This is a genomic window from Candidatus Rokuibacteriota bacterium, assembly GCA_016188005.1.
Classification (GTDB): Bacteria; Methylomirabilota; Methylomirabilia; order Rokubacteriales; family CSP1-6; genus UBA12499.
On sequence record JACPIQ010000084.1, the window covers coordinates 1 to 56,977 of the forward strand.

The following is a 56,977-nucleotide window of genomic DNA, read 5'->3' on the forward strand; positions in this document are numbered from 1 at the left end:
CGTAGTTGTACGAGAGCCCCACCAGGAGGGCGCCCACGAGGGAGCCCGTGACGCTGCCGAGGCCGCCGAAGATCACGACGATGAAGGCGAAGATGAGCTGCTCGGCGCCCATGGTCGAGCGCACCGACTGGCCGAACATCGCCCACATGAGACCGCCGAGGGCCGCCAGCGCCGAGCCGGCGGCGAAGATGCCCGTGAAGTAGCGGTAGATGTTGTAGCCCATCACCTGGATCATCTCGCCGCTCTCGACCCCGGCCCGGACGATGAGCCCGACCTTGGTCCGGGTGAGCACGAGCAGCATCGCCACGTAGACGAGGGCGCCGAGCACGATGGCCACCACCGGGAAGCGCAGGACGATCACGTCCGCCACGTCCCAGGAGCCCTGGAAGGCTCCGGGCAGCGGCATCACCTGGTCGTTGGGCCCCCAGACGATGCGGATCAGCTCCTCGAGGACGATGGTGGCCCCGAGCGTGATCAGGATCTGGAACATGTGCTTGCCGTACACCGGCCTCACGATCACGCGCTCCAGGATCACGCCGAGGCCGACGGCCACCAGCATGGCCGCGAGGATGGCCAGGAGCAGCAGGAGGAGGTTGAGCGGAAGCGACGGAGAGGCGGCCCACCCCCAGCGCCCGTCGAGCGCCAGCACCACGCTGAAGCCCACGTAGGCGCCCCAGGAGAAGAGCGCGCCGTGGGCGAAGTTGAGCACGTCCATGAGCCCGAAGATGAGCGTGAGCCCGGAGGCCACCAGGAAGATCAGCATGCCCATGGCCAGCCCGCCGACGGTCAGGGTCGCGTAGGTGCGGGGCTCGATGAAGGCCAGCGGCACGAGCAGGAGGGCCCCGGTGGCGAGCCCCGGCGCAACACCCCTCATATGCCGAGGTACTTCTTCTTCAGCGCGGCGTCCTCGACCAGCGCCGCCATGGCTCCCGAGTGCACCGTCCGGCCGTCGTCGATCAGGTAGAACCAGTCCCCCAGCGCCCGCGCCATGGCGAAGTTCTGCTCCACGAGCAGCACCGTGGCGTGCTCCTTCACGGCCCGGAGCGCCTCCACCAGGTGCTCGACGATGATGGGCGCCAGCCCCTTCGACGGCTCGTCGACGAGCAGGAGCCGGTTCGGGTTCACGAACGCCCGCGCGATGGAGAGCATCTGCTTCTGACCGCCGCTCAGCGTGCCCGCAGGCGCCCGCCGGAAGCGCTGGAGGTCCGGGAAGAGCGCGAAGATCTGCTCGAGGCGGTCCCGGCTCTGGGGTCCGTCGGACAGCGTCGCCACGCGCAGGTTCTCGTCCACGCTCAGGCCCGCGAAGATCCCCTGCCCTTCCGGCACATAGCCCACGCCGAGCCGGACGATCTCGTAGGGCGGCAGGCGGTGGATCTCCCGCCCGGCGTAGCGGATGGCGCCGCGGGAGGGGTGGAGCAGCCCCACGATGGTGCGCAGGGTGGTGGTCTTGCCTGCCCCGTTCCGCCCCAGGAGCACCGTGCAGGCGTCGGGACGGATCCGGAGCGAGACGCCCTGCAGGATGTGGTGCTGGCCGATGAAGGTGTGGATGTCGTCCAGCGCCAGGATGGGCTCGGCCCCGACACGGGCCACCGCGGGCTCAGCCACCGGCCCCCCCGCCGCCGAAGTACGCGGCCTGGACGGCCGGGTCGGCGCTCACGGCCTCCGGGGGACCCTCGGCGATGAGCCGGCCGTCCTTGAGGACGGCGATGGAGTCCGACAGCGCCATCACCATGTCGATCTTGTGCTCCACCAGGAGGACGGTGCGGTCGCGCCGCTCCTTGATCCGCTCGATGAGGCCGATGATGGCGGGCACCTCCTCGAGCGACATGCCGGCCGTGGGCTCGTCGAGCAGCAGCACCTCGGGCTCCAGCGCGAGCAGGATGGCCATCTCGAGCTTCCGCTTCTCGCCATGGGCCAGCTCCGAGGCCGGCGCCCGCCACTTGGACTCCAGCAGCACCGTCTGGAGGATGGCGTAGGCCCGGTCCTCCAGCTCCGGGAAGCTCCGGTAGTGGCGCCACACGTTGAAGCGGAGGCGCGCCCGGGCCTGCGCGGCCAGCCGCACGTTCTCCAGCACGGACAGCGTGGCGAAGATGTTGGTGAGCTGGAAGGAGCGCCCGATCCCGAGCGCGGTCCGGGCCGAGGCGCGAAGGCCGGTCACGTCCCGGCCCTTGAAGTACACGCGCCCCTCGGTGGGGCGGTACTGGCCGCTGAGGAGGTTGAAGAAGGTGGTCTTGCCGGCGCCATTGGGGCCGATGATGGACGTGAGCGCGCGAGGCCTGATCGACAGCGTCACGTGATCCACCGCCACGTGGCCGCCGAAGCGGATGGTGAGATCCCGCGTCGAGATGACCGGCGGCTCGCCGCCTCGCTCCGCTCGGGGGATCACCATATCCGCTCGCCTCGCCGTGAGGCACGGCTCAGCTCGCCCTGCAACGTCACGCTCAGGCGCTATCTCCCCTTCAGGAAGGCGCGGAGCGCGGTCCTGACGCGGGGGTTCTTCCCCAGCAGCACCGTGTAGTGGTTGGTGTGCGGCACCACCACCAGCTTCGACCGCGGGATCCCCGCGGCCATGGCCCGCCCCTCCTCCTGCGTCATGAGGCAGTCGGTGGGCGTCAGGAGCCCGTCGGGGGCGCGGAAGATCAGGGTGGGGCACTTCACCTGGTGGTGGAGCACCCAGAGGCGCTCCCGCTGGAGATTGCGCAGCTCCTCCTCGATGGCGTGCTTGGCGACCTTCGAGCGGACGGCGCCCGACGGGAGCGTCTCCACATCGTAGCGGAAGTAGCGCTCCAGGTAATCGTTCCAGCGGCCCTCGAACATCGGGAAGCTCCGGAGCAGCCCGAGGAACGTCTCGAGAGACGGGAACTCCATCCCCAGCCGGTTGATGGCCGGCGCCAGGGAGTCGAGCACCTCCGCCCGGACGTCGAGCCCGCCATCCACCAGGACGAGCCTGGAGACGCGGCCCGGGTGGCGCGCCGCGAAGCGGACGCCGATATGGGCGCCCAGGGAATGCCCCATGATCACGGCCTTCTTGAGCTCGAAGCGGTCGAGCAGGCCGAGGAGATCCGCGCAGTGATGCTCGAGGCTGTAGCCCGACTCCGGCTTGTCGCTCTCCCCGCGCCCGCGGAGATCATAGGCGATGAGCCGGTGGTCGGGAGCGAGCGCATCGGCCATGCTCGCCCAGCAGGTGTGATTGGCCGTGAGGCCGTGCACGCACACCAGCGCCGGGCCCCGGCCCGGCCACTCGTGCGCGGCCAGCGAGAGACCGTCGACGGCGACGCGGGTCATGGCGTGCCCCCCGCTACCGCTTGTTGAGGATTGGGGGCGCCGTCTCCTGGGGGGACAGCTCCTTGAGCAGGCTCGGCACGAGCCAGGGCACGTCCGGCTTCGAGACGAACTTGAAGGCGTACATCGACTGCAGGGCCTGGTGGTCCTCCTTGCGGAAGATCATCTTTCCCTTGGGGGTGTTGAACTCCATGCCCTCCATGGCCGCGATGAGCTTCTCCGTGTCCGTGCCGCCCGCCTTCCGGATGGCCGTCACCGCCGCCATGGCCGCCGCGAAGCCGCCACAGGTGAAGAAGTCGGGCGGCTGCTTGAAGCGCGTCTGATGCTCCTTGACCAGCCAGTCGTTCATCGGGTTCTTCGGCAGCTCGTGGTAGTAGTATGCGCCACCCACCATGCCCTCGAGCCCCATGGCCTTCATGGCCTTGAGCACGTCCAGCACGTTGCTGCCGCTCGCCAGCGTGATCCCGTACTTGTCCAGGCGGTTGGCGACGAGCTGCGGGAAGGGGCCCCCCTTGCCCGCCCAGATCACGAACACGTACTTGGCCCCCGGCTTGTCCTTGAGTGCCCCGATGATCTTCTGGATGGACGCCGTGAAGTCGGTGGCCTGGATGGGCGCGTACTCCTCGTGGACGACCTTGGCGCCGAGCTTCTCCACCGCGGCCTTGTAGGCGGCCACGCCGTCCTTCCCGAAGGCGTAGTCCTGGGCGATGGTGGCGATGGACACGCCCGGCTTGGCCACGGCCAGCGCGTTGGCGATGGCGTCCTGCCCGGAGTTGCGGCCGGTGCGGAAGATGTAGCGGTTCCAGTGCTCGCCGGTGATGCTGTCGGCCACGGCGGGCTCGACGATCAGCACCTTCTTGAACTCCGCCGCCACCGGGAGCACGGCCAGCGCCGCGGCGCTGCTGGTCGTCCCCACCACGAGGTCCACCTTGTCGTCGGCGTACAGCTTGGTCACCTTCTGCTTGGCCACGTCGGGCTTGAGCTGGTCGTCCTCGATGAGGAGCTCGATCTTGCGCCCCAGGAGCTCCAGCTTGCCGCCCGTCGCATGCTCGAGGCCCAGCTTGAAGCCGGTGATGACCTGCTTGGCGTACACCTCGAAGGGGCCGCTGATCCCCTGGACCAGGCCGATCTTGATGGGCCCCTGCGCCTGGGCCGAGCCCGGCCAGAGGAGCCCCAGACCTAGCAACCCTGCGCCGACCATTGCCGTCCACCTGGTTCTCATTGGCCCTTCCTCCGTTGATCCGGCTCCTGGCCGGACCTGGCTTGCGTGACCGCCCCGGCTGCCATTGCCCTGGCAGCCGGGGGGCACCGTATCAGGAGTTACGCAGCGCGTCAAGGTGAAACACGCCTCGCCAGACCGAGGCCAGCCGGCGGCCGAAGCCCGCTCCCGGGCCCGCCAGCCACTGCTTCGTCGAGCTATAACCGAACTGCAGCGCGAGCCGGCTCGCCTCGAAGCCCATGGAGGGGCCGAAGAGAGGGGAGTCGCCCGGCGGCGGCTGGAGCAGATGGATCTCCACGTCCGGCCGGCGCAGGGCCAGCTCGCGCAGCCCCAGCTCCAGGAGATTCTGGCTGTTGATGCGTCCCACCTGCTCGAGGATGCCGTAGAACCCGTGCTTCCGGAGCGGCGGCGGCTCGTCACCCAGGGCCCGGAGGGGCACCAGCGGATTCACCACCAGGACGAGCCTGGCGCCGGCGTCGACGGCGAGATCGGTGTGCCCCGTGTGCCCCACGTCGCCATCCACGTAGTCGCGCCCGCCCACCGTGAAGGGAGCGAAGAAGCCGGGAATGGCCGAGGACGCCGCGATGGCCTCCGAGATCGGCGTCTCCGCGCGCCGACCCACGCCGAAGACCACCCGCTCCGCCCGATCGAGGTCCATCGCGGGGATCATGAGCGTCCGCGGACACCTGCGGAAATCGTTCGACAGCCCCTTGAGCGAGAAGGTGCGCCGCATGAACTCCTCGAGCTGCCTCACCGAGAAGAACCCGTCGGGCATGCTGTCCTGGCTGCGCGCGAGCAGGTCCGGCCAGTCGAGGCCGAACCCCCTCACCAGATTCTTGCCCACCGCCCAGATGAGCTGGGCGAAGTTGCGGGCGGCCCCGGCGAAGGCCCCCTTGTGGAAGACCGAGCTCCGCTGGAAGTTCAGCGGGTCGTCGCGCCCGTCCTCGAGGATCCGGTAGAGCGTGAGCGGCGGCACCCCGTTGGCCATGAGCGCGGCGACGACCGAGCCGGCGCTCGACCCCACGTAGAGGTCGAAGTCGTTGGCGCGGAACTCCGGGAGGTCCTCGTCCAGCGCGGCCAGCGCGCCCACCTCGTACATGCCGCCGATGACGCCGCCCCCCGCCAGCACCAGCGCCCGCTTGGCGGGAGCGCGGCGCCCCGGCAGGCGGGCCAGCCATTCCCTCAGCACCGCGCCCCTCCTCACCAGCGGATGAGGGTCGCTCCCCAGGAGAAGCCGGTCCCGAAGGCGGCCAGCAGGATCAGGTCTCCGTCCTTGATCCGGCCCTGCGTCAACGCCTCGTGGAGGCAAATGGGGACCGACGCGGCGGCCGTGTTGCCGTAGCGCTCGAGGTTGTTGTACGCGCGCTCGCGGGGAATCTTGAAGGTCTCCGCCACGGCCTCGATGATCCGCATGTTCGCCTGGTGGAAGATGAACAGGTCCACATCCGACGCCTGGAGCGCATTGGCCTCCAGGCACTCCCGCACCACCTCGCGAAAGCGGCGCACGGCCTGGACGAAGACGGTCCGCCCGTTCATGCGCGGGAGCGAGCGCCCGTCCTCGATCTTCTTCTTCGAGACCGGCGGGAAGGTCGAGGAGCCCCACAGCTCCCCTGCCAGCGCGTCGAGGTGGGACCCGTCGGAATGGAGATGATGGGACAGGAGGCCCCGGCGCGTCCCGGTGGCCGGGGCCTCCTCGGCCTGGAGCACCGCCGCACCCGCCCCGTCGGCGAAGAGCACGGCCATGTCGCGCCCGATGTCGGTGTAGTCGAACATCGAGGAGAGCAGCTCGGCCCCCACCACGAGCACCCGGTCGAACATGCCGCCCCGGATGAACTGGTCGCCCATGGCGAGACCGTAGATGAACCCCGCGCAGCCCTGCTGCAGGTTGAAGACCGGCGTGGTCGTCAGCCCCAGCTTGCCCTGGAGCACGCAGCCCGTGTGGGGGTAGGCGAAGTCGGGAAGGGTGGAGGAGTCGATGATGCAGTCCAGATCCTCGGCCCTGAGCCCCGCGTGCTTGAGCGCCATGCGCGAGGCCTCCAGGGCCAGGTCCGAGACCATGAGCGTGGAATCGATGCTGCCGTCGAGCCCGTGGTCGCGCACGTCGCGCATGAAGGCGGTCTTGTCGGGGGCCTCCGCGAGCCGGAGCAGCATCCGGTAGGTGTCCGGAGACATCCGGCGCTCCCGGATGCCCGTGCGCTGGGTGATCCACTCGTCGCTGGTGTCCATGCACCGGGAGAGCAGCGCATTGTCCACGACGCACTCCGGCACCGCCATGCCCGTTGCGATGATCCGCGCGATCTTCATGCGGCTACTGCCCTCCAGCCACCGGCTGGGCCCGGGGCATCGGCGCGGGCCGCCGGCCCTCCTGGATGGTCGCGGCCAGTCCCGCCCCCACCAGGAGGAGCGCGCACGCCGATCCGAACGCGGCGCCGTAGCCCCCGGTCAGGTCGAAGAGGAAGCCCGCCAGCCAGGAGCCCAGCGCCGCACCCACCTGGTGAGAGAGAAAGATCAGCCCGAAGATGGAGCCCACGGAGAAGCGCCCGAAGATGTCCGCCGTCAACGCCGACGACATGGCGAGGCTCCCCGACAGGCCCAGTCCGCCGATGGCCGCCACGATCATGAGCGTCACCGGATCCTGAACGAGAAAGAGCAGGCTGAAGGCCCCGGCCCGGAGGAGATACACGGCGGCCAGGACTGGTTTCCGCCCGTAGCGATCCGAGATGACTCCCAGCGCCATGCCGCCGCCGATGCTCGTCAGGCCGAGGAAGCCGATGGCGGAGGAGGCCGTCATGGCGTGGAAGCCGTGGTCCGTCAGCATGGGCACGCCGTGGGCGGAGAGCAGGCTCATGGAGAAGCCGCAGTTGAAGAGCCCGCCCGCGAGCTGCCAGAAGGAGGGCACCTGGAGCGCGGCCGCCACCGTGGTCCGCTCGAGCGCCGGGATCACCCCCTCGACCGCCGGCTCGGGCACCAGGCCATCGGGGTGGAGACCCAGGTCGCTCGGGTCGTCGCGCAGGAGCCAGAGCGACAGCGGCAGCGTGACGACGACCGCCGCGACGCCCATGATCAGGTAGCTGGCGCGCCAGCCGAACGTGAGGATGCACCACATGACGATCGGCACGAGGAAGGACATGCCGGCCATCGAGGCGGCCGAGAGCACGCTCACCGCCGTCCCCCGCCGCTTGACGAACCAGCGCGCGAGGGTCGCCGAGGCGACGACGTGTCCGGTGGCCGCCAGCCCCAGCGCCACCAGCACGCCGTAGAACAGGACGAACTGCCAGTAGGAGGTCATCATCCCCGTGAGCGCGAGGGAGCCGCCCACCAGGACACCGCCCGCGGAGCAGACGAGGCGGGCGCCGAAGCGGTCCACCAGGCGGCCCACCACGGGCATGAAGGCGCCGTAGAGGAAGAGCGAGAGGGAGACGACGAGCGAGAAGGTCCCGCGGTCCACCCCGAGATCAGCGGCCACGGGCTTGAGGAAGGGGCCCACGGTGAAGCGGACGCCGGTGGAGAGGAAGGTGATGAGAGCGAAGGCCCCGGCGACCCACCAGCCGTAATAGATGTGCCCGGGGGCCGCCCGGTCATGGCGTGCCATCGTCACGTCACTATACGCCGCGTGCTATCATTCCGCCATGCCCCTGTGCGCCTTCCGCGCCGCAGCGCTCGTCGCGCTGCTGCTGGGAGGCTGTGCCGCGCTGGGCGACACGGCGGGGGCGCGCCAGCCCCGACCGCCGCTTCCCGTCGCCGAGGTCCTCCTCGTGGGCTTCTCCGGAACGCAGGTCCCAGGCAACGAGGAGCTGCGGTCGCTGGTCTGCGACGTGAAGGTCGGCGGCCTGATCCTCTTCGAGCGCGACGTGGCCACGCGCGCGCCGCGGAACATCGAGAGCCCCGAGCAGCTGGCCCGGCTCACGGGCGACCTGCAGGCGCTCGCCAGAAGCTGCGCCGGGCGGCCGCTCCTCATCGCAGCGGATGCCGAGGGCGGGCTCGTCATGCGCCTCTCGGCGCGGGTCGGCTACCTGGCCACTCCCTCGCATCAGGAGCTGGGGGAGAGCGGGGACGTGGCCCGGACCCAGCTCGAGGCGCGGCGGCTGGGCGCGAGGCTGAGGGACGCCGGGATCAACTGGAACCTGGCCCCGGTGGTGGATGTGGCGGTGAATCCCGCCAACCCGGCCGTGGTAACGCTGGGCCGCACCTTCGGCAGCGATCCCGAGCAGGTCACAGCGCAGGCCCGCGCCTACATCGCCGGCATGCACGAGGCGGGGATCCTCACGGCGCTCAAGCACTTCCCCGGGCACGGGTCGAGCCGCGTGGACTCCCACCTCGGCTTCACCGACGTGACGGACACGGCCGATCCGGACGTGGAGCTGGCGCCCTACCGGAGGCTCATCGAGGAGGGCCTCGCCGACAGTGTCATGCCGGGCCACGTCTTCAACCGCCGCCTGGACCCGTGGTACCCGGCCTCGCTGTCGCGCGCCACGGTCACTCGGCTCCTGCGCGGCCGGCTGGGCTACAAGGGCGTGGTGGTCTCCGACGACCTGCTCATGGCCGCCATCGCCCAGCAGTACGGCCTCGAGGAGTCGGCGCTCCTGGCACTCCGCGCCGGGGTGGACATCCTCCTGATCTCCCAGAACAGCGTCACGCACGAGCCCCGCGCGGCCGCGCGCGTGGTGGCCGCCATCGAGCGGGCGCTCGCCGAGTGGCGCCTCTCCGGCCGCGCGGTGCGTGCGGCCCTCAAGCGCGTGAGCGCGCTCCGCGCCCGCATCACCCCGTAACCTCCCCCGGCGCGTCAGGCCCCCTCGCCGGCGCGGAGCGCGCGCAGGAAGCGCTCCACCTCCGCCCGCTCGGGCAGCGAGTCCTGGGCCCCGCGCCGCGTGCAGGTCAGCGCCGCTGCGGCCCCCGCCAGCGGCACCGCCTCCTCCAGCGTGCCGCCCGCGGCCAGCCCCGTGGCCAGCGCCCCGGTGAAGGCGTCGCCGGCCGCCGTCGTGTCCACCACCGTGACCGGGAACGCGGGGAAGTGCACGGCCCGGTCGCGCTGGCAGACCAGCGCCCCGTCTCCGCCGAGCGTCACGATCACCGTGGCAGCGCCGCGTTCCAGGAGCCGCCGGCCGGCGCCACGCGCCGACTCGAGGTCCGTCACGGGCGCGCCGGCCAGGGCCGCGGCCTCCCCCTCGTTCGGGGTCAGGTAGGCGACCAGCCCGAGGAGATCGTCCGGCAGCGCGCACACCGGCGCCGGGTTGAGGATGGACCGCACGCCGTGGCGATGCGCCTCCGCGAGCGCCCAGCGGACCACGGACAGCGGCGTCTCGAGCTGGCAGACGACGACATCGGCCCACGGGATCGCCGAGGCGTGGGGCTCGAGCATCTCCACGGTCAGCCCGCGGTTGGCCCCCGGCGCCACGCCGATCTCATTGCGCCCCTCGGCGTCCACGAAGATCAGCGCGGTGCCGGTGGCCGCGCCGGCGAGCGCAACGAGACCGCTCGCGTCGATCCCGAGCGCCTCGAGCCGTGCGCGGATCTCCGCGCCGGCTGTGTCCTCGCCGACAGCCCCCAGCATCCGCACCTCGGCCCCGAGCTTGCGCGCGGCCACCGCCTGGTTCGCCCCCTTGCCCCCCAGATTGGTGAGGAGCGTCCCCCCCGACACGGTCTCGCCCGGCCGGGGCAGCCGCGGCAGCGCCAGGGCGTGGTCCACATTCGCCGAGCCGATCACACAGACGCGCGGCACAGCCGCTCCTGGAATACGAGAAGAGCACCGGCAGTCAGCGGGCGCGCCCCTTGGGCAGGTAGCGCACGTTGTCGAGCCCCTCGAAGTCGGCGTCCTGCGTCCACAGTAGCGCTTCGTGCTGACGCGCGACGGCCAGCACCACGCTGTCGGCCAGGGGCAGCTTGTGGGCCACACCGAGCCGGGCCGCTCTGATCGCGATACCGGAATCCATCGTCTGGACCTGTCCCTGCTGCATGAGCGCGACAGCCTGCAGCGCGGCCCCCTCCCCCTTCTGCTGCAGAACCCGCTTGAAGACCTCCAGCAGACAGATCGTCGGAACGACGAGTCGGGCCGAGTCCTCGATGGCGGGCGCGAAGAAGCCGGCGCCGGGGCCATTGGCGAAGTACTCGAGCCAGGCCGAGGAGTCGACGACGTTCACACCCGGTCTCTCTCGCGCGGCACGGTCGTGTCGATGCCCCGGAGGAATCCCCTCATCCTCCGGATGGGCCGGAGCGGGATCAGCTCGATGCGGTCCTCGTAGACGAGCGCCTGCACCTTCTGCCCCGGCACGAGCCCCAGGGACTTGCGGATGCCCCGGGGGATCACGACTTGGAACTTCGGCGATATCGTCACCGTGTCCATGACACCCTCCTCCGCTATCGATGCTGGAAACGTATGACGAGTCTACAACGATGAGCCGACCCGGGCAAGGTCCAGGCCGGACGCGGCAGGAGGGCGTGGCCCACATTCGCCGAGCCGATCACGCAGATGCGCGGCACAGCCGCTCCAGGAGCAACGCGAGAACGCGCGGCGCGTCCACCGCCAGGGCCACGCGGCAGTTGGTGGGCCGCCGGCTCCCCGGATGGATGGGCCGCCGATCGGCCAGGGAGAGGCCGCGGGTCACCCGTCCCTCGCACTCCACCTCGACATGCAGCGCCTCGAAGCCCACCAGCGAGGGGTCGAGGGCCACCGCCACGGCCAGGGGATCGTGCAAGACGATGCCGTCCTCCCCCCTCGCCGCCGCGAAGTCGAAGCCGTGGGCGGTGAAGTCCAGGAGGAAACGTCCGACGCGGGAGCGCGGCTGTGGCAGCCTCGCGTCGAGATCCGCGCGGCGGAGCGCCCCTTGCCGCGTGACGTCGAGCGGGACCACCTCGAGTGGCAAGCCCGCCTGGAACACGGCCGCGGCGGCCTCGGGATCCACGAAGAAGTTGAACTCGGCGCCGGGGGTCACATTGCCCGGCACGGCCACCGCGCCTCCCATGATCACCACCCGGGCAACCCCGGCCAGGCGCCGCCGGTCTCGCCGGAGGGCGAGCGCCAGGTTCGTGAGCGGACCGAGGGTCACGAGCTGCAGCCGGCCGCTGAAGCGTCCGGCCGTCTCGAGGATCAGATCGGCGCCGTCGAGCCCCTCGAGGCTGGCTCCCGGGGCCGGGTAGCGCGGCCCCCCGTCGGGCTCGAGGAGCCGCTGGATATTCCCCAGCCCGTCCTCCCCGTGGACGTGGCTGGCGGTGACGAGGGGACGCACGAGCGGAGCCGCCGCGCCGCGGGCGACCCGCGGCAGACGCGCCGGGCGCACGACCTCCAGTATCCTCAGGACGTTCGCCGTCGCCACCTCCACGGGGACATTGCCCGCCACCGTCGAGATGGCCTCGACGGACACCTCCGGCGAGGCCAGGGCCAGGAGAAGGGCCAGCGCGTCGTCGATGCCGGGATCGGTGTCGATGAGGAGGGGAACCGTCATTTGACAGGGGCGGCGGCAATCAATACGATGGGGCTGACCATTCAAGCCGGAAGGAGGGGCGGATGAACATCCGGATCACGTACTGCGGGGAGTGAAACTACCTTCCCCAGGCCTCCAGTTTGCAGGCCGCCATCAAGAACAGGTACGGCATCACCGCCGACCTCCGCGAGGGAGTGGGCGGTATCTTCACGGTCGAGATCGACGGGAAGATGGTGTACGACAACCAGGTGACCTACCGCTTCCCGACAGACGACGAGATCTTCGCTCACATCGACGCCCTCAAGACGTAGCGCGCTCCAGCGCTTCCCGGAACGCCGGGTGGGCGACGCGGATGAGCGCGGCCGCCCGCTCGGCGTCGCTCCTTCCTCTCAGCAGGGCCACGCCGTGCTCCGTCACCACGCAGTCGGCGAGGAAGCGCGGGGTCGTGACCCGTCCGGCTCGCCCCAGCCCTGCCACGATCCGGGACACGCTCCCGCGCTTCCCCGTGGACGGCAGCGCGATGACGGACCGCCCGCCCGCAGCCCGCGCGGCGCCCAGCACGAAGTCGAACTGCCCGCCGATGCCCGCGACCTGCCGGCCCTCCACGCTCTCGGCATTGACCTGGCCCAGCAGATCCACCTCGAGCGCCGAGTTGATGGAGACGAAGTCGCCCAGCGTGCCGATGACCTGGGGATCGTGGACCAGGTCCGAAGGCTCCATGTTCAGCGCGCGGTTCTCGTGGGCCCAGGCGAAGAGCCGGGCGGTGCCCATGATCTCGCAGACGTCCATGCGCCCCGGGTGCAGCCGCTTGCGCGTGTTGGTGATGACCCCGGCCTCCAGGAGCGGCAGCATGTGGTCCACGAGGAGCGAGTGGACGCCGAGGTCGCGCTTGCCCCCCAACGCCTCCATGATGGCCTGCGGGATGGAGCCGATGCCCGCCTGCAGCGTGGCGCCGTCGGGCACCAGATCGGCCACGTGGGCGGCGATCCTTCGCTCCACCTCGCCCACGGGAGCGGGCGGGTACTCGCTCAGCGCATGGTCGGCCTCGGCCCAGCAGTCGATCTGCCGGCGGTGCAGGAAGGCGTTGCCCAGCGTGCGCGGCATGCGCGGGTTGACCTGGGCGATCACGAGCGGCGCCCGGCGGGCGGCCGGCAGCACGTAGCTGACCGAGACGCCGAGGGAGAGGTATCCCGCCCGGTCCGGCGGGGAGGCGTGGACGAGGACGGCGTCCGGGGCCCACGCCCCGCCAGCCGCGAACACGCTCACCGTGTCGAGGTACCTGATCCCCACGAAGTCCACGTTCCCCCGCGCCTCGGCGGCGGAGAGCCGCGGCGACATCTGCCAGGTGGCGAACCGGAGCTTGCCGGCGTAGGCCGGCGCTGCGAAGGGGCAGTCGTCCACGCGGAGCCCGCCCATGAGCGTGAGCGGCGCGAGGCGGTCGGCCTGCGCCATGATCTCGCCGAGGAGCGCCGTGGGGTCGCCGCAGCCCGGGGGGAGGAGGACCTTCATGCCGGGGCGCAAGCGTCCCACGGCATCGGCGAGCGTGGCTTTCTCGAAGGCCCGTGGCATGGAGCGCGGGTAGTATAATCGCCCACCGGTGGCGCGGACAACGGAAACGCGCCGGCCTGGCGTCGGGGTGACGGCGACTGAGATCGCGCGAGGGGAGTCGTGGAGCGTGAACGACCGGCGGGGACGGGCGGGCGACAGCCCGGGTGCCCGTCGGGGGGAGGCCAACTGAGATCGCGCGAGGGGAGTCGTGGAGCGTGAACGACCGGCGGGGACGGGCGGGCGACAGCCCGGGTGCCCGTCCCAGGTGAAGGAGACCCAACATGCCCAAGATCGTTCAGGCCGTGAACCCGCCCACCCTCGCCAGGCCCGTCGGCTACTCCCATGGCTGGGAAGTCCAGGGCGGAAGGATCCTCTACCTCGCGGGCCAGGTGGCCTTCGACAAGGACGGCAAGGTCGTGGGGAAGGGCGACATCGTCCGCCAGTTTCGCCAGATCTGCGAGAACCTGAAGGCGGTGCTCGCGAGCCGGGCCGGCCAGATGAACGACATCGTGAAGCTCAACATCTTCGTCCTCAGCAAGGCGGACTACCAGGCCCACGGCAGGGAGATCGGCGCCGTGTACCGCGAGTTCTTCGGCAAGCACTACCCCGCCATGACGCTCGTGGAGGTCAAGGGCCTCTACGACGAGGATCAGGGCTGCCTCCTGGAGATCGAGGGCGTGGCGATCCTCGACTGACGCGCGGGGAGACGGCGTGAAGATCACCATCCTGGGCGGCGGCCCTGCGGGACTGTATCTCGCCATCCTGCTCAAGAAGCAGGACCCGGGACACCGCATCACCGTCTTCGAGCGCGACGGCCCCGAGGACACCTTCGGCTGGGGCATCGTCTTCTCGGAGCACACCCTCGGCGTCCTCCGGGACAGCGACGCGCAGAGCCACGACGCCATCACCCGTGCCTCCGAGACCTGGGACCGGGTGGACACCGTCCACCGAGGGCAGCGCGTCTCGGTGCGGGGCAACGGCTTCTCCGGCATCGCCCGCCTGGCTTTCCTCAACATCCTGCAGCGGCGCAGCGCCGAGCTGGGCGTGGAGCTCCGCTTCCGGGCGCCCGTCACGAGTCTCGCCGAGCTCCCCGACGGCGACCTGGTCGTGGGCGCTGACGGCGCCGGCAGCCTGGTGCGCCAGAGCCATGCCGGCTTCTTCCTGCCCGCGGTGGAGCTGCGCCAGAACCGCTACATCTGGCTCGGAACGCCGCAGACCTTCGACAGCCTTTCGATGATCTTCCGCGAGGCCGAGCGCGGCCTCTTCATCGCCCATGCCTACCGCTTCAGCCCGACCATGAGCACGTTCATCGTCGAGTGCCCGCCGGCCACCTGGCTCCAGGCGGGGCTCGACCGGATGTCCGACGAGGAGACGTGCCGCTACCTGGCCGGAGTCTTCGCGGCCGACCTCGGCGGCCGGCCGCTGCTCTCCAACAACTTCGTCCGCTGGATCAACTTCCCGCTGATCCGCTGCCGCCGCTGGCACCACCGGAACGTGGTGCTCCTGGGTGATGCGGCGCACACGGCGCACTTCTCCATCGGCTCGGGCACCAAGCTGGCGCTCGAGGACGCCATCGCCCTGGCCGACGCCCTGGCGCGTCACCCCACGGCGGCCGAGGCGCTGCCGGCCTTCGAGGGCGCGCGGAAACCCGTGGTGGACGCCTTCCAGCAGGCGGCCACGCGGAGCCTCGCCTGGCTCGAGCGCGTGGACACCCACCTGGGGCTGCCCCCGATCCCCTTCGCCTACCGGCTCATGACACGCAGCCAGCGCGTGGGTTATGCGCGGCTCAGCGCCCAGGCGCCGGAGTTCATCGCGCGCTACGATGAATGGCGCCGCGCCCAGCCGCCGGCGCGCGGTCCCATCCCGGCGGAGCTCCTCGATCTCTTCGAGAAGGCCACCTTCGCCCATCTCGCCACGCTCATGCCCGACGGCTCGCCCCACGTGACCCCGGTGTGGGTGGACTATGACGGCCGCCACATCGTCGTCAACTCCGCCGCCGGGCGGCAGAAGGATCTGAACATGGAGAAGCGCCGCCATGTCGCCATCGAGATCCCGGACCCGGACAACCCGAACCGGTACGTCCAGGGGCGCGGCCCCGTGGTCGAGATCACCGAGGAGGGTGCCGAGGAGCACCTGCACCGGCTCGCCCGCCGCTACCTGAACCGCGACCGCTACCCCGACGGCTGGCGCTTCCCCGGCGAGGTCCGACGCATCTACCGCATCGAGCCCCGGCGCGTGAGCATCTGGGATCCCTTCGGGTAAGGTCCATGCCGGACATCGCCCCCCGCCCCGATGGGCTCCCAGCGCCGGCGCTCAGGCCGGAACAGCGCTTCACGCTCGACCACTTCCTTCCCGCGGTCCGGCGCTGGTTCACCGAGAGCTTCGGCGAGCCGACACGACCGCAGGCGGAAGGCTGGCCGCATATCGCGGCCGGCCGCCACACGCTGATCATCGCCCCCACCGGATCGGGCAAGACGCTCGCGGCCTTCCTCTGGGGCATCGACGCCCTCTGCCGCGCGGCTCGCGAGAGGCGGCTCGACGACCGCGTCCACCTCGTCTACGTCTCTCCGCTCAAGGCGCTCAACAACGACATCGAGAAGAACCTACGCGCGCCGCTCGCAGGCATCCGTGACCTGGCCGCGGCGGCCGGAGACCCCCTGCCCGAGATCCGCGTGGCCGTGCGCACCGGCGACACCCTGGCGCCGGCCAGGCAGGCCATGGTGCGCCGGCCGCCGCACATCCTGATCACGACGCCGGAGTCGCTCTACCTGCTCCTGACCTCCGAACGCTTCCGCCCCGCGCTGTCCGAGGTCCGGAGCGTGATCGTGGACGAGGTGCATGCCCTGGCCGGCAGCAAGCGCGGCGCGCATCTCGCGGTCACCCTCGAGCGCCTCGAAGCGCTTGCGGGGCGCCCCTTCCAGCGCATCGGCTGCTCGGCCACGGTGCAGCCGCCCGAGGTGGCGGCGGCCTTCCTCGCCGGGGCCGGCCGACCCTGCAGCATCGTGGACGCGGGTTTCGACCGGAGCCTCGACGTCGAGGTCGTGGCGCCCGTCCCGGACTTCCTGACGGCGGTGTCGGACACCGTCTGGGACTCGGCGCTCCAGGAGCTGGCGGGCTGGATCGAGAGCCACCGCACCACGCTGATCTTCACGCCGAGCCGCCGCATGGCCGAGCGGCTGGCGCGCAACCTCGACGAGCGGTTGCCGGAGGGCCACGTGGCCGCCCATCACGGCTCCCTGTCGCGCCGGGCGCGGCTCGAGGCCGAGGACCGGCTCAAGCGCGGGGAGATCCGGGCGCTGGTGGCCACCTCGTCCCTGGAGCTCGGGATCGACGTGGGCGCGATCGACCTCGTGGTGCAGCTGCAGTCGCCGCGCAACATCGCCGCGGCGCTTCAGCGCATCGGGCGCGCGGGGCATACGCTGGCGCGCACCTCCAAGGGCCGCATCCTCGTCACGAAGGGGGACGAGCTCGTCGAGGCCGCGGCGGTGGCGCGCGCCATCGGTGGGCAGGAGCTGGACCGACTCGCCCTCCCCGAGGCCCCGCTCGACGTCCTGGCTCAGCAGATCGTGGCCTCGGTCGCGGTCGAGCCCTGGCCCGTCGACGATCTGCACGCCCTCGTGTGCCGGGCGGCGCCCTATGCCTCCCTCCAGCGCGAGGCCTTCATGGCGGTGGTTCGCTCGCTGGCCGAACCGCTCCCTGCCGAGGTGAAGGGCATGGCCCCGCGGATCCTCTGGGATCGCGTCAACGGCCGTCTCCACGCGCGTCGGGGCAGCCGGCTGCTGGCGCTGACCTCGGGCGGGACGATCCCGGATGCGGGGCTCTTCGACGTCTACGTGGCCGACACCGACGTCAAGCTCGGCACGCTCGACGAGGAGTTCGTCAGCGAGAGCCTCCCGGGGGACGTCTTCCTGCTGGGCTCGCGCCCGTGGCGCCTCGTCAAGACCCGGCCCGACCGCGTGCTGGTGGAGGATGCCCACGGCATGTCGCCCACCGTGCCCTTCTGGAAGGGCGAGCATCCCTCGCGCTCCTGGGAGCTGGGCCGGCTCTGCGGCAGGCTCCGGCGCGAGGCTGCCCGGCGTCTGGACTCAGCCGACTTCGAGGAATGGGCGGGCGAGGAGTGCCGGCTGGACAGGCGGGCCGCCCTGGCGCTCCGGGCCTGGCTCGCCAAGTGCCGTGACGTCCTGGGCGAGATCCCGGACGACGAGCGCATCGTCGTGGAGTCGCTCCCCGACGAGCTGGGCGGCCGCCATCTCGCCATCCACTCCGTATTCGGCATGCGCGTCAACGGGGCGTGGGGCATCGCGCTCAAGGAAGCCTTGCGGCGGCGCGCAGGGATCCTCGCCGAGGCCAGCCACACCGACGACGCCATCCTCCTCTCCTTCGCGCCCGGTCAGGCGCTGCCCGCTCCCGAGCGCCTCGTGGCGCTGGTGGCCCCGGGAGAAGCCGAGGGGCTCGTGGCCCGCGGGCTCGTGGGGACTCCTCTCTTCACCACCCGCTTCCGCCACGCCGCCGTGCGCGCTCTCTTCGTCCCGCGGATGAGCCGCGGGCAGCGCACCCCGGCGTGGCTCCAGCGGCTCAAGGCCGATGCTCTCCTCGAGGCGGTGGGTGGGCGGCCCGACTTCCCGCTCGTGGCCGAGACGCTGCGGGAGTGCTGCCGCGATGCGCTGGACGTCCCGCGGCTCGAGGGTCTCCTGCAGAGGATCGAGGACGGCGAGATCTCCCGGATGGCCGTCCACTCGGCGATGCCCTCGCCCTTCCTCTATCCCCTGCTCCTGGCCTGGGACTGGGCGTATCTCGACGCCGCCCACGCCGAGGAGCGCCGGAGCGACGCCATCCCGATGCAGAAGGGGCTGGCGGCGCCCACCGGGCCCTTCGAGCCCGGCCTGCTGGCGGCGGTGGAGGCCGAGCTCGGGCATACCGCTGCGCAGCGACGCGCGCGCGAGGCCAATGAGCTGGCGGCTCTCCTGGAAGGCCTGGGGGACCTCGACGATGGCGAGGTTGCGGATCGGGTCGCAGGCGACCCCGCCCCGCTCATCGCCGCGCTCGCCGCCGAGGGCAGGATAGCCAGGATCCGCTTCGCCTCGGGCAGGGCGGCGTGGGTGGGAACCTCGGAAGCCCCGCTCTGGCAGTCACTTGAGTCAGGTGGGCTCAGGGAGATTCTGAGCCGCTGCCTGAGGCGTCGCGCCCCGGTGACCGCCGCCTGGATCGAGGCCCGCTACGGGATAGGTGGGGAGGCCGTCAGGCAAGTGCTCGATGGCCTGATCTCCGAGGGCACGGTGGTCGCCGGCCGCTTCCAGCCCGGCGCTCCCGGCACCGAGTACGGTCACACCGCTGTGCTCGATCTCCTGCGCCACAGGGCCACCGCGGCGCGGAGGCGAGTCACCCCTGTGGCCTCCCCCGAGCAATTCTCGGCCTTCCTGCTGCGCTGGCAGCATGTGCACCCGGAGAGGCGATTGACGGAGGCCGCGGGGCTCCTCGCCGCCCTCGAGCAGCTGGAAGGCGAGGACTTCCCCTTGCGCTTCTGGGAGCAGGAGCTGCTGCCGGCGCGGCTCGAGCGCTACGATCCGCACGAGCTGGACGCGCTGGGCCTGTCGGGCCAGGTGATCTGGACTCCGCTGTCGCCGGGCACGCCGGGCCGGGTGGGAATTGCGCTCAGCGAGGACCTCGGCTGGCTCCGGTCCCCGACCGATGCCGAAGCCGACCTCGACGCGGCGTCCAAGAACGTGCTGCGCCACCTGCAGCTTCAGGGGGCCTGCTTCGTGCGGGACCTGCTGCGCGGCACAGGGCTCGCCGAGCACGAGGTGATGGACATTCTCTGGGCGCTCTTCTGGAAGGGGCTCTGCGCGCCTGACGCCTTCGAGCCGATACGCCGCGCCGGGGCCAGGCCCAGAGGCGAGCCCCCGCGGGCGCGCCCCGCGGCGGGATGGCGCGGCAGGCGCGAGGCGGCGCGAGGGGTGCGCCAGAGACTCGCGCGCACCGGACCTGTGCCGGGCCGGTGGGCGGCGCTCCCGCGCGAGGCCCCGGCGCTGACCCCCGAGGAAAAGGCCGAGAAGCGCGCGCGGCTCTTCCTCGAGCGCTTCGGGATCCTCGCCCGCGAGCTGGCTGGCGCCGAGTGGAGCTTCCTCAGGCCGGTGCTGACCCGTCTCGAGTATGCGGGCGAGGTGGAGCGCGGCTACTTCGTCGAGGGGCTGTCGGGCGAGCAGTACGCCCTCGCCGAGGCGGTGGGCCAGCTCGGCGCCTCACCGCGCCGCAAGGAGCCTCCGCTGCGCCTGAGCCTGGCCGACCCGGCAAGCCTGTGGGGCGGCCCCTTTTCGCTCTCGCGGCCGGATGGCAGCCGCGTGCAGGCGCCGCGGCTTCCCCAGAACTTGCTCGTGGTACGCGGCGGCCGGGCGCTGCTCCTGGCCGAAGCCCATGCCCGCTCGCTCACCCCGCTCAGCGGCTTCGAGCCCGACGCCCTCCCGGAGCTGATCCGGGCGCTCCAGGAGCCGTGGAGCCGGCCGCCAGACCAGCGCGCCGTGAGGCGCCTCGAGGTGCGCCTCTGGGACGGGATGCCGGTGCGCCGCTCGCCGGCCGCCGCGGCGCTGCTCGAGGGCGGCTTCTACGCTGACGGCGACAGGCTCTGCTTCGACGGCTTCCCCGGCCCCGGCAGTGGCCAGGCGAGCTGAGGCGGGCCGCCCGACGAGGCGAGCGAAACATGGAAATCAGGCCGAGCGGAGCGAGGCCGGGCGAGCTGAGGCGGGCCGCCCGACGAGGCGAGCGAAACATGGAAATCAGGCCGAGCGGAGCGAGGCCAGGCGAGCTGAGGCGGGCCGCCCGACGAGGCGAGCGAAACATGGAAATCAGGCCGAGCGGAGCGAGGCCAGGCGAGCTGAGGCGGGCCGCCCGACGAGGCGAGCGCCATGATCGGGACCAAGCGTGTCTATGAGCCGCGAGCGAGCGAGGACGGTACGCGCGTGCTGGTGATGCGACTCTGGCCCCGCGGGATCCGCAAGGAGGCCGTGGATCTCTGGCTGAAGGAGCTCGGCGCCGAGCTGGCCAACCTCAAGGCCTACAAGGCAGGCAAGATCGGCTGGCCCGAGATGAGGCGGCGCTACCTCGCCGGGCTCCGCCGGCCCGAGACGCGCGCCGCGCTCGACCGCGCGCGGGTCCTCGCGCGTGAGGGAACCGTCACGCTGCTCTGCTCCTGCGAGGACGAGCGGCGCTGCCACCGGAGCCTGCTTGCTCAGGTGCTCGGCCGGGCGCCGGTCGAGAAGGCGCCGCGGGGGCCCCGGAAGCGCGCCGCCCGCTGACGGCGGAGAACGGTCTCCGTCGCAGCACTCGATGCCATCCCCTCCCGTGACGGCTCCCGCGCCCCGCTCAGCGCCTGGAGACGCCGTCACCGCGCCCGCGCCGCTCCGCGGTGAGGCGGGCGCGCAGGGTGACTCCGAGCGGCGTGACGAAGAGCGCCGCCAGGAGCCAGAGCCAGCCGTGCAGGCTGGTGGAGGCGATCCCGCTGAAGTACGCGCCGATATTGCAGCCAAAGGAGAGTCGGGCGCCATACCCCATCAGGAGCCCCCCCAGCAGCGAGGCGGCCGCGACGCGAGGCGGGATGCGCCGGGCCGGCGCGAAGCGTCCCGCCAGGCCCGCCCCCAGCAGTGCGCCGAGGAGGAGCCCCAGGTTCATCACCGTCGTCACCTCCGCGAGGACGGGGGCAGCCAGCGCCGCCCGCTCGAATTCCCCCTGCCAGAACGGGACCCCCGAGAGGTCGTACCCCGCGCTCTGGAGCACCTTGCCTCCCCACAGAGCAAACGCGAAGGTGATCCCCCACGGGCTCCCAGACACCGCGAGCGTCGCCGCGTTGAGGACCGCCAGCGCAACGCCCCCGGCCAGGAGTGGCCAGGGCCCCCGCAGCAGGCGCCGCCAGCCGGCAGTGGGTGGCGGCGCTGATGGCCTCGCCCCCCGCCGGCGCTCGATCCATCGTGTGGCCAGGGCGATCAGGGCGAAGGCAGCGAGTTGCAGGGCCACGGCCCAGATCCAGCCGAGGGCATGCCCGAGCGAGACCGGGCCGAGCGACGGCACCGCCCGCCACAGGGACATGTGGAAGGTCGCGAGCACGGCGCCGACGACGAAGCCCAGCAGCGTGATCCCCGCAGAGGTCGTTCCTCCTCCGACCTGGAAGAGGGTGCCCGAGGCTCAGCCGCCGCCCAGCTGCATCCCGATGGCGAACAAGAACGCGCCGGCCACCACTGATGCGTCCGCCACCGCCACGGCTCCCTGGACGGGGCGACCCAGCGCCTCCTCGGCGGCCAGCATCGGGGCGAAGAGCAAGGTGGCCACCGCCAGCATCAGCATCTGCGCTCTGATTCCGCGGCCGTCCCCGGACATGACGAACACGCGGAACGCGCTGGTGAACCCGAAGGCCGACTGATAGAGCACGAGCCCGCAGCCCGCCCCCACCAGGAAGAGCACCGCCTGGCGCGGCCCATGCGCCGCCCAGAGCCAGCCCGAGCCGGCCAACACGAGGGCCAGCGCCACGCTCGCGGCCCGTGGCCCGTTGACGGCCGCACGCTCCAATTCCCTCGCCCGAGTCATCTCACTGTTCCCTCCAGCGTCCGAGCGTGGTGCTGGTCCACGGTGGGGCCCATTATGCGGGCGGGGCCGCGGGGCCGCAAGGGCGGTCGGGGTATCGCGTCGCCTCTTGACAGGCCGCGCGTTACCGGGCCCGCCGACCGGCCGAATCTGCCCTTGAAAAGCCCGCCCCTCGTGCGGCAAGATACCGGCGCGTGGACCCGTTCTTGACGCCGTCCCTCAAGTACCTGGTCCTCGGGCCCGTGACGGACGATCCCCGCCAGATCGACCTGATGGCCAAGCACATCGTGCGACGCTTCGGGTGGCCGCCGCAGTAGGGATCGCCGCAGGCGGCCTGCTCGGCAGCCTCGTCCGCGCGTGAGGGCTCCTTGACAGTGGTCGCGCCCCTTCCCTACACTGAGCCGGTGACAGGCAAGCGGGCGGGACTTCTTGCCTTTCTTTTCGTGCCGCTCCTCGCATCCGACGCCTTCGCCGAGCACGAGGTCTACTATCGATACACGGTCCTCGGCTACCTCAAGGACGCCAAGGGAAACGCCAGAGCCGGGGTGCCCGTGGAGCTGGTGAGGGAGAAGACGGGCTTCACCTATCTCGGCGAAAGCGATCGGAGCGGCCTGTACGTGATCGTCGCGCGGCTCGGCGACGAGAGCGCGGGCGAGCGCCTGGCGCTCAGGGCGGGAGCCCGGACCGCCGCCGTCACAGTCCGCTTCGACCCCCAGAACCACACCCAGGAGCGCGGGACGCGCATCGACTTCATCGGAAGCAAGACCATGGAGCGCCCCTCCTGGTTCCTCGCCACGCTCAAGCGCTTCCTCGCCGAGTGATGCGCGCCCCGCGAGCCGCCGAGCGCGTGAACGTGCTCTACGCCTGGGTGCGGCTCATCAGCCGCTTCTGGGTCTGGTTCTTCTTCAAGACGGTGGACGTGCGCCACCCCGAGCGCGTGCCCGCGACGGGCCCGGTGCTCCTCTGCATCAACCACCCCAACAACTTGATCGACTCCCTCCTGGTGGGGGCGGTCCTCGACCGGAAGGTCCACTACCTCGCGACGGCCGCGCTGTTCCGCAATCCGCTGGTGGCCCGCTTCCTCCTGGCCTGCGGCGCCATCCCGGTCTACCGGAAGCAGGACGAGCTGCGGGGGGAGGCGACGGCCGGTGCCGACCGAAACGTGGAGGCCTTCGCGGCGTGCTTCCGCGCGCTCGGCGCGGGCGGGCTGATCGGGATCTACCCCGAGGGCACCACGCATGCCGAGCCGCGCGTCCAGCGCATCAGGACCGGCGCCGCGCGCATCGCGCTGGAGTTCGAAGGCCGCCGCGCCGGCCACCCGAGCCCGGCGGCGCCCCTGGCAGTCATTCCGGTGGGGCTCACCTTCGAGGCGCGGAAGTCCTTCGGCGCCCGGGTGCTGGTCTCCTTCGGCGAGGCCATCTCCGTCGCGCCCTACCTCGAGTCCTACGCCAGCGATCCGGTCAAGGCCGTGGACGCCCTCACCACGGCCATCCAATGGGGCATGGAGTCGCAGGTGGTGGCCGTCAAGCGCATCGACTCGGCGGCGCTGATCCGCGCCGTGGAGGACCTCTACCGGGGCGACCTGGTCCGCGAGCTCCAGGAGGAGCGCGGGCTCTCCACGCGGCAGATCGACACGCTGCGCCTCTCGCGCGCCATCGTGGATGCGGCCCACTTCTTCGAGGACAGCGACCCCGAGCGTGTGGAGCGGCTCTGGCAGCGCATCCAGGGCTACCGCGCCAAGCTGGCGGCCTACCGGATCCGCGACGAGGCGGTGCGGGGACGGCTGCGCCGCCCCGAGCGCGCGGAGCAGCTGCGCCGCGGCTGGCAGGCCTCCGCGGGGTTGCCGCTCTTCGCCTATGGCGCCGTGGTGAGCGGGGTGCCGTACCTCGTCCCGCGCTGGGTGGCCCGGCGCATGTCCCGCAAGGAGACCGACTACGCGACGACGCGCCTCCTGGCGAGCATGGTCGCCTTCCCGCTCTTCTGGGGAGCCGAAGCCTGGCTCGTGTGGTGGCTCGCGGGCCCCGGCTGGGCCTTGGCCTTCGCGCTGTCCCTGCCGCTGTCGAGCCTCGCCGCCTACCGCTACCTGGGCGGCGTCGGCCGGCTGCGCGGCGAGCTCCAGCTCGGCGCGCTGGCGCTCACCCGCCGGCAGACGGCCTCCCGGCTGCTCGCCGCACGCCAGGCGATCATCGCCGAGCTCGAGCAGGCCAAGAACGACTACCTCGCCGCCACGAAAGGGAGCAGCTTTTGAGCATCCATCTCCTGGAGGAGCTGTCCACGCCGGCGCTCGAGGCGCTGGACCGGGATCGCACCGTCATCATCCTCACCGTGAGCCCGCTCGAGCAGCACGGCCCTCACCTGCCCGTGGGCGTCGATGCCTTCGCCGCGCGCTACCTGGCGGAGGCCATCGCCGAGCGTCTCGTGCAGTCACGCGCCGGCTGGACCGCGGTCCTGGCGCCGACGCTGCACATGGGCTCCTTCACCTTCCACGCGGTGGGCACCGTCAGCGTGCGCCAGCGGGCGGTGCGTGACACGCTGGTGGACTACGGCGAGTCGCTGGCGCGGGCGGGCTTCCGCTTCATCCTCGTCTCCAACGGCCACGGCGGGCCCGGCCACCTGGTGGCCCTCGAGGAAGCCGCGGCTATCGTGTCGCGCCGGCACGGCATCACCATGGCCTCACTCACGGGCCAGCTCGTGTGGGAGTTCCTGCGCGGCCGCTACCTGCCCGAGATCGAGGAGGCCCTGGGCCGCCCGCTCTCCGCTGAGGAGCGCCTCGCGCTGGCCGAGGATGCCCACGGCGGCCTCTGGGAGACCTCGTTCATGCTGTGGCTCAGACCCGATCTGGTGGAGGCGGACTTCCGCGCGCTGCCGGCGGCGGCCTACCCGATCGCCCATCGCCTCATTCCCAACTACCCACTCAGGAACGGGGGGCTCGGCTACGTCGGGCATCCCGCGCTCGCCGATCCGGCCTTCGCGCGCGCCACCACGGAGGTCTTCCTCAGCCGCGCCATGACGCTCGTCGACGGACTGCTCGACGGACGCATCCGGCCCAGGGCGCATCGCTCGCCCTTCTTCGCCATCCCGCTGTTCAGGACCAACTTCTGGCCGGTGCTGGGCGCCGCTGCGGCGCTGGCAGGGCTCTGCCTGTGGTGGCGCAGGCGATGACGCTCCCGGTGCACCTCAGGAGCGGAGACGCCTTCCTCTCGTGCCGGCTCTTCCTGCCGAGACGCTCCAACGGCCTGGGGGTGGCGTACTCCCACGGGTGGGGCGGCGCTCATGTCCTCGACGATCTCCACGCGGCGCTGGCAGGCTGGGGCTTCACCGTGGCTTCCATCGAGCAGCGCGGCTACGGCGCCTCCACGGGCAAGGCGCGGCTGTCGGCCTGGCCGGCAGACCTGGGGGCCGCGGCCACCTGGCTTCAGCAGCGGGGGCTCCGCGTCTGGGCGGCGGGGCTCTCCACCGGCGGCACCATGGCGCTGGTGACGGCAGCCAAGCGCGCCGACCTGCTGGGCGCGCTGGCCATCTCCCCCTTCGCCACTCTCCGGCGGATCAGGGAGGATTACCCCGCGTGCCGGGAGGTCCTCAGGCAGCGGTTCGGGCGCTTCGGTCCCGAGGACTTCGCCATCGCCGACGCGCTCCGCTGGGCGCCACGCATCGCTCCTCGGCGCGCGATCGTGGTCCATTGCGCGGCAGACGACACCGTCCCCTTCGCCCACGCCGAGGCCATCCGCGACGCCGGGCGCGGGAAGATCGAGCTCTGGCGGATCGAACGCGGCGACCACCGCCTCGAGACCGTCAACCGGGCGCCGCTGTTCACCAGGATCAGGCGCGTGCTCAGCAGCGAGAGAGGAGACCTGTGATGAAGGCGTACGTGCTCATCGAGTCCTCGGCCGGCAAGACCAAGGGGGTGAAGAAGGCCCTGGCGAAGATCAAGACCGCCCGGGCCACCGTCGAGGCCATGGACGCCGTCACCGGCCCCTACGACTTCATCGCGGTGGTGGACGGAGCCACGCTGGACGCCATCGGCAACCTGGTGACGGAGTCCATCGGCACGATCGACGGCGTCACGCGCACCACCACCTGCGTCGCGGTCGCCATCGGCTGACGGGCTGTTCCCCCGCGCCGCAGGATCGTGGCCGCGGCCGCACGCCCCGACGCTCCCGGCGGCGTCCGGAAGGAGCGTGCGGCGCGCCGCCGGTCAGGAAGATTGGCTGGTCCCGATGGCGGCCCCCCGTCCGCTCGGCGTCCAGGCCGGCCCAGGAGCCCGGCGCTCCCCAGGACTCCATGAACGGTGCCCCTTCTGTAAAGGACTCCGACAGGCAGCCCCGGGAAGGCGCTGGTTTCAGGCCGGGAACATCCCGTCGGGATTGACGGATCTCGAGCGGCGTCGAGAACCTTACCAAAGTCCCCCAGCCCCGCCGCAGCGCATTGCGTATTCCCTGCATTTTCCTTCGTGGCACGCGCTGTGCAGCACTTGCACGGTGAGCTGGCAGGGAAGCAGCTCCAGGTCACTCAGGCCGTTCACAGGGAGGCCGTCGCGCGCGGACAAGGTCTCGGAGGGAGGGCTGCACGATGCTCCGACCGACTCTTTCAGCGTTGCTCGCTCTGCTCCTGGCGACCCCACCGGTTCTCGCCGCTCCAGTGGCACAAGGCCAAGGTGTGACCTTCAACCAGGTGGACTTCGCCTACACCCTGGCGACCATCCCGAATTCCGACTGGGGGACCGCCACCGTCGACGTCGCGGCACTCGCCAGTGCCACCGGCATTTCCGGCGGTTTCCTGAATGTCCACTCCAGCTTCGGGTGGGTCATACAGAACCTTCCCGTCGACCCGAGCTCCGGATACTCCACGATCGGCACGAGTTTCAACCTCGGAACGTCCGGGTCGATCGTCACGCGGGTGCTCAACCTGAGCGTTGAATACACGGCGAGCCCGATCTCATTGTTCTCCGGGAACGTGACGAATCCCTTCGCCTTGCCACCCACCAACGATGTCGTCGCCGCCGAAGGCTACGGGGCCGGCAGCGTCACCAATCCGGGTGCCCCACCTCCGGTCAGGACCCTCGCGTTTCCAGGCGCCTCGACCGAGCTCAACTGGCAACCCGGCCATCCAAACGTCCAGACCGCCGATGACCAGTGCGCGCCGATGGCGGTCGCAAACAGTCTTGCCTGGCTCAATACGGCGCATCCGGGTTCGCTCCGGCTCGACCCCCACGTGATGGGGCTGGGGCCGGACGGGTCGCTCGTCGGGCAGCTCGAGACCGACATGGGACGCACGTTTCGCAACAGGCGGGATGGCGATGGCATCGGGGCGGACTCGATCCTCGAGGGCAAGTTCGAGTACCTCGACCGCAACAAGCCGTTGCGGAGCCTGGTCACGAAGCACTTCGATCCAGGGAAGGACGAGATCGTCGGCGACTTCACCCGACACAAGCGAACGTCGGCGGACAGGACGACGGCCGGTGATACCGTGGCTGATCTCGTCAAGTTCATCTGCTCGGAGATCAAGGCGGGGGAGGATGTCGAGCTCGGCTATCTCTTCGACGGTGGGGGCGGGCACTTCGTGGATCTGACCGGCTGCGGGTTCATCCTGGGGATCCCGTACGTGACGTTCGTCGAGGACGCCGATCAGACCAACGATACCCGAGGGCTCCGCCACTGGTTCTCGCTGCTCGTCGACACCGACGGGGACGGTCGGATCAACTTCGATGGAAGGAATCACGAAGTGTCCTTCGTCATCTCCGAATCGATACCGCAGCCGAGGGCCCTGGCCCTCCTCGGTTTCGGTCTGGTTCTTCTCTGGGTCCTCGGCCGCCGGCGCCGGCCGGGCGTGCCACGGGGTGACGAGGCCTGATGCTGGTGCTCGGGGGCAGGCTCTCTTCCCGAGAGCCTCGCTCCCCGTAGGGCGGACCGGCGGTGCGGCCCGGAGGGACCATGGCGATCTCAGCCCGACGCCCATGAGGGCCGTGGTTCTTCGGGCCCCGCCGGAGAAACGGTCGACGATGGGCCGGCACGGGCCTGGGCGGTGGCTGGGCATCACGGTCGCCATTGTCGCCGCACTGTGGGGCGGGAACGCCTCGGCGCCCGCGGCGGAGGTGCCGGGGCGGACGACCTACCTGGCGATGTTCCTCGAACCGTCGGATGTTCCTCCCGGCATGCGGCGGATCCAGGATTCCCGCGACAAGGGGCCGCGCGCTGGCGACCTCGCGTACGCGAAACACGGTGGGGAGCAAGCCGGCCTGGCGATCTGGATGGGGGCACCCGGGACCGCCGTATGGCGGCTCGCCGATATCCGCTGGCTCTTCGCCACGGACACCGGTGCGGCCGCGTATCACCGCGCGACCCTCGGCGTGAACTCCGAGGGGTACCCCGAGGTCCCGAGCGCCCCGAAGGTCGGCAGCGAATGCCGGGTCTTCGGAGGGACACGCTTCGAGCCCGCGCTGAGCCGGAACCTGACGCAGTACTTCTACATCTTTCGCGTGGGTCGCGCCGTGGTCAAGCTTCACGTGGCTCAAGGGCCTGCGGTCGAGGGCGTGATGCTCACGCCTGGACTGGTCAAGCCGATCGCCGACAAGGCCGCGGCACGGATCCGGGGCAGGCTGAAGTAGCTGCCGTCAGCCAGGCACCCCGGCCCCCTCACCTCACCGCGGCTCCTTGGCCTTGAGCTCGCCCTCGTGCTCGCGGACGAAGGCGCGGATGTCGTCGGCCATGGCCAGGAGCTTCTCCCACTGCTCCTTGTAGAGGGTGACGGGGAACCGGCCGAGGCCGTAGACGGACACGCCGCCCTTGCCGCTCACGCGGAGAGAGACACCACGCGTGGTGCGGGCCTTGAGGGTTTCGTTCTCCTTGCGGAGCCGTTCGAGCTCGGCCTGCAGGTCTTCCTGGTCTGCCATCGTCGCCTCCGTGGATGCGCCCTCGGACGCATCGGTGTCATCGTGAATGCGGTCGCCGGAGAGTGTCGCATAGAATGTCCTGTGCGACAGACGGAATGGGCGTCCTCCTGAGCCGACCGATTCGGTGGTCAGGAGAGGCCGGTGCGGCAGGTGCCTCGACGCGCCGCCCAGGGCGGGTCCCCCGGCCGCGTATCGGCCCTTGACGGTGCCGTGGTCCTCCGGTTAGCTTTGCGGTCAGTCAGGCGAACTCTCCCGGAAAGCGAGGAGGAGTTCGTGTGCGCCGTGGTGTCGGCCGCGGGGGGGCATGGGGGGTGATCCCTGCGAGGGCCGGGGTTCCCGGCGACGCTGTCTTGCGGGCCCCCCGCAGCACAGCAGGCCTGCTTCCGACAGGGGCGCATGCCGCCGGCCGGCTGGGCGCCTCCGAGGCAGGCGTTCTGACTCCCACGCTCGCTCGCGGTGGTCGGTGCCCCTCGATCGTCACGCCGCCTGCGCCGGCGGGCGGAAGATCGATGCCCGCCCGCGGCCGCGCCGCAGAACGACGGCGGCGAACCGAGGCGGATCCGCTGAGGAAGCGCCGGTCCTCGCCGAGCCGGGAGGCCAACAGGGCCGAGGAGGTGAGACGATGAGGTGCGGTGGGACGTTGCTTCTCTCCATGCTCCTGCTGGCGGGCCCGGCGCCAGCCGCGGCCGACGAGGTAGTGATCCGCGTGTTCGGCGACAAGACCGCCCACAACGCCATCGCTCCCGGCATTCAGGCCTTCAACGAGCGCTTCAAGGGCAAGTACCGCGCCGAGGTCGAGACCATCGCCCAGACCACCGCGGTGCTCGACCGAGAGGTGGCCCAGTTCATCGCGGGGACGGCGACGTACGACGTCGTGAGCCTGAACAACTACTGGGTGCCGGAGGTGGCCCGGTACCTGGAGCCCCTCGGCCCCGCGCTCCGGAGGGCGGGCATCGATCCGGTCTCGACCTTTGGGCCCGGCGTGATGCGCGACGTCACCTACCGTGACTCGGTGGTTGCGCTGCCGTACCGGCTGAACCTCGACGTGCTCTTCTACCGGAAGGATGTCCTGGACGAGGCGGGGCTTCGAATCCCCGCAACGCTCGACGAGTACCTGGCGGCCGCCCGCAAGCTCACGCGCAAGTCCGGGGGGACGACGGTCTACGGCACCGGCATCAAGACGCCGGAGCCCCTGTGGACTGTCATCGCCTTTGCCGGGCACTTCATGCTGCCGAACGGTGGCCGCCTCATCACCGCCGACCGCAAACATGCCCACCCGAGCCTGAAATCGGCCCTGGCGGTGAAGGTCCTCCAGTTGCTACGTACGCTCACCCAAGAGGGGCTCACGCCGAACCCGCTCTCCCTGACCTTCCAAGACAACGTCGTGCTGTTCCAGCAGGGGCGCATGGCGATGAACGGGGAGAACTTCACGCGGGCCGTCCAGCTCGAGGACCCCTTGAAGTCCAAGGCCGCCGGGAAGATGGCTTACGCGCCCATGCCCAGCCAGAAGCTCGGCCCAGACCCGCCGGTCTACTACGGCAGCGCGTGGACCTACGCGATCGACAAGAACAGCAAGGTGAAGGACGCGGCCTGGGAATATATCCGGTTCATCACGAGCCCGGAGATCCAGAAGCTGAACGCGGCGAAGACCGGCAACGGGGCGACGTCGCCGAGCGTGTATGACGATCCCGCCGTGGTCCGGGCCAACCCGGCCGCGCGGGCCGTGAGGGCCGCGCTGGAAACGGGCTACACGCACCCGTTCCCTGTACCGCAGCTCACCCAGCTCCAGCAAATCGTCCACGAGGAGGTCCAGCAGGTCATTCTCGGCCGGAAATCCCCGGAGGCGGGTGCCGCCGCGATGTTCGAACGCGTCGACCGGGCCCTTCAGTGATGCCGGGCGCGGCCGGCCACCCCGAGCCGGCCAGGGCGACTGGGTGATGTCAGGCGCCGCGGTCGAGTGGGTTCCCGAACCCGCGCGCCGGACGCCGGTCGCCCACACGAGCGAGGTGCTCGTCGTGGGGGGCGGACCCGCCGGCGTGTGCGCGGCCATCGGTGCCGCGCGCATGGGTGTGCGCACGCTGCTGGTCGAGCGTGACGGCTTCCTGGGAGGCAGCGCCACCGGGGGTATGGTGGCCAGCTTCATGGGGTTTTACTGGCACGAGCACCGCGTCACCGGGGGCCTCGCCTTCGAGATCACCCACCGGCTCATCGAGGCGGGCGGCGCCACCGGGTTCACGCCGTACCTCATCGCGGAAGCGAGCGACCATCCCATCGAGGGTCGGACCTTCCCATTCGATCCCGAGATCCTCAAGATCGTCCTCGACAGGATGGTCGAGGAGGCCGGGGTCAAGGTCCTCAGCCACAGCCGGGTGGTGGAGCCGCTCGTCGAGGAGGGCCGCGTGGGGGGCGTGATCGTCGAGGGACGCTCCCAGCGGAAGGCCATCCGTGGCCGCGTGGTGGTCGACGCCAGCGGCGACGGCCTCGTGGCGCACAAATCGGGTGCCGAGCTCGAAAACAAGGCCCAGGATCCCAGGAGCCGCCAGCCCATGACCTTGATGGTGCGGGTCATGGATGTGGATGTTCCGCGCTTCCGCGCGCTGCCCCGGGAGGAGAAGCAGCGGCTGGTGAACCTGGGCATCGAGCGGGGTGAGCTATTCTTCAAGAGCCTCGCGCTCGTCAGCTCGCCGGCCGGGCACGATGGTTTCCTCCTGATGACGCGGGTGACCGGGCGCGACGGGAGCGACGAGGAAGACCTCACGGCCGCGGAGGCGGAAGGCCGGCGCCAGGCCCTCTCGGTGATCGGCTACCTGAGGCGGGAAGTCGCCGGCTTCGAGCGGTGCCGGCTCGTCGCGCTCGCGCCATGGATCGGGATCCGTGAGACCTGGCGGGTGATGGGGGACTACGTCCTGACGAAGGAGGACGTCCTGAGTGGCCGCCAGTTCCCTGACGCGATCGCGCAGGGCGGGGGCCCGATGGACGTCCACCACGCCACGGGAGCCGACCTCACGCTCGTGGTGCCCCCCGCCCCGTTTTCGACGCCGTACCGCTGCCTCCTGCCGAGCGGTGTCGAAGGCTTGCTGGTGGCCGGACGGTGCGTGTCGGCCACCCGCGAGGCGATGGGCGCCCTCCGACACATGGGGTCGGCCATGGCGCTCGGGCACGCTGCCGGCGTGGCCGCGGCGCTCGCCGGCCAGGCGACGGTTCCACCGCGGCGCGTCGATACGGATGAGCTTCGCGCAGTGCTACGTGCCCAGGATGCGATCGTCGACTCACCGCTCGGCGACGCCGCCGCCGGGACGGCCGGGGGCACCCGCTAGGCGTGGGGCCTCCGCCCCCTCTTGGCCGGGTCGTGGCACCAGCACGGACGTCGGCGTCGACCACCGGGCAGATGCTCCGCGCGCTGTCCCCCTACGCGTGGTCGGCACCGGTCCTCCTGACCATGGGGGCGGTGCTCGTCGGCCCCTGGGCCTACAGCCTCGACCTGAGCTTCTACTCGTGGAGCCCGCTCCGCGAAGCGCCTCCGCGCTTCGTCGGGGTCGCGAACTACCTGGCCACCCTCGCCGATCCGCTGTTCCAGCAGGCCCTCGCGACGACGCTCACCCTCGTTGTCGCGGCGGTGGCGCTGGAGTTCGTCCTGGGCTTCGGGGCCGCGCTCCTCCTCATGCTGCCGGTGCGCGGGAAGCCGTTCTTCCAGACCGTCTTCCTGATCCCGATGATGATCACCCCCGCCGTGGTCGGCCTCGTCTGGCGCGTCCTCCTCCACGACGAGCTGGGCCTGGTCAACTGGGCCCTGCGGAGCCTCGGGCTCCCGGCCGTCGGCTGGCTGTCCGACCCGAGCGTCACCTTGCTCACCATCCTCTTGATCGAGGTGTGGCAGCACACGCCGTTCGTGATCCTAGTCCTCGGCGCGGGCCTCGCCACCGTGCCCACCGAATTGATCGAGGCCGCGCGCGTCGACGGTGCCGCGCCGCGCCAGGTCCTCCGCCACATCATGATCCCGTGGCTCTCGGCGATAATCGTCGTCGTCCTCCTGTTCCGCATGATCTTCGTCCTGAGAACCTTCGATACGATCTACGCCCTGTTCCGCTCTGGCGGGCCCGCCCAGGCGGGGACGACGATCGGCGTGTACCTGTACGAAACGCTGCGGGTGCACTGGAACCTGGGACAGGCTTCGGCGGTGTCCTACCTGATCCTGCTCCTCACGGTGCTCGCCAGTGCCGGATTTGCGCTCCGGACGTGGCGCCGGGCGGCAGCTTGATGCGCCTCCATCCACTGGCGCACGCCGCCGTCCTGGGGACCCTCTGCGCGTTCACCGCCTTCGGCCTCTTCCCGATCGTCTGGATCGTGCTGACCTCGCTGAAGCCGCCGATCGACACTTTCGCGGTGCCCCCGGTATTCCTCTTCCGTCCCACCATCGAGTCCTACGCCCAGCTCTTCGGAGGCGGCCGGCAGCTCAGCGAGCTGGGCCTGTTCCTCCGCAACAGCCTGGTCATCGCTGGCCTGAGCACCGTCTGGGCGGTCGTGGCAGCGAGCCTCTCGGCCTACTCGCTGGCCCGCCTGCGCTTCCGGGGCCGCGGGCTCCTGGGGTTCCTGATCATCGCCACCCGCATGCTCCCACCCATCGCCACCGCCATCCCGACGTTTCTTCTCCTCAATCGCCTTGGGCTCCTGGACACTCATCTGGGGCTGATCGCGGTGTACTCGGCGATCAACATCCCGTTCGCCGTGTGGATGCTGCGCGGGTACATGGACGACATCCCGATCGAGCTCGAGGAGGCAGCGGCCATCGATGGATGCACTCGCCTGGCGAGCCTGGCTCGCATCGTTCTGCCCCTGGTGGCCCCGGGCCTGGCCGCCACCACCGTGTACACGTTCCTCCTCGCCTGGAACGAGTTCGCGCTGGCGCTGTTCCTCACCGCGCGACACGCGGCGACGATGCCGATCTTCATCCTGAACTTCGTCACGGACGACGGCGTGCAGTGGGGGCCCATGTCGGCGGCGGCCACCGTGATGATGGCCCTGCCGGTGCTGTTCGTGCTCGTGGCCCGACGATACGTGGTCCGCGGCCTCCTGACCGGCGCATTGAAGGGGTAACAGGGGGCGGAGCCATCATCAGCGGGCTCTCCGGGGATCGGGCCCGCGGGCGGCCGCCGGCGGCCGACGCCGGCTGCGTGCCGTGGACCTGACATGAGGTCCGGACTCGAGCGGGGTGGCGCGTGCGAACCCGGCGCCCCGAGGATCGCTCCCAGTGCTCCCACCGACGCCCATGGCACAGCGTGGGGACGGAGGTCGCCGCGCGCGACCTCACGCCGCACAGGGCCAGTTCCTCCGGCCGCGCCCCGAGGAGGAGCGCTTCATCACCGCCGCGTTCATCGGCGCCCTGACGACCACGGGGACGGCCGACGAGCTCGTCGAGCGCGTGCGCGGGCGCGCCGCCTCCGGCTACGAGCAGCGCGCCAGCTGCCTCGCTCCCGGGCGCGAGGACGCGAGCGAGGCGTGGGCGCTCGGGCGGGCCGGCGTCTGAGGTCGAGCGCCGCGCCCACGGCGCCCGGCCACTCCGAGCATCAGCCGGCTGCCCGAGACGGCCGCCAGCATCACCTGAGGCCGAGAAGATTGAACGCGGGCACCGGCTTGAGGAAACCCTTGAGGGTGAGGTCCCCCAGGGCGTCCGCCAGGACCAGGTCATCCACCGTGGCCAGGAGCCGGCGCGAGATCAGGATCTGTCCCGGCTTCGCCTCGCCGCACAGCCGGGCGGCCAGGTTCGTCACGGTCCCGATGGCGCCGTAGTCCCATCGCCCCTCGAAGCCGATGGCGCCGATCGTCGCGTAGCCCTGCGCGATGCCGATGCCGAGGTCGAGCTCGTAGCCGCGGCGGCGCCAGCCCGCGATCATCTCGGCGACGCGCTCGCGCATTGCGAGGGCCATGCGCACCGCGCGCTCGCCTGGGTTCGGCACCGGCACGGGGTCGTTGAAGAAGATCATCATGCCGTCACCGGTGAACCGCTCCAGGGTGCCCTCGTGCGCCAGGATGAGCCGCCCCATCTCGGCGTGATACTCGCGGAGGACGCCCATGACCTCCTCGGGCTCGGCCGTCTCCGCGAAGGCCGTGAACCCGCGGAGGTCGAGGAAGGTCACCGCCACCTCGCGGCGGTGCGTCCGCAGCGGGTCTTCAGCGCCGCCCGCCACGATCAGCTCGGCGAGCTGGGGGGAAAAGAAGCGCTTCAGGCGGCCCAGTCGCTCGAGCTGGGTCACCTGGGCGGCGACGCGCTCCTCCAGCGTCGCGTTGAGCGCGGCCAGGGCTTCGCTCTTCTCCCGGATCTCGTGGAAGAGGCGCACCCCCTCGATGGCGATGACGGCCTGATCGGCGAACGTCTCGAGGAGCTGGATCTGCCGGTCGGTGAACGGCGTGGGCTCGCGGCGCGCGACGCTGACGGCGCCGACGGGAACACCCCCGCGGCTCATCGGCACCGAGAGGAAGCTCCGGTAGCCGACTTCTCGCGCGAGCGGCATCAAGGCGTAGCTCGGGTCCCCGGCGACGTCGGCGATATGGACCACCTGCCGATCGAGGATCGCCCGCCCGGTCATGCTGTCCCGGCTCGCCCGTGCGGGGAAGACGCGGCGGATCGCCTCGAGCTGCTCGGGCGCCAAGCCGTCGTGGGCGCTGAACTGGATCGTCTCGCCCTCGAGCCGGAAGAGGGCGCTGAACACTCCTTCGCAGAGCCGGTTCGCGCTGCGGGCGATCGCGTCGAGGACGGGCTGGAGGTTCCCCGGAGACTCGCTGATGACCCGCAGGATCTGCGCGGTGGCGACCTGCTGCTCGAAGGCGGCGCGGAGCTCCTGGCTGGGCTCCTCGACCTGCTCCGCGCGCGCGTTGGCCAAGCGTGGTGCCGGTCGGTCCGCGGCCATACGCGGAGCGTAAACGAGGATCTCGCGTCTCGCAAGCGCGGGGGGGCGGGCGCACGCGGCCTGAACACCCGCATCGCGGACGACCCCTCATCCGATCGCGGATGCCCGGGGTCGAGCGGAATATCCATGCAGATGCTACTTCGGTGCCCCGCGGTCTTCCACTTAACCACATGGTTAAGTATAGAGGCCCGCTCGACTCGACCTTCGCGGCCCTCGCCGACCCCACCCGGCGGGCGATCCTGGAGCGCCTCGCGCGGGGAGAGGCTCCCGTCACCGAGCTGGCCGCGCCCTTCGAGATGTCGCTGCCCGCTATCTCGAAGCATCTCCCCGAGCGCGCCCCTCCGCGACGATCACGACAAGGGCTGGAACGGCTGCCTTGATCGGCTGGCTGCGAGTCTCTGAGTCGCGCGGTCAAGGCAACGAGCGTACCCTCGAGGGCCAAGGAGGGTCCGAGCATGGCGAACCCATTCGTGCACGTGGAGCTGCAGACGCAGGATCCTGCCAAGGCGAGAGGTTTCTACAAGGGGCTGTTCAGCTGGGAGCTTCAGGACGTCCCCGGCATGGACTACACCATGATCAACGTGGGGCCGGGCACCGGAGGCGGGATCATGAAGAATCCCATGCCCGGCACGCCGTCGCACTGGCTGGCGTATGTCCAGGTGGACGACGTGACGACGTCGACCGCGAAGGCCAAGTCTCTCGGCGCCACCGTGGTCATGGACAAGACCGAGGTCCCGGGCTTCGGCTGGTTCAGCATGATCCAGGATCCGACCGGCGCGGTGCTCGGTCTGTGGCAACCGCGCGCGAAGGCGTGAGCCGCCCGCCAACACCTCAACGCGTTCCAGGAAGCACGATCAGGAAGCGCCCGCGGTCGTCATCGTCTTCGAAGGTCGGCCGGCGGCCGTTGCCCCGCGCGGCGACGGGGTCGATGCCGCCCGGGAGCTGGGGTCGGAGCGGCCGGGCCACGCGCCCACGCTGCCGCTCCGACCTCCGAGGGCTCAAGTGCGTCTGCTACGGCGCGCCTTCGACCGCTACTTCTTCATCGCGGCCATGCGGCGGTTCAACTCCTCCATGCTCACGTCTTCCTTGTGGGTGGAGAGATGCCAGCTGTGGCCGAAGGGATCCTTGAGGGTGCCGGAGCGGTCCCCGTAGAACTGGTCCGTCACCGGCCGCACCTCGGTGCCGCCCGCCGCAATCGCTTGCTTGAACTGCGCATCCACGTCCTCCACATAGATCATGATGCTGATCGGCGAGCCGCCGTAGTGCTCGGGACTCCGCGCGTCCATCTCGGGGTGCTCGTCGGCCAGCATGATCACCGAATCGCCGATCTTGATCTCGGCGTGCCCGATGCGATCGTTGGGTGCCGGGACGCGCATCAGCTCCTTCGCGTCGAAAGCCCTCTTGTAGTAGTCGATCGCGCGGGCGGCGCCGTCGACGATCAGGTACGGCGTGGCCGAGTGGTACCCGTCGGGAATCGGCTTCACCTTGGCGCTCTTGCTCGCCGGTGTCTTGGCTGCCGCGGCCTTGGTCACCATGGGTCCCTCCTTGTCGAACGAGATGTCACGGCTTCACCGGCCACCCTACACCCACGCCCGCGGGCGTGCCACTTCAGAGCCGGAGCTCCTCATCTCATTCGGCTCCACTTGCTTCGTCGCGGGACCGCGGGATGATGGTCGCGGCGATGGCGGCCGCGTGATGGCCAGCGCGGTCTGGACCGCTCCCCTGCTGGCTGAGCCCGACGGGCGCGAGGGCGTGGTATGATGCCCGCCGTCATGCGCGTCCTCGTGATCGGCGGCACCGAGTTCATCAGCCTCCACCTCGTGCGCGCGCTCCTGGGCCGCGGTCACGAGGTCGCCGTGCTCAACCGCGGCCGCCGCGCGGAGCGACTGCCCGCCGGGGTCAGGACCATCGTCGCCGACCGGAAGGATCATGCGGCACTCCGCGCGGCCCTCGCGGGCGAGACGTTCGGCGGCGTGGTGGACGTCGCCTATGCCCCGACCCTGGGGGAGGACGTGGTGGCACTGCTCGACGCGCTCCGGGGCCAGCCGCACGTCCTCTTCGTCTCCACGGCGCGCGTCTACGACCACAGCTTGTCCATCCCCTACTCCGAGACCACGCCGCGGGGGCTCTACTGGGGTGAGTACGCGCGTCACAAGATCGCCGGCGAGAACGCCCTCCTCGAGCGCCACAGACGGGACGGGCTCCCCGTCACCATCGTCCGCCCCACGCATGTCCTCGGCCCGCTCAACACGCGCCACAACGAGACGTTCTTCATGGACCGGATCCACCGGGGACGCCCCGTGCTGGTCCCGGGGCACGGGGGCTGGCTCAGACAGTTCGGCCACGTGGAGGACCTGGCCGACGCCCTGGCGGCCATGCTGGGCGATGCGCGCACTCACGGCCAAGCCTACAACATCATGGGTGAGGAGACCATCACCCAGGTGGGGTTCGTGGAGCTGATCGCGGAGGTGATGGGACGCCCCGTGACCTTCCGCCACTTCGATCCGGCGTGCCTCAAGGGCTGGGACAGGCCGGGCCCGGTGTTCGGCCAGAACCTCGTCTACGATTGCCACGCCGTCCACACCACCCACAAGCTCAGGCTCGATCTCGGCATCCGCCCACGCTACACGCTCCGGTCAGGACTGGCGCAGACGTGGGACTGGTACCGTGCGACGGGCCTGGTGGAGCGGGAGGGGGACTTCGCCTTCGAGGACCGCCTCCTCGCCACGCTCGGGGCGTGACCGCGCCCACCATCCTCGTTAGGAAGATCGGCTGCGAGAGCTCCCGCTTCTGCTCGCCGTGACTCTCGGCTGGGGGTGCCTGGGCCCCGTGGCCAGCCTCCATTCGCCGCGCCCGGGGGAGCCCGTCAGGACCGTGTACGTGGTGGGGCATGGCTGGCACGCGGGGCTGGTCGTCGCGCGGGCGGACATCCCGGACGAGGCCTGGCCCGAGCACCGGGACTTTCCCCCGGCGCGCTGGCTCGAAGTCGGCTGGGGCGACCGGGCCTTCTACCAGTCGCCGGGGGCCGGCGTCGGGCTCGCGCTGGACGCCATCTTCCGCTCGGCCGGCAGCGTGCTCCACATCGCGGGTTTCGATGCGCCTCCGGCCGCGTACTTCCCGGGCGCCGAGATCGTCACGATCGGGCTCTCGCCCCGCGGGCTCGAGGCGCTGGCGCGGTTCGTCCAGGCCAGCTACGCGCACGATGCCGCCGGTCGCCCGCTCGCGCTCGGCCCGGGACTCTACCCGCTGAGCCGGTTCTACGGGGCGGTGGGGTCCTATCATCTCCTCAACACCTGCAACAACTGGACGGCGGCCGCCCTGCGCGCGGCGGGCTGCCCCATCACGCCCGCCTACGCGGTGACGGCGGGCAATCTCCTGCTCCAGGCCACGGCCTGCGGCGGCTGACCGGCTGGGCCCATCCCGGGGCGCCGCCGGTCAACGACGCCCTGATGGCCAAGGAAAATCTGGTCCTGGCCGGGGACCTCCTCGACGAGACCCGAAGTCGCTCCGCGTGCGGGAATCGCGCCGCGGGGTCCACCGTGGCAGAACGCCTCATGCTTGCAGCCAGCAGGACGGGCAAATGGGGCCGCCGTTCGAGATCGCCTCGAACCCGTGACGCAAATAATCCAGTCGGCGCGCGCGTCTGATCGACAGGAGGTCCACGAGAATGCTGCAAAGTGGAAGACTCGCACGCGTCGCCCGGATACTCGCCCTTGCGGGCAGTATGGCCGCCGTAGCCGCTGGCTGTGTGCTGGTTCCCGCCCCGGTCCCGGTGGTTGGCCCGCCGGTGGTGGTTGCGCCTCGACCCGTCGTCGTCGTGCCAGCGCCGGGATACGGCCACTACGGATACGGCCGGCACGGATACGGCCGGTACCGCCACGACGGCTACGAACGCCGCTGGTAGCCGGGGCATCGCGGAGGGGGCGCCCGGGAACCGGATCTCTGCCCGGGGGCCGGGCGGTCCGGGGTCGCCCAGGCTGCGCCGGCACGGCTCGCGACGTTCCGGCCGCCGCGCCACTCGGGAGAGATCGTCCACGAAGTGGGCGGCGCCCGTGACGAACCGTCGGTCTCGCTTGCGGCGGGGCGAAGCCCTCCTTTGATATGTTCTCTCAGTGAGCTTCGAATACGACGCGAGCGGAATTCACCGAGTGTACGAGACGGCCCTCGGGCTGAGCACCGAGGGGCGTGCCTCTTGGGCTGGGCCAGCGCCACGAGACCGCAAGGCGACCGTACACTCGCACCCTGAGCGACTACGTGGATCGGATCGGCCAGCGCGCGCTCACCAGCACCGGCCCGATCCACTCCAGGACCTCGCGGACGGCCTGGTGGAACTCGCACTCGCCCGGGTTGCGTCGCAGGACTTCCTGGTAGATTGCCTCGATCTTCTCGTCGAGATGCATCGTCACCCTTCCTCTTGTTCTCGGCACGTCGTCGAGAGGTCCCTGGGGCGCTCGCAGCAATTCCTTCTCGTCTCGATCCGCCATGTGATGACCGCCGGACGACATTGCCCGACACCTGTTGTTACCGCACCACCCACAGGAGCGTCAAGGCCGATGATGCCTCGAGTCCACGACTGGCTCCTGCTCCTGCTCCCGCTCTCCTGCCGGCTGAGCCCGACCGCCGCAGGGGCATGGTATGATGCCCGCCGTCGTGCGCATCCTCGTGATCGGCGGCACCGAGTTCATCGCGGCGGGCCTGGTGGAGCGCGAGGGGGGCCTCGCCTTCGAGGACCGCCTCCTCGCCACGCTCGGGGCGTGACCGCGCCCACCATCCTCGTCTACCACCCGGAAGAGGCGGAGGCCTATGCGCGCCTCATCCGGCTGCCTCGGCGCCGGCTGACGGTTGTCGCCTGCTCCACGCCGGCGGAGGCGGAGTCGGTCATCGCCGAGGCCGAGATCCTCTACGGCTGGGCGGTGCCGGTGAACCTCCTGGCCAGGGCTGCGCGGCTCCGCTGGATCCAGTGCATGGGCGCGGGCGTGGAGCGCTTCCTGGTTCCCGAGCTGTCGGCGGACGTGGTCATCACCCGGGCCGCCGGGATCTTCGGGCCGTGGATGGCGGAGTACGCTCTGGGCTGGAGCCTCTGGGTCACCCAAAGGGTGGAGGCCTTCCGCCAGCACCAGCGTGAGCGCCGCTGGCTCGACGAGCCCCCGCGCCGGCTCCACGGCGCCACCCTCTGCATCGTCGGCCTTGGCGACATCGGGCGCGCCATCGCCCGCGCGGCCCGGGCCTTCGGCATGACGGTGATCGGCGTGACCCGGACCGGGCGCCGCGTGCGCGAGGCGAGCGCCGTCTACCGGACCGGTGCCATGCGCCGGGCGCTGGCGCGGGCCGACTTCGTGGTGGTGACCGTGCCGCTGACGGAGGGGACTCGCGGCCTCGTCGGCCCGCGGGAGATCGCCGCCATGAAGCCCTCGGCGTGGCTCATCAACATCGCCCGCGGCGCGGTCGTCGACGAGGGGCCGCTCGTGCAGGCGCTGAGCGAGCACCGGATCGCCGGGGCCATCCTCGACGTCTTCGAGCGCGAGCCGCTGCCGCCGGAGCACCCGCTGTGGCGCCTCCACAACGCGGTGATCACGCCGCACATCTCGGGCCCCAGCACGCCCGACGAGATCGCGGCGATCTTCAACGACAACCTCCGCCGCTACCTGTCGCGCCGCCCCCTCCGCCACGTCGTCGACCGAGCACGCGGGTACTGACCCCGCGGCGCGGTTCCGGCGGCCCCGGAGGTCAGCCGGCGCCGAGACGGCCCACGAGCCAGCGCGCGGTGCGGAGCAGCTGCGCGTCCCCGTGCCGGGGCCCGACGAGCTGCACGCCCAGCGGCAGGCCGCTGGCGCCCTGCATGAGCGGCACGCTGAGCGCCGGCATGCCGGACAGCGTCCACAGCGTGCAGAAGGCCGGGTCCCCCGTGGAGTCGAGGCCCGCGGGCGCGGTGCCGGCCGCAGCGGGAGTCAGGATGGCGTCATAGCGCTGAGCGAACAGCTCGCCGAAGCTCTCGTGGAGCGCCGGAATGCGGTCCAGGGCGCGGAGATAGTCGAGAGCCCGCACTTCCCGGCCGCGCGCCAGCCGGGCGCGCAGCACGGCGGACAGCGCGGCAGGGCCCTGGTCCCACTCCCGGCCGAGGTTCACCGCCATCTCGGCTTCCATGATGACCCGGTGCCACTCGGCGGCCTCCTCGGACGCGGCGGAGAGCTCGAGCTCCTCGACCCGGTCGCCGAGGTGCTGGGTCAGCTCCGCGAAGGCCTCCCTGGCATCGCCGTCGACGCGGTCCCAGCGGGGCGTCTTCACGAAGGCGAACATCGGCTCGAGCGGCGGCTCCTCGGCCGCCACCTCGCGATACGGGATCCGCGCGCGCGGGCGCGAATCGGGGTCACGCTCGTCGTGGCCCACGACCTGCTCGGCGAGGAGCGCGAGATCCTCGATCGTGCGCGCGAACAGCCCGACGTGATCGAGCGTCCGGGAGAGCCTGAACATCCCGTAGCGCGGGATCAGGCCATGCGTCGGCTTGAAGCCGTACACGCCGCAGAAGGCCGCGGGCCGGATCGTCGAGCCGCCGGTCTGGCTGCCGAGGGCGAGCGGCACCATGCCCGCCGCCACCGCGGCGGCCGAGCCGCTGGAGGACCCGCCGGGCGTGTGCGCGGGGTTGTGGGGGTTGCGCGTCTTGCCCGGCGCGCGGTTGGCGAACTCGGTCGTGACGGTCTTGCCCATGATCACCGCTCCCGCGGCGCGCAGCATCCCCACCACGGTGGCGTCGCGCGAGGGGGTGCGCCCGGCGTGGAGGGCGGAGCCGTTCTCGGTGGGCATGTCGCACCCCGTGGAGCGCCCCGGTGGGCCGCCCCTCGCCCCGCCATTCGTCGGCAGCACGCGCCTGCGCCAGCGCGTGCTCGGGATCGAGGAATGCCCACGCCTCGACCTGCGGATCCGTCTCGCGCACCCGCGCCAGGCACGCCGCGACCAGTTGCTCCGAGCTGATGGCGCCCTGGCGGATCAAGCGCGCCGCGTCCGAGGCCGAGAGCCCGTGGAGGTCTGTCCGGTCCATGGTCACTCCGCCGCCGGGCCGTCCGGGGGAGCCGGCCGCGCCGCGGCTCCCTCAGTTCCCGTACAGGAACTCCGGCAGCCAGAGCGTCATGCCCGGCCAGATATACATGAACGCGAGGCAGATGAGGACGATGACCATGTACGGCATCATCCCGGCAAAGATCTGGTTGAGCGTCACGTGCTTCGGCGAGACGCCCTTGAGGTAGAACGCGGACATCGCCACGGGGGGCGAGAGGAACGCGGCCTGGAGATTCACCGCCACCATGGTGCCGAAGAGGATCGGGTCGATCTGGAAGTGGGTGAGCAGCGGGATGAAGATCGGGCAGAAGATCACGATGATCTCCGTCCACTCCAGCGGCCAGCCCAGCAGGAAGATGATCGCCTGCGCCGTGATCATGAACCCCATCGGTGAGAGGTTCATGCCGAGCACCCAGCGCTCGATCAGGCCCTGGCCGCCGTGCAGGGCGAAGACGGCGGAGAAGAGCGCTGAGCCCACGAAGAGCCAGCACACCATCGCGGTGGTCTTGGCGGTGAGGAAGGTCGACTGCTGCAGGTTGACCCGGAGCTCGCGAGAGGTTCTGAGATTCCACAGCCCCGGCCCGACGGTGCCCGCCAGCGTCCCCCCGATGGAGGCCGCCACCAGCAACGAGACGACCTCCTCGCCCCGCCACCACCCGAGCGCGATCCCCACGAGCGCCCCGGCGAGGCTCCACCACAGGACCTGCCGCAGGAACTTCGCCATCACGGCGAGATACAGCGCCCCGAGCGCGCCGATGGCCGCCGACTCCGTCGCCGTCGTGATGCCGAAGAGGATCACCGCCAGCACCACGGCGGTGAGCACCCCGAGCGGCACCACGGAGGCCACCAGCTCCTTCAGGATCTCGAGCTGCTCGCCGTCCATGCGCCAGAAGTAGATGGCGAGCAGGAGCGCAGAGACCGCCGCGAGCCCCCAGAACCACGCGTGGAAGTGCGCCGGGATCTTGCCCCCCGACGATCGGCTCGCCGGGTCCGCCAGCGAGGTCATCTCCTCTGGCGGCCCCTCCGCCGTCGCCGGGGCATCAGCGGGCTCCGTCACGGATTCCGCCGCCCCCAGCTCCTGTGGCCTCTCCGGCTCGTCGGCGCGGGGCGCGGTGGTCGGCGGCGCAACGACGGCCGCGGCGCGCGGCGCGGGGGCCGTCGCCGTCGTCGCGGCCGCGGGCGCATTGTAGATGACGACGTACCACCAGGTGGCGCCGAAGGTGCCGACGGTGAGGGCCAGCGGCACCGACACCGCCAGCAGGTTCTTGACGATCGCGCCGTAGCCCACCCGCAGCCCGGCCGGCCGAAGCGCGGCGGCGACGAGGCCGCCGATCACCCGCCGGGAGGGGCCGCGCTCGAGACGCCGCAGCCACTCCGGCACCGCGACGCGGTACTGGTCCGGCGGCAGCTTGGGGGCGATCTTGGGGTTGATGATCGCCCAGCCGAGGATGTAGGCGAGGTAGAGCGCCGTGAGGAAGAAGCCGGGCAGCATCGCCGCCGCGTAGAGCTTCACGATCGACTGCCCGGCCACGGCCGCGTAGACGATCAGCATCACCGACGGCGGGATGAGGATGCCGAGCGTCCCGCCCGCCGTGATCGCGCCGGAGGCCAGGCGCACGTCGTAGCCGGCGTTCAGCATCGGCCGCATGGCGATGACGCCCATGAGCACCACGACGGCGCCGACGATGCCGGAGGCGATGCCCCAGAACGCGCACACCAGGAGGGTGGTCACCGCCAGCGACGCCGGCACCCGCCGGAAGGCGAGCTGCACGCTGTGGAACATCCGGTCCACGAGCGCCGCCCGCTCCATGACGTACCCCATGAACACGAACAGCGGGACCGAGAGCAGGGTGTCGTTCGTCATCACCCCGTACGTCCGCTGCACGATCAGGTCGAAGACCCTGTTGTCGTACCAGTGCTGGCCGGGGTTCCAGAACGCGAGGTAGCCGAAGACCATCCCCAGGCCCATCAGCGTGAAGGCGGTCGGGAAGCCCATCATGATGGCGACCACGATGAGACCCAGCATCGTCAGGCCGAGGGACGGGTCGCTCACGGGTTCTCGGGCTCCACGGCGCTGCGGTGACGCGCGGCCTCGTCGATGGCGTGCGCCCCCTCCATGGCGACCCGGCGCGACTCCTCGTCCACGTATTCGCTGTGCGAGAGCTGGGTGTCGATGACGTCGATCTCCTCGACGTCCTCGAGCCGCGGAGGCCAGGCGCCCGTGCGCAGGCACACGAGGCAGCGCACGATCTCGGCGAGCCCCTGGATGATGACCAGCACGCCCGCCACCGGGATCACCGTCTTGAAGTGGTAGACGGGCGGGCCCTCGGCCGTCACGGTCGAATGCTCTCCGATGCGCCAGGAGATGGCGGCGTAATCGTACCCCGCGTAGATGAGCCCGATGATGCCCGGGATGAAGAACAGGAAGAACAGCGCCAGGTCCAGCGCCGCCTGGCCGCGCGGCGGCAGGTAGATGTAGACGAAATCGGCGCGGACGTGCCCGGCCGCGGCCAGCGTGTAGGCGCCGCACATCATGAACAGCGTGCCGTACAGCATGTTGTTGAAGTCGAAGATCCAGGCCGTCGGCGCATTGAGGATGTAGCGCTTGAAGACCTCGATGGAGACCACGAACGTCAGGGCCACGATCAGCCACGCGAAGGTCTTGCCGGACCAGTAGCTGATCCGGTCGATGGCGTGAAGCAGGCGCCGGCCGTTCATGGGCACGGAAGAACGGTCAGCCAGCCGGGGGGCGCCGGCTGGCTGACCGGCCAGGGACAGGTCACCGGAGGGCTAGCTCTTCTTCGGGGTGGGCTTGGCCGCCGGCCGTGCGAAGTAGTGGTTGTAGGCCATGCGACGGCCGACGTTGGTGTCCAGGTCCCACTTCACGGCCCGGGCGGCGAACGCCTTCTGCGACGCGGCGATCTCCTTGAACATCGGATTGTCCGCCGACTTCTTCACCAGCACCTCGTCGAAGATCTGCAGCTGCTTCTGGAGGACCGAGTCCGGGGTCTTGAAGAACCTGACCTTGTCCTTGGTCTGCAGCTCGATGTAGTCCTTCGAGTAGCGGTCGATGGCCTTCCACGACATGTCGGACGAGGCGGCCTCCACGGCGTTCTCGATGATCGCCTTCATCTTGGCCGGCAGGGCGTCGAACTTGGTCTTGTTGAACGTGATCTCGAACTGCTCGGCATTCTGGTGGTAGCTCTGCAGCATGCAGACCTTGGAGACGTCGGCGAAGCCGAGGATGCGGTCCGACGTCGCGTTGTTGAACTCGGCGGCATCGAGGAGTCCGCGGTCCATGGCCGGGACGATCTCGCCGCCGGGCAGCGCGTTCACCGCCGCCCCCAGGCCCGTGAAGAGGTCGATGGAGATGCCGACCGTGCGGAACTTGAGGCCCTTCATGTCGTCGGGCTTGGTGATCGGCTTCTTGAACCAGCCCAGCGGCTGCGTCGCCATCGGTCCGTACGGGAAGGAGACGACGTTGGCGCCGATGGAGGCGTAGAGCTTGTTGAGCAACTCCTTGCCTCCGCCGTACTTGTGCCAGGCGAGCAGCATGTTGGCGTCCATGCCGTAGGCGGGACTCGATCCCCAGAGCGCCAGCGCCGTCTGCTTGCCGTAGTGGTACACGAGCACCCCGTGGCCGCCGTCGAGTGTGCCCTTGGACACGGCATCGAGCAGGCCGAAGGCCGGCACCACCGCGCCCGCCGGTAGCACCTCGATCTTCAGGTCGCCGCCGGTCATGTCGTTGACTTTCTTGGCGAAATCGTTCGCGTACTCGTGGAAGATGTCCTTGGACGGCCAGGTGCTCTGCCAGCGCATCGAGATCGGTCCCTGCGCCTTGACCACCGTCGGGAAGCCGAGCGCGGCCGCGCCCGCGGCCGCGGTGGCCGCGCCCCTCAGGAACCTGCGGCGCGGCGTTTCGGTCAGTGCTTGCGGATCGCTCATCAGACACCTCCTCGTGGTCCGTACTTGAAGTGCACGATCGTCCCCCCGGATGTGAATACCTCCCGCCCTCGGCGGGCCCGGCGGGCAAGCTGCCCAGCTCGCGCGGCAGGCGAACGGGATTGTAACCTCCGGTCCGACCGCCGTAAAGCGGCTTGTGGGCTCGCCTCGCTCGCGCGGCTGCGGCTCGCTGCCTCGCTCCGCTCGGGGGATCGCCATATCCGCTCGCCTCGCCTTCGGCTGCGGCTCGCACTACACCGATGCGGATGACTTCGCCGTGGCCAGCTCGGGCGGCCAGCGGCAGGGCCAGCTCGAGACCGAGCTTGAGCAGGCCGTAGACGGGCCGACGCGCGGCGAAGCGGGCCAGCCCGTCCCAGCCGCGGTCGCGGAGCCAGTGGCCGAGGCTCCAGAGGTAGTGGCGAGGCTTGGCCTGGTGCCAGCACCACTCGATACGGCCACCCGCTTCCTCCACGGCGCGGGCGAGGGTGCTCGGCGCGAAGTGGGAGAGGTGGCGCGGCAGCTCGAGCCCGGACCAGGCGCGCCCGAAGAGGCGCGCGCCGAGCCCACCGGCATTGGGGACCTCCACGATGAGCAGCCCGCCGGGGGCCAGCCACTGGAGCATCCGGCGCGCCAGGCCCACCGGGTCCGGGACGTGCTCGAGGACATGAAAGGCCGTCACCACGTCGAACCGCGCCGGGGCGAAGGGCGCCGTCAGCGCGTCACCCACGTGGAGGTCATCCGCAAAGCGCCGCGCTTTCTCGGCCGCGGCGGCGTCCACCTCGATGCCGGCGGTGCGCCAGCCGAGCGCCCGCGCCACGCCCAGGGCCCCGCCCGAGCCGCAGCCCACGTCGAGATAGCGTCCATGCCCGCGCCAGGGCGGGCAATCCCAGCGGAGGCGGCGGAGAAGGAGCCTCGCGCGGAGTCGCGTCAGGGCGCTCGCGTGCGCCCCCTGGAAGACCTCGTAGCCGAGACCCGTCGCGAGCGCCCACCGCACGGTCCGGACGCGGGAGGGCGACCCCTTGAAGGGGATGCGCGGCGACGGCTCCTGGTGGCGGGGGTAGCCGTCGGGGTAGCAGGCAGCCAGGTGGTCATCGGCCACGCGCGGGCGCTGGTAGAGGAAGCCGCAGCCCCGGCAGCGCTTCACCGAGTAGATGCCCGGCACCGAGAAGGCGCGATCCGGCGTGGCCCACAGGGGATCCGCCGCGCTCTCGCCGCAGAGGAAGCAGGGCGCGTCCACCGTCGGCAGGGGGACCGGTGCGGGCACTGTCACCACGGCGCGGGCACACGGGCTGTCGCCACGCCCGCGCCCGGCGCCGCGCCCCGCTCGATCACCGCTTGCTTATGAGGAAGTGGCCGACGGCGAGATGAGGCAGGCCGGAACGCTCGAATGTGTCCACGGCATCCTCGGCCGAGCACACGACAGGCTCGCCGTGGAGATTGAAGGACGTGTTGAGCACCGCGCCCACCCCCGTGCGCCGCTCGAACTCCCTGATCAGCGCGTGGTACTCGGGGTTCCACGCCTCCTCGAGGATCTGCGGGCGCGCCGTCGCATCCTGGGGATGGAGAGCGGCGGTCAGCGCCTCGCGCGCGTCGGGCCGGGTCGGCATGGCGAGCATCATGTAGGGCGAGCGGAGGCGCTTCGGGTTTTCCAGGTAGTCGTCGGCGCGCTCGGCCAGGATCGTGGGGGCGAAGGGCATCCAGAAGTCCCGGTTCTTGATCATCCGGTTGATGATTCCCACCACCCGGTGATCCGCGGGGTTGGCCAGGATGGAGCGGTTGCCGAGGGCCCGGGCGCCGAACTCCATGCGCCCGGCGCAGCGCGCGACCACACCGTCGCCGACCAGCAGCTCGGCGATGCGCTCCTCGATGCGATCGTGGAAGGCCACCTTGTACCGGCCCTGGAGGTTGCGGTCGCGGATCACCGCCTCGGCCTGCTCGTCGGTGACGGAGGGCCCGAGGTAGGCGGGGCCGAAGGGCTGGACGGCGGCCGGTAGCCCGCGCCGTGCGCACTCCTGGAGATAGCCGAGATAGGCCGCGCCGACGGCATTGGACTCGTCCCCGCAGGAGGGGAAGGCGAAGAGATCCTGGACCCACTCCTCGCGGGCGAGAAGCATGTTGGCCTTGACGTTCATGAAGACGCCGCCGCCGAGCGCCAGGCGCGATCCGCCGTGGCGCTGCCGCATGAGGCGCACCCAGCGGAGCAGGGTATCTTCCAGCAGCCGCTGGGCGCCTGCCGCCACCCAGTCGAAGCGCAACCCGAGCGTGGCCCGGAGCAGGAGAGCGTAGCGCTCGCCTGGCTTGAGCCACCGGAAGCGCGCCGGCGTCCCCGCCTCGAGATCGAAGACCTCGCGCAGCGCCTGCTCGGCCTGCTGCGCCCGCCCCTCGGGGGCATAGGGCGCGAGCCCCATCACCTTGTACTCGTGCTCGCCGAACTTCATCCCCAGCGCCAGCGTCACGAACGAGTAGAAGGCGCCGAGGGAGCCCGGCGCGCTCGAGGCTGCCTCGTGACGGACGAGGTCCCACCCGCGCCCGCTGGAGGCCGTGGCGCAGAGGCCGTCGCCGGAGTTGTCGTTGGTGAGGACCAGGGCGCCCGCCTCCCGCGTGGCGGGCCCGGCCCAGCCCGAGCCGTAGTAGGCGGCGGCGGCGTGGCAGGCGTGGTGGTCCAGGCACACGATCCGGTCGGCCCCGATCCCCAGGTGTCCGGCGACCAGGGCCAGCCGCTCGCTCTGGGGCAGGCCGAACTTGCCGCGCGAGGCATCCATGAGGCCGAACCGGGCGCCCAGCTTCCGCACGCGCTTCCGGAGCGCGCGCCGCGGCGAGGGCCACGCGAGGCCGTAGTACTCCCTGGCGTACGCGTCGTCGTGGAGGACCCGGTTGAGCCACTCGCGCGACGCGGCGCGCGCGCCGGCCAGGGCCACGACGTCGATCCGGGAGGGGACGATGCCCAGCTCGGCCAGCAGGGCGTCGATCGCCCGGCGCGGGTAACCGGCGTCGTTCTTCAGGCGCGAGAAGCGCTCCTCGGAGGCGCACCCGACGACGCGGCCGTCCACGAGGACGGCCGCGGTGGCGCAGTGAGTCTCGTTGACGCCGAGGACGATCACGCGCTCTTCGAGAGCGCCCGGACGATCTCGCGGCAGAAGGCCGGCAGATCATCCGGCTTGCGCGAGGTGATGAGAGTGCCGTCCACGACGACCTCGCGGTCCACCCAGCGGGCGCCCGCATTCACCAGGTCGTCCTTGATGGAGAAGAACGAGGTCGCCTCCTTCCCCCGGACCACGTCGGCGCTGACGAGCATCCAGCCGGCGTGGCAGATCGCCGCCACCACCTTGCCGTGCCGCGCCGCCTCGCGCACCAGCCGCACCATGGCCTCGTGGCGCCGCATGATGTCCGGGGCATACCCCCCCGGCACGATCACCGCGTCGAACTCCGCGGCGCTCACGGCCTCGGCCTGCGCGTCCACGCTCACGGGGTAGCCGTGCTTGGAGGCGTACGACTTGGCGCCGCCCGCGCCCACCACCAGCACCTCGGCCCCTTCCTCCTTCAGGCGGTAGTAGGGCACCCACAGCTCCATTTCCTGGTACAGGTTCTCGGCCAGGATCGCGATCCGCTTCCCCTTGAGGCTCATGTCCCCTCCTTGCGCTTCAGGATTTCCGGGAGGTCTTGGAGAAGAAGGTCCCCAGCCGCGGCTGGAGCTTCTTGCTCCCGCAGCCGGGACACGTGTACTCGCCACGGTCCCGCTCGCCGATGGTGAGGGTCATGGAGACTTCCTTCTTGCACTTCTCGCAGTAGAACTCGTAGAGCGGCATGGCGGGTCCTCCTTGCAGCGGTCCGGCCACGAGCTGAGACAGCGGCGCCTCCGACGCGCGTAAAGTATACTCCGCAGTCCCGCCGACGTGTAGAGCGCTCGGGACACCGTCACGGCGCGCTGGGGCGCCCCACGATGATCGAGAGACGCTCTCCGCCGCGTCTCAGCACGAGGGGCAGCGGGGCCTCCGGGGAGAGGGCCAGCAGCGCCTCCCTCACGGCCTGGACCGTGAGCACCGGCCGCCCGTTGACCTCCACCAGCACGTCCCCTGGCCTCATCCCCGCGGCCGAGGCGCGGCTGCCCGGGAGCACTCCGGTCACCGATGGCGGAGCCGATGGCCGCGCGCCGCCCGGCTCGCCTTGAGCCTCGGACTCGCGGACCAGGAAGCCGAACTCGGCAGCGATCCGCTCGGCGGCCACGGCCTCGGGCATGGGCGCGAGCCGCACCGGGACGAGGCGGCGTCCCTCTTCGCGCCGGAGCACGGTCAGCCGCACCGTCTCGCCGACTCCCGAGGAGGCCACGAACCGCTGCAGCGCGCGTGTATCCACGACGGGGCGGTCGGCGACGGCGACCACCAGATCCCCCCGCTGGAGCCCCGCGCCCTCGGCCGGCGTCTCCGGGATCACCTCGACGATCAGGGCGCCGAAGCCTTCCCGGATGCCGTGCCGGCGCGAGATCTCCTCCATCTCCTGCTCGGACAGATCGCGGATGCGTACCCCGAGCCAGCCCCACCCGCCCGCCGCCGGGGCGAGCCCGGCCCACGCCATCACCAGGACCGCGCTCAGGGCGAGTCCAGCGCGCGCGCGCGTCCCCCCCATCGTTCAGGGACCTCCCCGGAAACGGGCCAGGAGGGCTAGCCGATGCTCGGGAGCTGCATGCCGGACAGCGCCGCGACCCGGACCGTCACCGCTTCCGCCAGCTGGCGGAAGGCTTCCGCCTGGGTCGACTCGGGATGGCCCACGACGACGGGCAGTCCCGTGTCGCCCCCCTTTCGCGTCTCCATCTCGAGCGGGATCTGTGCCAGGAGCGGCACGCCAAACTCCTCGGCCACCTTGGCGCCGCCGCCTTCCCCGAAGATCGCATAGCGCTTCCCGGTGTCCGGCGCCACGAAGTAGCTCATGTTCTCCACGATGCCGATCACCGGCACGTTGAGCTTGCGGAACATCGTGAGCCCCTTGCGCACGTCGAGGAGCGCCACATCCTGGGGGGTCGTGACCATCACCACGCCGGAGAGCGGGATGATCTGCGAGAGCGAGAGCTGCGCGTCGCCCGTCCCCGGCGGCATGTCGCAGACCAGGTACTCGAGCGGCCCCCAGGCGACGTCCCGCAGGAACTGCTGCACGGCCGAGTGGATCATGGGCCCGCGCCATACCAGCGCCTCGCGCTCGGCGACGAGGAGCCCGATGGACATGATCTTGACGCCGTGGGCCTCCACCGGGAGGATCTTGTTGTCGAACATCCCGGGCCGCCCCCGGGCCCCCATCATGAGGGGCACGTCCGGGCCGTAGACGTCCACGTCCACGAGCCCGGTGGGGAGGCCGCGCTGCTTGAGCGCCAGCGCGAGGTTCACGGCCACCGTGGATTTGCCGACGCCCCCCTTGCCCGAGGAGACCGCGATGGTGTGCTTCACCTCGGGGATGAACTCCGGCGCCGCTGCCGCCGCCTGCGGGGCGCCGTGCGGGGCCGCCGCGGGCTGGGCGGCGCTGCCCATCTTCACCCGCACCTTGCTGACGCCGGGGATCCCGGACACGGTCCTCGAGGCCCCGCTGTGGAGCGCCGCCTTGACGGCGGGCGACTGGGTCGTGAAGGCCAGGGTGAAGGACACCTCCGAGTCCTGGATCTCGAGGTCGCGGACAAGGCCCAGGCTCACGATGTCCCTGCGCTGCTCGGGATCCTCGATGGCGCGGAGCGCCTGGAGCACGGCCGACTCGGTGATGGCGGGTCCGGGAGATGTCGTCATGGGTCCTCGGAACAGCGAAGATGATGACTCGAATGAAGTATAGGGGGAAGCCCCCGAGGCGTCAAGCAAGCCCCCGCGGAACTTGAAAGATCCGGTCGAACCTGCTAGAAAAGACAGGTGCTTGGACCCGACGAGTTCCGACGCGTGCTCGGCTGCTTTGCCAGCGGCGTGACCGTGGTCACGGCGTGGGACGCCGCCGGGCATCCCACGGGGCTCACTGCCAGCGCCTTCACCTCCGTGTCGCTGAATCCGCCGCTCGTGCTGGTCTGCGTGGCCCACATCGCGCAGAGCTACCCCGCCCTCCGCGCGAGCGAGCGCTTCGCCGTCAATATCCTGGGGGCCCACCAGGAGGCGCTCTCCCAGCGCTTCGCGACGCCCGCGACGGGCGACGGCGGAGAAAAGTTCCAGGGAATCAAGCACACGCCGGGCGCGCTGGGGCTGCCGGTGCTCGAGGGCGCTCTGGCGCAGCTCGAGTGCTCGACCGTGAACGCCTACCCGGGTGGCGATCACACGATCTTCGTCGGCCAGGTCGAGGCCGCCCGGTGCCAGGCCGACCCCGGCGCCGAGCCCCTCCTCTACTACCGTGGCCGGTACGGCCGCCTTCACCCGCCAGGAGGACCCCGCTGATGGCGATCCCGCTTTCCCGCCCCCCCGTGGACGACGAGATCAAGGGGGCGGTCCTCGCGGCCATCGACTCGCGCCAGTACATCCTGGGCCCGCAATGCCGCGCCTTCGAGGAGGAGTTCGCCCGCTACAATGGCGCCAGGCACGCCGTCCTCACCAGCAGCGCGACCTCCGCGCTCTGGATGACGCTCAGGGCCGTCGGCGTCAAGAGCGGCGACGAGGTGCTCGTCCCCTCGCACACCGCCTTTCCCACCGTGGAGGCCATCTGCTTCGCGGGCGCCGTCCCCGTCTTCGTGGACGTGGACGACTCCTACACGGTGGACGTCGAGGACGCGGCGGGCAAGGTCACGCCCCGCACGGTGGGCTTCGTCCCGGTGCACCTCTACGGCCATCCGGCCGACCTCGCCGCCGTCCGGACGCTTTGCGCGGAGCGCAGCCTCTGGCTCGTCGAGGACTGCGCCCAGGCGCACGGCGCGGCCTGGCGGGGGCGGAACGTCGGCAGCTTCGGCCGCGCCGGCGCCTTCTCGTTCTACCCGTCGAAGAACCTCACGGTCATGGGCGACGGCGGCCTCCTCGTCACCGACGACGACGACGTGGCCGCGCGCTGCCGGAGGATCCGCGACCACGGCCGGCTCAACAAGGACGTCCACGCGGAGGTGGGCTTCAACCTGCGCTTCAACGACATCCAGGCCGCCGTGGGCCGGGTGTTGTTGCGGCGGCTCGACGCCATGAACGACCGCCGGCGCGCCCTCGCCAGGCGCTACGTCGCGGGGCTCGCCGGGCTCCCGCTCGTGCTGCCCGTCGAGAGACCAGGCGCCCGGCACGTCTACCACCTGTTCGTGGTGCGGACGCCCCGGCGGGACGAGCTCGCCCGGTTCCTCAAGGACAGGGGCATCGCCACGGGCATCCACTACCCGGTGCCCTGCCACAGGCAGCCGGCGGTGGAGCACCTGAGCCCGCTGCCCCTCGAGCGGACGGAACGGATCGTCAAGGAAATCCTCACGCTCCCCATCTCGGCCGGTCACACCGACGCGGAGGTGGATGAGGTGATCGCGGCGGTGCGTCACTTCTTCGGAGGCTGATGCCGCTGCGCGTCCTGCAGCTCTATCCCAAGGCGGACTTCTTCACGGGCGCCGCGATCCAGCTGCGCGGCCTGGCCCGGGGGCTCCACGCGCGGGGCCATCGCGTGGTGGTGGCGACGCGGCCGAGCCCCATCTGGGCCGAGAAGTGCCGCGCGGAGGGCCTTGCCCACGCGCCCCTGCCGATGCGTCACGCCCTCGACCTGCGAAGCGCCGTGGCGCTGGCGCGGCTGCTTCGTGAGGAGCGCATCGAGATCGTCCACTGCCACAAGGGCAGGGCGCGCACCCTGGCGCTGCTGGCCGGGCTCCTGGTGAAGATCCCCGTGCTCGTCCTCAACCGCGGCGTCAGCTTCCCGCTGCGCCGCTGGAACCGCCTCGGCTACGCGACCCGCCGGGTGACGGCGGTGGTCGCCGTCTGCGAGTCCATCAAGCGCGGGCTCGTGGCGGCCGGGGTCCCCGCCGAGAAGATCGAGGTGATCTACTCGGGCACCGATCTCGGGCGTTTCCATCCCCAGGTGGACGGCAGCGGCATCCGCCGGGCGCTCGCCCTCGGGCCCGGGCACGCCCTGGTCACCCAGGTGGGCATCCGCTCCTGGCGTGGCAACGACGACGTGCTCGACGCCATGGCGCGCGTGCATCGCGAGGCGCCGCAGGCGAGGCTCCTCTTCGTGGGCTCCCCGCCCCCCCGCATCCCCATCCTGCTGGAGAAGGCGCGGCGGCGCGGCCTCGCGGGCGTGGTGTCCGTCCTCGGCCACCGGGAGGACGTCCCCGAGATCCTGGCCGGCAGCGACGTCGTGGTGGACGCCTCCTACGCAGGGCTCGGCCTCACGGGCTCGCTGCGCGAGGCCCTCGCCGTGGAAACGCCGGTCATCGGCACCGACCTGGAGGGGATGCCGGAGCTGATCCGCGACGGCGAGACGGGGCTGCTGGTCCCGCCGCGGAACCCGGAGGCGCTGGCCCAGGCGCTGCTCCGGGTGCTCGAGAATCCCGCCCGCGCCAAGGCCATGGCCCGCGCCGGGCGAAAGCGGGTCGAGGCGCACTTCTCGCTCGACGCCAAGGTCGAGCGCACGGAGGCGCTCTACCGGCGTCTCCTCGCCGCCCAGGGGGGCCGCGCGTGACCCGCCCGCGCTACACGCTCCTCTGGCGCCTGGCGCCGTACCTCAAGCCGTACTGGCGGATCCTGGTGGTGGGCACGCTGCTGGCGCTCCTCGTCTCCGCCGCGGAGGGGCTGATCGCCTGGCTGGTGAAGCCGGCCATGGACGACATCTTCCTCAAGCGCGACCTCCTGATGCTCAAGCTGCTCCCGCTGGCCCTGCTGGGCGCTTACCTGCTCAAGGGCGCGGGACGCTTCGGCCAGTCCTACCTCATGGCCGCGGTGGGCGAGCGGGTCATCGCACGGATCCGGCGCGAGCTGTACGGCCACATCCAGGGCATGCCCCTGGCCTTCTTCAAGTCGCTGCACTCGGCGGAGCTGATGGCGCGGGTCGTCACGGACGTCAACCGCCTGGCCCGGCTGTCCTCCACGGTGCTCGTCATGGCCGTGCGCCAGGTGGGCACCATCGTCGCGCTCCTCGTGGTGATGTTCATGCGCGAGTGGGTCCTGACGCTCATCGCAGTGGCGGTGTTCCCGGCGGTGGCCGTGACCATTCGGGCCCTCGGCCGCCGGCTCTACCGGATCAACAAGCGCTCGCAGGAGAAGATCGCCGAGCTCAACGTGGTGCTCCAGGAGTCCTTCACCGGCACCAAGATCGTCAAGGCCTTCGGGCGGGAGCGGCTCGAGCAGGAGCGCTTCGACGGCGTGAACGAGCGCCTGCTCCGGCTGGCCCTCAAGGACCACCGCACCGATCAGCTCTCGGAGCCGCTCATGGAGGTCCTGGGAGCGGTGGGGATCATGGGGGCGCTGTGGTACGGCGGCTACCGGGTCATCGCCGGCGCGCTGACCCCCGGCGAGTTCTTCTCCTTCACCGCGGCCGTGATCCTCCTCTACGGGCCGGTGCGCCAGCTCTCCCGCATGGCCAACACGGTGCAGCAGTCCCTGGGCTCGGTGGAGCGCGTCTTCGAGATCCTGGACACCGAGCACGCCATCGCGGACGCGCCCGGCGCGCATGCGCTCGAGGGCTTCCGGGACCGCATCGTCTTCGAGGCCGCCTCCTTCCGGTACCCGGACGCGGAGACGGACGCGCTCACCGACATCTCCCTCACCGTGCGGAAGGACGAGATGGTGGCCTTCGTGGGTCTGTCGGGGGCGGGCAAGACGACCCTCATGGACCTCCTCCCCCGCTTCCACGACGTCTCGGCTGGGCGCATCACCATCGACGGTCACGACCTGCGGCAGGTGACCGTCGCCTCGCTCCGGGCCCTCATGGGCATCGTGACCCAGGAGACCTTCCTCTTCCACGACTCGCTCGAGTACAACATCGGCTACGGCAGGCCGGGGGCCACGCGCGAGGAGGTGGAACACGCGGCCCGGCTCGCCCAGGCCCACGACTTCGTCGCGGTCCTGCCGCAGGGCTACGCCACCCGGGTCGGCGAGCGCGGGGTCAGGCTCTCCGGCGGGCAGCGCCAGCGCATCGCCATCGCGCGCGCGTTCCTCAAGGACCCGCCCATCCTGATCCTCGACGAGGCGACCTCCGATCTCGACGCCGAGAGCGAGTTCCTGGTGCAGCAGGCGCTGGCCGAGCTGAT

Annotated in this window: 52 protein-coding genes and 3 pseudogenes (1 of these 55 cut by a window edge); 27 read left to right on the forward strand and 28 right to left on the reverse strand. The window is 71.0% G+C overall.

Annotated features, from left to right (window positions below):
• The 8 genes from HYV93_16375 to HYV93_16410 form a co-directional block, all read right to left on the reverse strand.
• A partial coding sequence (locus tag HYV93_16375; GenBank protein MBI2527548.1) for a branched-chain amino acid ABC transporter permease occupies positions 1-874 on the reverse strand: 874 nt, incomplete at its 3' end.
• A complete protein-coding gene (locus HYV93_16380; GenBank protein MBI2527549.1) occupies positions 871-1,590 on the reverse strand; it encodes an ABC transporter ATP-binding protein in 720 nt (239 codons plus the stop codon). The genes HYV93_16375 and HYV93_16380, both read right to left, overlap by 4 nt.
• Before the next feature lie 7 nt (positions 1,591-1,597).
• On the reverse strand, positions 1,598-2,389 hold the full coding sequence (locus tag HYV93_16385; GenBank protein MBI2527550.1) for an ABC transporter ATP-binding protein: 792 nt from the start codon (positions 2,387-2,389) through the stop codon (positions 1,598-1,600).
• A 59-nt stretch (positions 2,390-2,448) separates the two neighbouring features.
• The gene (locus HYV93_16390; GenBank protein ID MBI2527551.1) at positions 2,449-3,285 is read right to left on the reverse strand and encodes an alpha/beta hydrolase; all 837 of its coding nucleotides are present in this window, start codon (positions 3,283-3,285) and stop codon (positions 2,449-2,451) included.
• A gap of 13 nt (positions 3,286-3,298) precedes the next feature.
• The gene (locus HYV93_16395) at positions 3,299-4,483 is read right to left on the reverse strand and encodes a substrate-binding domain-containing protein (GenBank protein ID MBI2527552.1); all 1,185 of its coding nucleotides are present in this window, start codon (positions 4,481-4,483) and stop codon (positions 3,299-3,301) included.
• Positions 4,484-4,595: 112 nt separating this feature from the next.
• On the reverse strand, positions 4,596-5,690 hold the full coding sequence (locus HYV93_16400; protein MBI2527553.1) for a patatin-like phospholipase family protein: 1,095 nt from the start codon (positions 5,688-5,690) through the stop codon (positions 4,596-4,598).
• An 11-nt stretch (positions 5,691-5,701) separates the two neighbouring features.
• Complete coding sequence (locus tag HYV93_16405; GenBank protein ID MBI2527554.1) at positions 5,702-6,805, reverse strand: ketoacyl-ACP synthase III; 1,104 nt, start codon at positions 6,803-6,805, stop codon at positions 5,702-5,704.
• Positions 6,806-6,809: 4 nt separating this feature from the next.
• Positions 6,810-8,093, reverse strand: a complete 1,284-nt coding sequence (locus HYV93_16410; GenBank protein MBI2527555.1) for an MFS transporter — start codon at positions 8,091-8,093, stop codon at positions 6,810-6,812.
• Positions 8,094-8,130: 37 nt separating this feature from the next.
• Between HYV93_16410 and HYV93_16415 the strand changes: the two genes are divergently transcribed.
• Positions 8,131-9,270: a glycoside hydrolase family 3 gene (locus tag HYV93_16415; protein ID MBI2527556.1), complete on the forward strand. Its 1,140-nt coding sequence runs from the start codon at positions 8,131-8,133 to the stop codon at positions 9,268-9,270.
• 14 nt (positions 9,271-9,284) lie between these two features.
• Here the strand turns inward: HYV93_16415 and rbsK are convergent, their stop codons facing one another.
• From rbsK to HYV93_16435, 4 genes are all read right to left on the reverse strand, one after another.
• The gene (rbsK, locus tag HYV93_16420) at positions 9,285-10,235 is read right to left on the reverse strand and encodes a ribokinase (GenBank protein MBI2527557.1); all 951 of its coding nucleotides are present in this window, start codon (positions 10,233-10,235) and stop codon (positions 9,285-9,287) included.
• Between the two features lie 19 nt (positions 10,236-10,254).
• Complete coding sequence (locus tag HYV93_16425) at positions 10,255-10,638, reverse strand: type II toxin-antitoxin system VapC family toxin (GenBank protein MBI2527558.1); 384 nt, start codon at positions 10,636-10,638, stop codon at positions 10,255-10,257.
• Entirely contained in the window at positions 10,635-10,841 is a 207-nt protein-coding gene (locus HYV93_16430; protein ID MBI2527559.1) for an AbrB/MazE/SpoVT family DNA-binding domain-containing protein, read from the reverse strand. The genes HYV93_16425 and HYV93_16430 overlap by 4 nt, the downstream gene beginning before the upstream one ends.
• A gap of 118 nt (positions 10,842-10,959) precedes the next feature.
• Positions 10,960-11,940, reverse strand: a complete 981-nt coding sequence (locus HYV93_16435; protein MBI2527560.1) for a nucleoside hydrolase — start codon at positions 11,938-11,940, stop codon at positions 10,960-10,962.
• 119 nt (positions 11,941-12,059) lie between these two features.
• Between HYV93_16435 and HYV93_16440 the strand changes: the two genes are divergently transcribed.
• Entirely contained in the window at positions 12,060-12,230 is a 171-nt protein-coding gene (locus HYV93_16440) for a hypothetical protein (protein MBI2527561.1), read from the forward strand.
• Here HYV93_16440 and HYV93_16445 read toward each other — a convergent pair.
• Positions 12,220-13,488, reverse strand: a complete 1,269-nt coding sequence (locus HYV93_16445) for an acetyl-CoA hydrolase/transferase family protein (protein ID MBI2527562.1) — start codon at positions 13,486-13,488, stop codon at positions 12,220-12,222. The two genes, HYV93_16440 and HYV93_16445, sit on opposite strands and share 11 nt — an antisense overlap.
• 260 nt (positions 13,489-13,748) lie before the next feature.
• Here HYV93_16445 and HYV93_16450 point away from each other — a divergent pair, with 260 nt between their 5' ends.
• The 4 genes from HYV93_16450 to HYV93_16465 all read left to right on the forward strand — a co-directional run bounded on the left by HYV93_16450 (position 13,749) and on the right by HYV93_16465 (position 20,756).
• Complete coding sequence (locus HYV93_16450; GenBank protein MBI2527563.1) at positions 13,749-14,162, forward strand: RidA family protein; 414 nt, start codon at positions 13,749-13,751, stop codon at positions 14,160-14,162.
• 16 nt (positions 14,163-14,178) lie between these two features.
• Positions 14,179-15,729, forward strand: a complete 1,551-nt coding sequence (locus HYV93_16455; protein ID MBI2527564.1) for a TIGR03618 family F420-dependent PPOX class oxidoreductase — start codon at positions 14,179-14,181, stop codon at positions 15,727-15,729.
• A 5-nt stretch (positions 15,730-15,734) separates the two neighbouring features.
• Complete coding sequence (locus HYV93_16460; protein ID MBI2527565.1) at positions 15,735-20,132, forward strand: DEAD/DEAH box helicase; 4,398 nt, start codon at positions 15,735-15,737, stop codon at positions 20,130-20,132.
• A gap of 234 nt (positions 20,133-20,366) precedes the next feature.
• On the forward strand, positions 20,367-20,756 hold the full coding sequence (locus HYV93_16465; protein ID MBI2527566.1) for a DUF488 family protein: 390 nt from the start codon (positions 20,367-20,369) through the stop codon (positions 20,754-20,756).
• A gap of 67 nt (positions 20,757-20,823) precedes the next feature.
• Here the strand turns inward: HYV93_16465 and HYV93_16470 are convergent.
• Positions 20,824-22,038 (reverse strand): annotated as a pseudogene (locus HYV93_16470) (YeeE/YedE family protein).
• 365 nt (positions 22,039-22,403) lie between these two features.
• Here HYV93_16470 and HYV93_16475 point away from each other — a divergent pair.
• The 7 genes from HYV93_16475 to HYV93_16505 all read left to right on the forward strand — a co-directional run bounded on the left by HYV93_16475 (position 22,404) and on the right by HYV93_16505 (position 28,639).
• Positions 22,404-22,856, forward strand: a complete 453-nt coding sequence (locus HYV93_16475) for a hypothetical protein (protein ID MBI2527567.1) — start codon at positions 22,404-22,406, stop codon at positions 22,854-22,856.
• Positions 22,856-24,283 carry a 1-acyl-sn-glycerol-3-phosphate acyltransferase gene (locus tag HYV93_16480; protein ID MBI2527568.1) on the forward strand — a complete coding sequence of 476 codons (1,428 nt, stop codon included), beginning with the start codon at positions 22,856-22,858 and terminating at the stop codon, positions 24,281-24,283. The genes HYV93_16475 and HYV93_16480 overlap by 1 nt, the downstream gene beginning before the upstream one ends.
• Positions 24,280-25,197: a creatininase family protein gene (locus HYV93_16485; protein MBI2527569.1), complete on the forward strand. Its 918-nt coding sequence runs from the start codon at positions 24,280-24,282 to the stop codon at positions 25,195-25,197. The genes HYV93_16480 and HYV93_16485 overlap by 4 nt, the downstream gene beginning before the upstream one ends.
• Positions 25,194-25,892, forward strand: a complete 699-nt coding sequence (locus HYV93_16490) for an alpha/beta hydrolase (protein ID MBI2527570.1) — start codon at positions 25,194-25,196, stop codon at positions 25,890-25,892. The genes HYV93_16485 and HYV93_16490 overlap by 4 nt, the downstream gene beginning before the upstream one ends.
• Positions 25,892-26,137: an Lrp/AsnC ligand binding domain-containing protein gene (locus HYV93_16495; GenBank protein ID MBI2527571.1), complete on the forward strand. Its 246-nt coding sequence runs from the start codon at positions 25,892-25,894 to the stop codon at positions 26,135-26,137. Before HYV93_16490 ends, HYV93_16495 begins: the two co-directional genes overlap by 1 nt.
• 554 nt (positions 26,138-26,691) lie before the next feature.
• Positions 26,692-27,885 carry a hypothetical protein gene (locus tag HYV93_16500; protein ID MBI2527572.1) on the forward strand — a complete coding sequence of 398 codons (1,194 nt, stop codon included), beginning with the start codon at positions 26,692-26,694 and terminating at the stop codon, positions 27,883-27,885.
• A 148-nt stretch (positions 27,886-28,033) separates the two neighbouring features.
• Entirely contained in the window at positions 28,034-28,639 is a 606-nt protein-coding gene (locus HYV93_16505) for a hypothetical protein (GenBank protein MBI2527573.1), read from the forward strand.
• A 33-nt stretch (positions 28,640-28,672) separates the two neighbouring features.
• On the opposite strand, the gene HYV93_16510 is transcribed toward HYV93_16505, so the two are convergent.
• Positions 28,673-28,924, reverse strand: coding sequence for a hypothetical protein (locus tag HYV93_16510; GenBank protein ID MBI2527574.1), 252 nt, complete (start codon positions 28,922-28,924; stop codon positions 28,673-28,675).
• Positions 28,925-29,546: 622 nt separating this feature from the next.
• Between HYV93_16510 and HYV93_16515 the strand changes: the two genes are divergently transcribed.
• The 5 genes from HYV93_16515 to HYV93_16535 all read left to right on the forward strand — a co-directional run bounded on the left by HYV93_16515 (position 29,547) and on the right by HYV93_16535 (position 34,448).
• Complete coding sequence (locus HYV93_16515; protein ID MBI2527575.1) at positions 29,547-30,815, forward strand: extracellular solute-binding protein; 1,269 nt, start codon at positions 29,547-29,549, stop codon at positions 30,813-30,815.
• Between the two features lie 46 nt (positions 30,816-30,861).
• The gene (locus HYV93_16520) at positions 30,862-32,241 is read left to right on the forward strand and encodes an FAD-dependent oxidoreductase (protein ID MBI2527576.1); all 1,380 of its coding nucleotides are present in this window, start codon (positions 30,862-30,864) and stop codon (positions 32,239-32,241) included.
• Positions 32,242-32,312: 71 nt separating this feature from the next.
• On the forward strand, positions 32,313-33,182 hold the full coding sequence (locus HYV93_16525; protein ID MBI2527577.1) for a sugar ABC transporter permease: 870 nt from the start codon (positions 32,313-32,315) through the stop codon (positions 33,180-33,182).
• The gene (locus tag HYV93_16530) at positions 33,182-34,018 is read left to right on the forward strand and encodes a carbohydrate ABC transporter permease (GenBank protein MBI2527578.1); all 837 of its coding nucleotides are present in this window, start codon (positions 33,182-33,184) and stop codon (positions 34,016-34,018) included. The genes HYV93_16525 and HYV93_16530 overlap by 1 nt, the downstream gene beginning before the upstream one ends.
• Positions 34,019-34,172: 154 nt before the next feature.
• On the forward strand, positions 34,173-34,448 hold the full coding sequence (locus tag HYV93_16535) for a hypothetical protein (protein MBI2527579.1): 276 nt from the start codon (positions 34,173-34,175) through the stop codon (positions 34,446-34,448).
• Positions 34,449-34,518: 70 nt separating this feature from the next.
• Here the strand turns inward: HYV93_16535 and HYV93_16540 are convergent, their stop codons facing one another.
• Positions 34,519-35,829 carry a GAF domain-containing protein gene (locus HYV93_16540; GenBank protein MBI2527580.1) on the reverse strand — a complete coding sequence of 437 codons (1,311 nt, stop codon included), beginning with the start codon at positions 35,827-35,829 and terminating at the stop codon, positions 34,519-34,521.
• 170 nt (positions 35,830-35,999) lie between these two features.
• Between HYV93_16540 and HYV93_16545 the strand changes: the two genes are divergently transcribed.
• Both HYV93_16545 and HYV93_16550 read left to right on the forward strand, forming a co-directional pair.
• Positions 36,000-36,209, forward strand: a complete 210-nt coding sequence (locus HYV93_16545) for a winged helix-turn-helix transcriptional regulator (GenBank protein ID MBI2527581.1) — start codon at positions 36,000-36,002, stop codon at positions 36,207-36,209.
• A 75-nt stretch (positions 36,210-36,284) separates the two neighbouring features.
• Positions 36,285-36,644 carry a VOC family protein gene (locus HYV93_16550; protein MBI2527582.1) on the forward strand — a complete coding sequence of 120 codons (360 nt, stop codon included), beginning with the start codon at positions 36,285-36,287 and terminating at the stop codon, positions 36,642-36,644.
• 216 nt (positions 36,645-36,860) lie between these two features.
• Here the strand turns inward: HYV93_16550 and HYV93_16555 are convergent, their stop codons facing one another.
• Complete coding sequence (locus tag HYV93_16555; GenBank protein MBI2527583.1) at positions 36,861-37,364, reverse strand: VOC family protein; 504 nt, start codon at positions 37,362-37,364, stop codon at positions 36,861-36,863.
• Between the two features lie 237 nt (positions 37,365-37,601).
• Here HYV93_16555 and HYV93_16560 point away from each other — a divergent pair, with 237 nt between their 5' ends.
• Together HYV93_16560 and HYV93_16565 are read left to right on the forward strand one after the other, a co-directional pair.
• On the forward strand, positions 37,602-38,570 hold the full coding sequence (locus tag HYV93_16560) for an NAD-dependent epimerase/dehydratase family protein (GenBank protein MBI2527584.1): 969 nt from the start codon (positions 37,602-37,604) through the stop codon (positions 38,568-38,570).
• Between the two features lie 88 nt (positions 38,571-38,658).
• A complete protein-coding gene (locus HYV93_16565) occupies positions 38,659-39,234 on the forward strand; it encodes a DUF2459 domain-containing protein (protein ID MBI2527585.1) in 576 nt (191 codons plus the stop codon).
• A gap of 845 nt (positions 39,235-40,079) precedes the next feature.
• On the opposite strand, the gene HYV93_16570 is transcribed toward HYV93_16565, so the two are convergent.
• Positions 40,080-40,235: a hypothetical protein gene (locus HYV93_16570; GenBank protein MBI2527586.1), complete on the reverse strand. Its 156-nt coding sequence runs from the start codon at positions 40,233-40,235 to the stop codon at positions 40,080-40,082.
• 348 nt (positions 40,236-40,583) lie between these two features.
• On the opposite strand from HYV93_16570, the gene HYV93_16575 reads away from it, so the two are divergent.
• Positions 40,584-41,525, forward strand: coding sequence for a D-2-hydroxyacid dehydrogenase (locus HYV93_16575; GenBank protein ID MBI2527587.1), 942 nt, complete (start codon positions 40,584-40,586; stop codon positions 41,523-41,525).
• 31 nt (positions 41,526-41,556) lie between these two features.
• Here the strand turns inward: HYV93_16575 and HYV93_16580 are convergent.
• The 10 genes and pseudogenes from HYV93_16580 to HYV93_16625 form a co-directional block, all read right to left on the reverse strand.
• Positions 41,557-42,865: pseudogene (locus HYV93_16580) on the reverse strand (amidase).
• Positions 42,866-42,916: 51 nt separating this feature from the next.
• Positions 42,917-44,935, reverse strand: coding sequence for a TRAP transporter large permease subunit (locus HYV93_16585; GenBank protein ID MBI2527588.1), 2,019 nt, complete (start codon positions 44,933-44,935; stop codon positions 42,917-42,919).
• A complete protein-coding gene (locus tag HYV93_16590) occupies positions 44,932-45,600 on the reverse strand; it encodes a TRAP transporter small permease subunit (GenBank protein MBI2527589.1) in 669 nt (222 codons plus the stop codon). Before HYV93_16590 ends, HYV93_16585 begins: the two co-directional genes overlap by 4 nt.
• A 72-nt stretch (positions 45,601-45,672) precedes the next feature.
• Positions 45,673-46,827, reverse strand: a complete 1,155-nt coding sequence (locus HYV93_16595) for a C4-dicarboxylate ABC transporter (GenBank protein ID MBI2527590.1) — start codon at positions 46,825-46,827, stop codon at positions 45,673-45,675.
• A 454-nt stretch (positions 46,828-47,281) separates the two neighbouring features.
• Positions 47,282-48,097, reverse strand: a pseudogene (locus HYV93_16600) (class I SAM-dependent methyltransferase).
• A gap of 55 nt (positions 48,098-48,152) precedes the next feature.
• Entirely contained in the window at positions 48,153-49,925 is a 1,773-nt protein-coding gene (locus tag HYV93_16605; protein ID MBI2527591.1) for a hypothetical protein, read from the reverse strand.
• Positions 49,922-50,449 carry a type 1 glutamine amidotransferase gene (locus HYV93_16610; GenBank protein MBI2527592.1) on the reverse strand — a complete coding sequence of 176 codons (528 nt, stop codon included), beginning with the start codon at positions 50,447-50,449 and terminating at the stop codon, positions 49,922-49,924. The genes HYV93_16605 and HYV93_16610 overlap by 4 nt, the downstream gene beginning before the upstream one ends.
• A 16-nt stretch (positions 50,450-50,465) precedes the next feature.
• Complete coding sequence (locus tag HYV93_16615) at positions 50,466-50,630, reverse strand: zinc ribbon domain-containing protein (protein MBI2527593.1); 165 nt, start codon at positions 50,628-50,630, stop codon at positions 50,466-50,468.
• A 109-nt stretch (positions 50,631-50,739) separates the two neighbouring features.
• Positions 50,740-51,447, reverse strand: coding sequence for a PDZ domain-containing protein (locus HYV93_16620; protein MBI2527594.1), 708 nt, complete (start codon positions 51,445-51,447; stop codon positions 50,740-50,742).
• 35 nt (positions 51,448-51,482) lie between these two features.
• Entirely contained in the window at positions 51,483-52,589 is a 1,107-nt protein-coding gene (locus tag HYV93_16625; protein MBI2527595.1) for an Mrp/NBP35 family ATP-binding protein, read from the reverse strand.
• A 117-nt stretch (positions 52,590-52,706) separates the two neighbouring features.
• Between HYV93_16625 and HYV93_16630 the strand changes: the two genes are divergently transcribed.
• The 4 genes in view from HYV93_16630 to HYV93_16645 are tightly spaced (each overlapping or abutting the next) and all read left to right on the forward strand, a layout consistent with a single transcriptional unit that may run on beyond the window.
• Entirely contained in the window at positions 52,707-53,216 is a 510-nt protein-coding gene (locus HYV93_16630) for a flavin reductase (protein MBI2527596.1), read from the forward strand.
• On the forward strand, positions 53,216-54,295 hold the full coding sequence (locus HYV93_16635) for a DegT/DnrJ/EryC1/StrS family aminotransferase (protein ID MBI2527597.1): 1,080 nt from the start codon (positions 53,216-53,218) through the stop codon (positions 54,293-54,295). The genes HYV93_16630 and HYV93_16635 overlap by 1 nt, the downstream gene beginning before the upstream one ends.
• Complete coding sequence (locus HYV93_16640; protein MBI2527598.1) at positions 54,295-55,410, forward strand: glycosyltransferase family 4 protein; 1,116 nt, start codon at positions 54,295-54,297, stop codon at positions 55,408-55,410. The genes HYV93_16635 and HYV93_16640 overlap by 1 nt, the downstream gene beginning before the upstream one ends.
• A protein-coding gene (locus HYV93_16645; GenBank protein ID MBI2527599.1) for an ABC transporter ATP-binding protein crosses the window boundary here: on the forward strand, positions 55,407-56,977 show its 5' portion. Its footprint extends 187 nt past the window's final position; the window shows 1,571 of its 1,758 coding nt (coding positions 1-1,571); it begins with the start codon at positions 55,407-55,409; its stop codon lies off the right edge, out of view. Before HYV93_16640 ends, HYV93_16645 begins: the two co-directional genes overlap by 4 nt.

Coding starts and splice junctions, on each gene's coding strand:
- HYV93_16640 (MBI2527598.1), top strand. CDS start 54,295: ATGCCGCTGCGCGTCCTGCAGCTCTATCCCAAGGCGGACTTCTTCACG.
- HYV93_16505 (MBI2527573.1), top strand. CDS start 28,034: ATGGGCCGGCACGGGCCTGGGCGGTGGCTGGGCATCACGGTCGCCATT.
- HYV93_16595 (MBI2527590.1), bottom strand. CDS start 46,827: ATGAGCGATCCGCAAGCACTGACCGAAACGCCGCGCCGCAGGTTCCTG.
- HYV93_16510 (MBI2527574.1), bottom strand. CDS start 28,924: ATGGCAGACCAGGAAGACCTGCAGGCCGAGCTCGAACGGCTCCGCAAG.
- HYV93_16435 (MBI2527560.1), bottom strand. CDS start 11,940: ATGACGGTTCCCCTCCTCATCGACACCGATCCCGGCATCGACGACGCG.
- HYV93_16410 (MBI2527555.1), bottom strand. CDS start 8,093: ATGGCACGCCATGACCGGGCGGCCCCCGGGCACATCTATTACGGCTGG.
- HYV93_16550 (MBI2527582.1), top strand. CDS start 36,285: ATGGCGAACCCATTCGTGCACGTGGAGCTGCAGACGCAGGATCCTGCC.
- HYV93_16590 (MBI2527589.1), bottom strand. CDS start 45,600: ATGAACGGCCGGCGCCTGCTTCACGCCATCGACCGGATCAGCTACTGG.
- HYV93_16385 (MBI2527550.1), bottom strand. CDS start 2,389: ATGGTGATCCCCCGAGCGGAGCGAGGCGGCGAGCCGCCGGTCATCTCG.
- HYV93_16610 (MBI2527592.1), bottom strand. CDS start 50,449: ATGAGCCTCAAGGGGAAGCGGATCGCGATCCTGGCCGAGAACCTGTAC.
- HYV93_16490 (MBI2527570.1), top strand. CDS start 25,194: ATGACGCTCCCGGTGCACCTCAGGAGCGGAGACGCCTTCCTCTCGTGC.
- HYV93_16555 (MBI2527583.1), bottom strand. CDS start 37,364: ATGGTGACCAAGGCCGCGGCAGCCAAGACACCGGCGAGCAAGAGCGCC.
- HYV93_16635 (MBI2527597.1), top strand. CDS start 53,216: ATGGCGATCCCGCTTTCCCGCCCCCCCGTGGACGACGAGATCAAGGGG.
- HYV93_16465 (MBI2527566.1), top strand. CDS start 20,367: ATGATCGGGACCAAGCGTGTCTATGAGCCGCGAGCGAGCGAGGACGGT.
- HYV93_16520 (MBI2527576.1), top strand. CDS start 30,862: ATGTCAGGCGCCGCGGTCGAGTGGGTTCCCGAACCCGCGCGCCGGACG.
- HYV93_16460 (MBI2527565.1), top strand. CDS start 15,735: ATGCCGGACATCGCCCCCCGCCCCGATGGGCTCCCAGCGCCGGCGCTC.
- HYV93_16450 (MBI2527563.1), top strand. CDS start 13,749: ATGCCCAAGATCGTTCAGGCCGTGAACCCGCCCACCCTCGCCAGGCCC.
- HYV93_16525 (MBI2527577.1), top strand. CDS start 32,313: ATGCTCCGCGCGCTGTCCCCCTACGCGTGGTCGGCACCGGTCCTCCTG.
- HYV93_16480 (MBI2527568.1), top strand. CDS start 22,856: ATGCGCGCCCCGCGAGCCGCCGAGCGCGTGAACGTGCTCTACGCCTGG.
- HYV93_16615 (MBI2527593.1), bottom strand. CDS start 50,630: ATGCCGCTCTACGAGTTCTACTGCGAGAAGTGCAAGAAGGAAGTCTCC.
- HYV93_16405 (MBI2527554.1), bottom strand. CDS start 6,805: ATGAAGATCGCGCGGATCATCGCAACGGGCATGGCGGTGCCGGAGTGC.
- HYV93_16390 (MBI2527551.1), bottom strand. CDS start 3,285: ATGACCCGCGTCGCCGTCGACGGTCTCTCGCTGGCCGCGCACGAGTGG.
- HYV93_16430 (MBI2527559.1), bottom strand. CDS start 10,841: ATGGACACGGTGACGATATCGCCGAAGTTCCAAGTCGTGATCCCCCGG.
- HYV93_16545 (MBI2527581.1), top strand. CDS start 36,000: ATGGTTAAGTATAGAGGCCCGCTCGACTCGACCTTCGCGGCCCTCGCC.
- HYV93_16540 (MBI2527580.1), bottom strand. CDS start 35,829: ATGGCCGCGGACCGACCGGCACCACGCTTGGCCAACGCGCGCGCGGAG.
- HYV93_16445 (MBI2527562.1), bottom strand. CDS start 13,488: ATGCCACGGGCCTTCGAGAAAGCCACGCTCGCCGATGCCGTGGGACGC.
- HYV93_16560 (MBI2527584.1), top strand. CDS start 37,602: ATGCGCGTCCTCGTGATCGGCGGCACCGAGTTCATCAGCCTCCACCTC.
- HYV93_16395 (MBI2527552.1), bottom strand. CDS start 4,483: ATGGTCGGCGCAGGGTTGCTAGGTCTGGGGCTCCTCTGGCCGGGCTCG.
- HYV93_16415 (MBI2527556.1), top strand. CDS start 8,131: ATGCCCCTGTGCGCCTTCCGCGCCGCAGCGCTCGTCGCGCTGCTGCTG.
- HYV93_16495 (MBI2527571.1), top strand. CDS start 25,892: ATGAAGGCGTACGTGCTCATCGAGTCCTCGGCCGGCAAGACCAAGGGG.
- HYV93_16530 (MBI2527578.1), top strand. CDS start 33,182: ATGCGCCTCCATCCACTGGCGCACGCCGCCGTCCTGGGGACCCTCTGC.
- HYV93_16620 (MBI2527594.1), bottom strand. CDS start 51,447: ATGGGGGGGACGCGCGCGCGCGCTGGACTCGCCCTGAGCGCGGTCCTG.
- HYV93_16515 (MBI2527575.1), top strand. CDS start 29,547: ATGAGGTGCGGTGGGACGTTGCTTCTCTCCATGCTCCTGCTGGCGGGC.
- HYV93_16625 (MBI2527595.1), bottom strand. CDS start 52,589: ATGACGACATCTCCCGGACCCGCCATCACCGAGTCGGCCGTGCTCCAG.